Annotated in this window: 49 protein-coding genes and 2 pseudogenes; 8 read left to right on the top strand and 43 right to left on the bottom strand. The window is 35.4% G+C overall.

Annotated features, from left to right (window positions below):
• Positions 1 to 296 precede the first annotated feature (296 nt).
• Positions 297 to 1,724, top strand: coding sequence for a hypothetical protein (locus AB1444_07275; GenBank protein MEW6526447.1), 1,428 nt, complete (start codon positions 297 to 299; stop codon positions 1,722 to 1,724).
• A gap of 186 nt (positions 1,725 to 1,910) precedes the next feature.
• Positions 1,911 to 2,210 carry a SpoVG family protein gene (locus AB1444_07270; GenBank protein MEW6526446.1) on the top strand — a complete coding sequence of 100 codons (300 nt, stop codon included), beginning with the start codon at positions 1,911 to 1,913 and terminating at the stop codon, positions 2,208 to 2,210.
• 169 nt (positions 2,211 to 2,379) lie between these two features.
• On the opposite strand, the gene AB1444_07265 is transcribed toward AB1444_07270, so the two are convergent.
• Together AB1444_07265 and AB1444_07260 are read right to left on the bottom strand one after the other, a co-directional pair.
• Complete coding sequence (locus tag AB1444_07265) at positions 2,380 to 2,694, bottom strand: hypothetical protein (protein ID MEW6526445.1); 315 nt, start codon at positions 2,692 to 2,694, stop codon at positions 2,380 to 2,382.
• An 81-nt stretch (positions 2,695 to 2,775) separates the two neighbouring features.
• Positions 2,776 to 2,949, bottom strand: coding sequence for a hypothetical protein (locus tag AB1444_07260; protein MEW6526444.1), 174 nt, complete (start codon positions 2,947 to 2,949; stop codon positions 2,776 to 2,778).
• Between the two features lie 323 nt (positions 2,950 to 3,272).
• Here AB1444_07260 and AB1444_07255 point away from each other — a divergent pair, with 323 nt between their 5' ends.
• Positions 3,273 to 3,794 (top strand): hypothetical protein, encoded by a 522-nt coding sequence (locus tag AB1444_07255; protein MEW6526443.1) that lies wholly within the window; start codon positions 3,273 to 3,275, stop codon positions 3,792 to 3,794.
• Positions 3,795 to 3,800: 6 nt separating this feature from the next.
• Complete coding sequence (locus AB1444_07250) at positions 3,801 to 4,091, top strand: STAS domain-containing protein (GenBank protein MEW6526442.1); 291 nt, start codon at positions 3,801 to 3,803, stop codon at positions 4,089 to 4,091.
• A gap of 9 nt (positions 4,092 to 4,100) precedes the next feature.
• On the opposite strand, the gene AB1444_07245 is transcribed toward AB1444_07250, so the two are convergent.
• From AB1444_07245 to AB1444_07175, 15 genes are all read right to left on the bottom strand, one after another.
• The gene (locus AB1444_07245; GenBank protein MEW6526441.1) at positions 4,101 to 5,252 is read right to left on the bottom strand and encodes a hypothetical protein; all 1,152 of its coding nucleotides are present in this window, start codon (positions 5,250 to 5,252) and stop codon (positions 4,101 to 4,103) included.
• 308 nt (positions 5,253 to 5,560) lie between these two features.
• Positions 5,561 to 6,628 (bottom strand): chemotaxis response regulator protein-glutamate methylesterase, encoded by a 1,068-nt coding sequence (locus AB1444_07240; GenBank protein ID MEW6526440.1) that lies wholly within the window; start codon positions 6,626 to 6,628, stop codon positions 5,561 to 5,563.
• A complete protein-coding gene (locus AB1444_07235; GenBank protein ID MEW6526439.1) occupies positions 6,621 to 7,187 on the bottom strand; it encodes a chemotaxis protein CheD in 567 nt (188 codons plus the stop codon). Before AB1444_07235 ends, AB1444_07240 begins: the two co-directional genes overlap by 8 nt.
• Positions 7,188 to 7,222: 35 nt before the next feature.
• On the bottom strand, positions 7,223 to 8,035 hold the full coding sequence (locus AB1444_07230) for a protein-glutamate O-methyltransferase CheR (protein ID MEW6526438.1): 813 nt from the start codon (positions 8,033 to 8,035) through the stop codon (positions 7,223 to 7,225).
• Positions 8,036 to 8,038: 3 nt separating this feature from the next.
• Entirely contained in the window at positions 8,039 to 8,602 is a 564-nt protein-coding gene (locus AB1444_07225) for a chemoreceptor glutamine deamidase CheD (protein ID MEW6526437.1), read from the bottom strand.
• 24 nt (positions 8,603 to 8,626) lie between these two features.
• Positions 8,627 to 9,118, bottom strand: coding sequence for a chemotaxis protein CheW (locus AB1444_07220; protein ID MEW6526436.1), 492 nt, complete (start codon positions 9,116 to 9,118; stop codon positions 8,627 to 8,629).
• Between the two features lie 10 nt (positions 9,119 to 9,128).
• The gene (locus AB1444_07215; GenBank protein ID MEW6526435.1) at positions 9,129 to 9,500 is read right to left on the bottom strand and encodes a response regulator; all 372 of its coding nucleotides are present in this window, start codon (positions 9,498 to 9,500) and stop codon (positions 9,129 to 9,131) included.
• Between the two features lie 118 nt (positions 9,501 to 9,618).
• Positions 9,619 to 9,873 (bottom strand): STAS domain-containing protein, encoded by a 255-nt coding sequence (locus AB1444_07210; protein MEW6526434.1) that lies wholly within the window; start codon positions 9,871 to 9,873, stop codon positions 9,619 to 9,621.
• 166 nt (positions 9,874 to 10,039) lie between these two features.
• The gene (locus AB1444_07205) at positions 10,040 to 11,761 is read right to left on the bottom strand and encodes a hypothetical protein (protein ID MEW6526433.1); all 1,722 of its coding nucleotides are present in this window, start codon (positions 11,759 to 11,761) and stop codon (positions 10,040 to 10,042) included.
• A gap of 26 nt (positions 11,762 to 11,787) precedes the next feature.
• The gene (locus tag AB1444_07200; protein ID MEW6526432.1) at positions 11,788 to 13,872 is read right to left on the bottom strand and encodes a chemotaxis protein CheA; all 2,085 of its coding nucleotides are present in this window, start codon (positions 13,870 to 13,872) and stop codon (positions 11,788 to 11,790) included.
• Positions 13,873 to 13,895: 23 nt separating this feature from the next.
• The gene (locus AB1444_07195) at positions 13,896 to 15,944 is read right to left on the bottom strand and encodes a methyl-accepting chemotaxis protein (protein ID MEW6526431.1); all 2,049 of its coding nucleotides are present in this window, start codon (positions 15,942 to 15,944) and stop codon (positions 13,896 to 13,898) included.
• A gap of 103 nt (positions 15,945 to 16,047) precedes the next feature.
• Positions 16,048 to 17,019, bottom strand: coding sequence for an endo alpha-1,4 polygalactosaminidase (locus AB1444_07190; GenBank protein ID MEW6526430.1), 972 nt, complete (start codon positions 17,017 to 17,019; stop codon positions 16,048 to 16,050).
• 661 nt (positions 17,020 to 17,680) lie between these two features.
• The gene (locus AB1444_07185; protein ID MEW6526429.1) at positions 17,681 to 18,133 is read right to left on the bottom strand and encodes a hypothetical protein; all 453 of its coding nucleotides are present in this window, start codon (positions 18,131 to 18,133) and stop codon (positions 17,681 to 17,683) included.
• 1,119 nt (positions 18,134 to 19,252) lie between these two features.
• A complete protein-coding gene (locus AB1444_07180) occupies positions 19,253 to 19,435 on the bottom strand; it encodes a zinc ribbon domain-containing protein (GenBank protein ID MEW6526428.1) in 183 nt (60 codons plus the stop codon).
• Between the two features lie 213 nt (positions 19,436 to 19,648).
• A complete protein-coding gene (locus AB1444_07175; GenBank protein ID MEW6526427.1) occupies positions 19,649 to 20,629 on the bottom strand; it encodes a hypothetical protein in 981 nt (326 codons plus the stop codon).
• Positions 20,630 to 20,727: 98 nt separating this feature from the next.
• Between AB1444_07175 and AB1444_07170 the strand changes: the two genes are divergently transcribed.
• Positions 20,728 to 21,519 (top strand): SDR family oxidoreductase, encoded by a 792-nt coding sequence (locus tag AB1444_07170; protein ID MEW6526426.1) that lies wholly within the window; start codon positions 20,728 to 20,730, stop codon positions 21,517 to 21,519.
• 104 nt (positions 21,520 to 21,623) lie between these two features.
• On the opposite strand, the gene AB1444_07165 is transcribed toward AB1444_07170, so the two are convergent.
• The 12 genes from AB1444_07165 to AB1444_07110 form a co-directional block, all read right to left on the bottom strand.
• Positions 21,624 to 22,394, bottom strand: a complete 771-nt coding sequence (locus AB1444_07165) for an exodeoxyribonuclease III (protein MEW6526425.1) — start codon at positions 22,392 to 22,394, stop codon at positions 21,624 to 21,626.
• A gap of 43 nt (positions 22,395 to 22,437) precedes the next feature.
• Positions 22,438 to 22,863, bottom strand: coding sequence for a hypothetical protein (locus tag AB1444_07160; GenBank protein MEW6526424.1), 426 nt, complete (start codon positions 22,861 to 22,863; stop codon positions 22,438 to 22,440).
• 61 nt (positions 22,864 to 22,924) lie between these two features.
• Positions 22,925 to 24,097: an MFS transporter gene (locus tag AB1444_07155; protein ID MEW6526423.1), complete on the bottom strand. Its 1,173-nt coding sequence runs from the start codon at positions 24,095 to 24,097 to the stop codon at positions 22,925 to 22,927.
• The gene (locus AB1444_07150) at positions 24,097 to 25,242 is read right to left on the bottom strand and encodes a M23 family metallopeptidase (protein ID MEW6526422.1); all 1,146 of its coding nucleotides are present in this window, start codon (positions 25,240 to 25,242) and stop codon (positions 24,097 to 24,099) included. Before AB1444_07150 ends, AB1444_07155 begins: the two co-directional genes overlap by 1 nt.
• Before the next feature lie 3 nt (positions 25,243 to 25,245).
• Positions 25,246 to 25,992, bottom strand: coding sequence for a UPF0149 family protein (locus AB1444_07145; protein MEW6526421.1), 747 nt, complete (start codon positions 25,990 to 25,992; stop codon positions 25,246 to 25,248).
• A gap of 124 nt (positions 25,993 to 26,116) precedes the next feature.
• Complete coding sequence (locus tag AB1444_07140) at positions 26,117 to 27,067, bottom strand: 2-dehydropantoate 2-reductase (GenBank protein MEW6526420.1); 951 nt, start codon at positions 27,065 to 27,067, stop codon at positions 26,117 to 26,119.
• Positions 27,068 to 28,483: 1,416 nt separating this feature from the next.
• Positions 28,484 to 30,286, bottom strand: a complete 1,803-nt coding sequence (gene recD, locus AB1444_07135; protein ID MEW6526419.1) for an exodeoxyribonuclease V subunit alpha — start codon at positions 30,284 to 30,286, stop codon at positions 28,484 to 28,486.
• Complete coding sequence (recB, locus tag AB1444_07130; GenBank protein ID MEW6526418.1) at positions 30,283 to 33,942, bottom strand: exodeoxyribonuclease V subunit beta; 3,660 nt, start codon at positions 33,940 to 33,942, stop codon at positions 30,283 to 30,285. Before recB ends, recD begins: the two co-directional genes overlap by 4 nt.
• The gene (recC, locus tag AB1444_07125; GenBank protein MEW6526417.1) at positions 33,926 to 37,252 is read right to left on the bottom strand and encodes an exodeoxyribonuclease V subunit gamma; all 3,327 of its coding nucleotides are present in this window, start codon (positions 37,250 to 37,252) and stop codon (positions 33,926 to 33,928) included. Before recC ends, recB begins: the two co-directional genes overlap by 17 nt.
• A 229-nt stretch (positions 37,253 to 37,481) precedes the next feature.
• The gene (locus tag AB1444_07120) at positions 37,482 to 38,516 is read right to left on the bottom strand and encodes a DNA recombination protein RmuC (protein ID MEW6526416.1); all 1,035 of its coding nucleotides are present in this window, start codon (positions 38,514 to 38,516) and stop codon (positions 37,482 to 37,484) included.
• 76 nt (positions 38,517 to 38,592) lie between these two features.
• Positions 38,593 to 38,748, bottom strand: coding sequence for a hypothetical protein (locus tag AB1444_07115; GenBank protein MEW6526415.1), 156 nt, complete (start codon positions 38,746 to 38,748; stop codon positions 38,593 to 38,595).
• A 599-nt stretch (positions 38,749 to 39,347) separates the two neighbouring features.
• Positions 39,348 to 40,238 carry a WG repeat-containing protein gene (locus tag AB1444_07110; GenBank protein MEW6526414.1) on the bottom strand — a complete coding sequence of 297 codons (891 nt, stop codon included), beginning with the start codon at positions 40,236 to 40,238 and terminating at the stop codon, positions 39,348 to 39,350.
• Positions 40,239 to 40,538: 300 nt separating this feature from the next.
• Between AB1444_07110 and AB1444_07105 the strand changes: the two genes are divergently transcribed.
• Positions 40,539 to 40,682, top strand: a complete 144-nt coding sequence (locus AB1444_07105; protein ID MEW6526413.1) for a hypothetical protein — start codon at positions 40,539 to 40,541, stop codon at positions 40,680 to 40,682.
• A gap of 26 nt (positions 40,683 to 40,708) precedes the next feature.
• Positions 40,709 to 40,891: a transposase gene (locus tag AB1444_07100; GenBank protein ID MEW6526412.1), complete on the top strand. Its 183-nt coding sequence runs from the start codon at positions 40,709 to 40,711 to the stop codon at positions 40,889 to 40,891.
• Between the two features lie 248 nt (positions 40,892 to 41,139).
• Here the strand turns inward: AB1444_07100 and AB1444_07095 are convergent, their stop codons facing one another.
• The 14 genes and pseudogenes from AB1444_07095 to AB1444_07030 all read right to left on the bottom strand — a co-directional run bounded on the left by AB1444_07095 (position 41,140) and on the right by AB1444_07030 (position 54,851).
• The gene (locus AB1444_07095; protein MEW6526411.1) at positions 41,140 to 42,240 is read right to left on the bottom strand and encodes a hypothetical protein; all 1,101 of its coding nucleotides are present in this window, start codon (positions 42,238 to 42,240) and stop codon (positions 41,140 to 41,142) included.
• Positions 42,241 to 42,261: 21 nt separating this feature from the next.
• Positions 42,262 to 43,455 carry a hypothetical protein gene (locus tag AB1444_07090; protein MEW6526410.1) on the bottom strand — a complete coding sequence of 398 codons (1,194 nt, stop codon included), beginning with the start codon at positions 43,453 to 43,455 and terminating at the stop codon, positions 42,262 to 42,264.
• 171 nt (positions 43,456 to 43,626) lie between these two features.
• Positions 43,627 to 44,238 carry a hypothetical protein gene (locus AB1444_07085; GenBank protein ID MEW6526409.1) on the bottom strand — a complete coding sequence of 204 codons (612 nt, stop codon included), beginning with the start codon at positions 44,236 to 44,238 and terminating at the stop codon, positions 43,627 to 43,629.
• 118 nt (positions 44,239 to 44,356) lie between these two features.
• Complete coding sequence (locus tag AB1444_07080; GenBank protein ID MEW6526408.1) at positions 44,357 to 45,001, bottom strand: ATP-dependent Clp protease proteolytic subunit; 645 nt, start codon at positions 44,999 to 45,001, stop codon at positions 44,357 to 44,359.
• 202 nt (positions 45,002 to 45,203) lie between these two features.
• Positions 45,204 to 45,497 (bottom strand): isoprenylcysteine carboxylmethyltransferase family protein, encoded by a 294-nt coding sequence (locus AB1444_07075; protein ID MEW6526407.1) that lies wholly within the window; start codon positions 45,495 to 45,497, stop codon positions 45,204 to 45,206.
• Between the two features lie 3 nt (positions 45,498 to 45,500).
• Positions 45,501 to 45,854: a hypothetical protein gene (locus tag AB1444_07070; GenBank protein ID MEW6526406.1), complete on the bottom strand. Its 354-nt coding sequence runs from the start codon at positions 45,852 to 45,854 to the stop codon at positions 45,501 to 45,503.
• A gap of 156 nt (positions 45,855 to 46,010) precedes the next feature.
• Positions 46,011 to 49,055: pseudogene (locus tag AB1444_07065) on the bottom strand (AAA domain-containing protein).
• Positions 49,056 to 49,660: 605 nt separating this feature from the next.
• On the bottom strand, positions 49,661 to 50,314 hold the full coding sequence (locus tag AB1444_07060; GenBank protein MEW6526405.1) for a hemolysin III family protein: 654 nt from the start codon (positions 50,312 to 50,314) through the stop codon (positions 49,661 to 49,663).
• Positions 50,315 to 50,391: 77 nt separating this feature from the next.
• Positions 50,392 to 50,883 (bottom strand): DUF6036 family nucleotidyltransferase, encoded by a 492-nt coding sequence (locus AB1444_07055; GenBank protein ID MEW6526404.1) that lies wholly within the window; start codon positions 50,881 to 50,883, stop codon positions 50,392 to 50,394.
• Positions 50,868 to 51,071 (bottom strand): hypothetical protein, encoded by a 204-nt coding sequence (locus AB1444_07050; protein MEW6526403.1) that lies wholly within the window; start codon positions 51,069 to 51,071, stop codon positions 50,868 to 50,870. Before AB1444_07050 ends, AB1444_07055 begins: the two co-directional genes overlap by 16 nt.
• Positions 51,068 to 52,198 (bottom strand): GNAT family N-acetyltransferase, encoded by a 1,131-nt coding sequence (locus AB1444_07045; protein ID MEW6526402.1) that lies wholly within the window; start codon positions 52,196 to 52,198, stop codon positions 51,068 to 51,070. Before AB1444_07045 ends, AB1444_07050 begins: the two co-directional genes overlap by 4 nt.
• 268 nt (positions 52,199 to 52,466) lie before the next feature.
• A pseudogene (locus AB1444_07040) lies at positions 52,467 to 53,048 on the bottom strand (uracil-DNA glycosylase).
• Positions 53,048 to 54,055, bottom strand: a complete 1,008-nt coding sequence (locus tag AB1444_07035; GenBank protein ID MEW6526401.1) for a patatin-like phospholipase family protein — start codon at positions 54,053 to 54,055, stop codon at positions 53,048 to 53,050. The pseudogene AB1444_07040 and the gene AB1444_07035 overlap by 1 nt, the downstream one beginning before the upstream one ends.
• A gap of 637 nt (positions 54,056 to 54,692) precedes the next feature.
• Positions 54,693 to 54,851 (bottom strand): hypothetical protein, encoded by a 159-nt coding sequence (locus AB1444_07030; protein MEW6526400.1) that lies wholly within the window; start codon positions 54,849 to 54,851, stop codon positions 54,693 to 54,695.
• A 210-nt stretch (positions 54,852 to 55,061) separates the two neighbouring features.
• On the opposite strand from AB1444_07030, the gene ilvD reads away from it, so the two are divergent.
• Positions 55,062 to 56,723 carry a dihydroxy-acid dehydratase gene (ilvD, locus tag AB1444_07025; protein MEW6526399.1) on the top strand — a complete coding sequence of 554 codons (1,662 nt, stop codon included), beginning with the start codon at positions 55,062 to 55,064 and terminating at the stop codon, positions 56,721 to 56,723.
• Positions 56,724 to 56,835 lie beyond the last annotated feature (112 nt).

The following is a 56,835-nucleotide window of genomic DNA, read 5'->3' as shown; positions in this document are numbered from 1 at the left end:
CGCCGCCTTCGGCGGCGGGGGGTACACTATATTCATTATGAAATTTTTTAAGGAATTATTGTTGTAAACTTTTTATATTTCATTGGTAAGTACACATTGTTTTACTGCACAAAGTTACATTGATAGCATTCATATCATTAGGGAACTTCTTAAAACTATTTTTTGATGTTCCCTTGTGGGCACAATATGTAGGATAAAACCGCTTTCTATTATATTAATAATTTCTGAAGAAAGCAGTTTTAGGTGGTGCCCATAAATTATAATACAAAGAATACTTATGCAACGGGAGGACATGCATGTCACAAAAAAGGGGAATTATTTTTACCATTGTTAATAGTATAGCTATAATCCTTTTACCTTTATGCATTATTGTATCAATACTCTATGTCCTGTTTACCACACCTATGTTTTACACTGCAATTCTTAAACGCACCGACATTGTTGATACCTTTGTTAAAGCTAAAAATTTTGAAATAACTCAATCCATTCAGAAAGAAATTGATGATAAGGTTGGCCTTGCATCATATGTACTGACATATCAAGCAGCAAAAAAACAATATGAAGAAGCTAAAAAAGCATTTGATATAATAAATAAAACTGAAGAATATGAAAAACTACAAAAGCAGCTTGAAGAGATCAAAAATTTATCGTACGATGATGTAAAACAGGCATTTCCTGATAAACTTTCATTTGAAAATAACAAAAAAGGTGAGCTTGCAAAAATTCAAAGTCAGATTGAATCCATTGAAGAGTACCGTGATAAGAACAAATCTAATATTGCTGCTGTAAAAGAAAAGCTTGAGGAAATTGAAGACACGTTTGAAGAAGCTCAGGATGAATACAATGAAAAACAGGAAGAAGCCAATGAGATTATACAAAAGCATCAAAATACGTTTGCTTCAAAGCTTAATGATGACTTAGATGTATTAAAACCTGTTATCACAGCTATAATTCATGAAAAACTTATTGATGGCAACATCGTTCCCCTAATACAAAAATATAGTAACTTCTTTACATCGTATAATACAATCAAGTCTGAATATATACTGGAACTGACCGATACCAGCAATCCCATGTATCCTAAGAAGGTTCACCAAATTCTTTTGCCAGATATCACAATAAGTTTATGGACAAATGAAAATGGCGTTAAAAAACATATTCTGAGCGATATCCTGGTGGAAGAAATCAAAAAAACGCCAAACCTTAAAAACAAAACTTTTTTAATAGCAGTATTTACATTTGCTGATACAGCAATTGGGGAATTTATAGGTGGCCGCTATCTAAAAAAAGCAGGATTGTGGTTTGATAACGGCGTAATATATAAACACAATATTGTACTTTCGGGTGATACTGCTAACACTGTAATAACTTTAATAAAAATATTTTCGTATGGCAAATATTTTGTGTACACAACTATTATTCTATTATTACTATATATAGTATTTATTATATTTTCATCAGCAGAAAAAATACAAAAATTTTTATGGCTAAAACGGATTTTGATCTTTCCTTCAGCCACAATCCTGTTACCTGGAACTACTGCTATACTATTGCCTTTTTTATTGATTCAGCAGTCCGATACAGTATCATTCATTTCAGCACAGATACTCCGTGAACTGGCATTCAATATTGCACTGTGCACTCTGGCACCAATCATGGTTTTATTTCTGGTGTTAGTATTGTTTGGCCTGGTATTCAGAAAATCATACATTAGAAAACTATGATTTTTTTATCCATAACTATCGCACATACTATGCAAGGCATAATTATAAAAATTTGACTATTTTTAAGCACTAAAAGCCATAGAGTAATATTATAATACAAAAATACAAAAAATTATTTTGCTTGACGTAAACTACGGCAATATTGTATATTTAACAAAATTATACATACGGTATGGTGGTGATCACATGAACGACATTATTACCGAAGTTAGGGTGTTTCCCAAGGATAATTTAGGGAAAACTCTGGGGTTTGCCAACATCACTTTGTTAGACAGGTTTGTTGTTAAAAATTTGCGCATTGTAAAAGGCGACAAAGGCATCTTCATTGGTATGCCGTCAAACAAGCGCAAAAATGGTGAGTACATTGACCTGTTCTTCCCCATTACTCAGGAAGCACGGGACCTCATCACAAATGCAATTATTGACAAATATAACGAAGTGATGAATACCAGCTACTCAGTGGATAATAAAATTAAAAAATCCTGATACCGTGTAGCCCCCTTCGGAAACCGTAAGAATATAACCACACCTTTAGTGGTGCGGCTTTTTGTGTTGTATGGTATTTAAAAAATTTCCTAATAATCTTTTATAGGCGATAGTTCCTGAAAAAAAACTATTGCTCCTGGTACTCTTTTGCTAAAAAAAACCACTGACACTAATCCTGACGTAAACGATTGAATACCTGCCTCACAAAATTGGTCATACGTGTCAGCACAAGTGTACTGATAATAATATCGAAAAGAACTGGTATTTTCAAACCAGTTCCTCTGAAGACATGCAGCACATCAACCTTATAGCACAGGAAAAAAGCTGCAAGTAATATAATCACATCCCTTGTTGCTTCAACTGCACGGGTCATTTTCATATCACGAAAAGCCGACATTGAGAAAATGGCCATTATTGCTGCTTCTAATATGATTGCCATTACAAAAAGATTAATTATGTTCTGGATAAGTACATCGCCATTCATAAGTGCACGACCTCCTTTTCTTTAAATAAACACCATCCTTTGATACATTGCCCTTATTGTACCAATATCCAGCTGTGTATGTCAATAAAAATTTGTTTTTGGGTTGGTTTGGTGCCAGGCATTGGCTAGTTTTAATAATTCTGGCGGTGGTCCCCAGTAAAATTGGCAGCAGGGGATACTATTATTGCGTTTTGCATGCTTTTTCAATTCATCAAGATGATTGTGGCACATACACATAGTGGTTTCTATATTCATACTATTCCCCCAAAAGTATCCTTTTTCTATTTATATATTTAGGTATTATTTGCAAGCATATTTGCATGTAACAAATAGTTCACAAACATACCAAATATACTGCAGGTGACATAAAAATATTGACGCTATGACATGAATTTTAGTATGGTGATTATGGTGGGTTGATTGTTCTTAACATGAGTCGTTAATATACCCAGTGACCAATGAAAGCTTACTTATGCATTCAAGTGGATTTGTTTATATTGACTCATGATGTACTATTACATTTTATTTGTAAATGTTAATTCTATAAAAACCGATACTATAACAACGGAGTACTTCTTATGAAAAATACTATTGTCCTATTTGTATGCGCATTAGCCATAGCAACCACTGCTTCCTGTGGGGATGATTCTAAAAGCTCTTCAAGCAGTGCATTTAAAATACAACCTGGTGATGTTAGTAAATTTGATACTGTAATTAGTGGAACAAGTTACGATGTTGAATTTGGTGATAATAAATCAGGAGATTATGCAATTATATTCCAAAAAAACATAAATGGCACCGATTATGTTGGAATAGCATTTGGAGAAGATCCTAAGTCAAATAGAGCTTTTAAAGTTTATATTAGCTGGCAATCTTCCACTATTAGCTCTCATAATGGAAGTGCATCGGTAACTGTTATTGACACTGATGGGACAAGATATTCAAATACAAATGCAACAATAAATTTTACAATATCAGGTCCAACTTCAAATGTTTATAATATTGATAGTAGTGATAATATAACAGTTACCCATAATACCACAGATAAAACTTTAATATTACAAAATGCAAATACAATCAAAGCATACCTGGTACAATAACACCCTATGGTAACTGTAGAAAACAACACCATCACGCTACACTGTGAAAAAGCCACGCCTGATGACAAACTTGAAGTGGAATATGCCGTTGAACGTTTGCTTGGTGCTGGTGCCACTGTTATCTATTTTGATTTGTCAAAAACTATTTATTTGCCATCCACCCTTATGGGTTATCTCATGTGGAAAAAGCAGGACTTACAAAAACATGGTAAAGACATAAAGATTATAGCAATAAGCCAATCACTACGTAAAGTTTTTGAAGAAACACGGTTGATTGAATTTTTTGGGATTAAGTAAATTGATACACTACATTTTAATTTTATCAAAATTAAGAATATCCATATAATCCCACTCACGGTACGCCATTGCATATATATTTTGATTGGTTACGTAATTGAGCATACTTTCCTCATACCGCAAGCTTGCAAGAATGGGTACTAGCTGCTTATCATTATATTCGTCAAATAAAAATCTAAACCGTGAAAGCTTATTTTGTTTAAAATCATCAACGTACTGCTGTCGCAAGGTACTTTTAACTTCTATAAGAAATACCTTATCATGCGTTACTGCAATGACATCAAACTCATCTTTTATACCTTCTTTTTTACGTGTTATATTCATCATTGTAGTGATTAATTCACAATTAAAGTACTTTTCAAGCACCGGACGGGTTGCCGGGTAAATAATATCTTCAACGACGGTGCCCATTTTATTGGCTAATTCGCCCCACTGCTGATTCATCTTTCTGTGGGCTTGCGTCATCTCCTCTTTAAAAGATAAAGTATCAGCTTTGTAGTCTTTTGTTTCATCTTTAAATTCCTTCATCTCCTGCTGAAAGGCTACCACACCATCTTTAAACTCCTTCATCTCATCTTTGAAAGCTTTCATCTCATCTTTAAATTCTATCATCTCCTGTTGAAATGCTACCACACCATCCTTAAATTCCTTCATTTCATCTTTGAATTCCTTCATCTCCTGTTGAAAAACTACCACACCATCCTTAAATTCCTTCATTTCATCTTTGAAAGCCTTCATCTCATCTTTGAATTCCTTCATCTCCTGCTGAAATGCTACCACACCATCCTTAAATTCCTTCATTTCATCTTTGAAAGCCTTCATCTCATCTTTGAATTCCTTCATCTCCTGCTGAAATGCTACCACACCATCTTTAAATTCCTTCATTTCATCTTTGAAAGCTTTCATCTCATCTTTAAATTCATTAAACTTTTTCCTATCCTCCTGCCTTTGTTTCTCAGACTCAGCAATAAACGATTCTAAAAGTACACTAATTGAATCTACCCGTTTTTGTAACAGAGCAATATCCTGGGAAATCTTTTCATATTCCATACGGCTTAACATGAATGCGTTATAAACTTTGTTAAATTCAAGCCCTACTGTACGGGTAAATTCTTCCAGTGCTGCTTCTAACCTGTTCACTTTTTCCTCAATTTTTTCCATAAGTCACAATTTCCTTCCCTCTAAAGTATTGCTATGCTTCTTTATTTATTGCAAATATAAATATATATTATTTAAATTTCAACCAATAATTAATTATAAATCAACGCAGTTAATTATTCCTAAATGTGGAAATTTTAACAAAATATTAAATAGTCATACAGAGAATGGCTATGGATATGAAGATTTTGAATATTTCAGGTTGAAAATAATTCAACAGCGGAATTTTAAAGAAATTAAATCACTTTTTGATTGATAAGTTTTCCTAACAATCCGCAAAAAGTTAATTATTTTTAACATAATCACTGCAATTACAAATTATTAATATATGCAATCATCTGTTCTATATTAAGTACTTTTTGCGCAGCACCACGTTTGATAGCCTCACGTGGCATACCAAACACAACCGAAGAAGCTTCATCCTGTGCAATAGTTACTCCCCCTGCCTGTAAAATTTCACCCAGTCCTTCAGCACCATCAGCACCCATGCCAGTACACAATATCCCTACGCTTTTACTCACATTCTGTGCTACTGAACGAAATAGCACATCCACCGATGGTTTGTGCCTGTTCACCGGGGGTCCATCATTAATTTCAACATAGTATCCATTTGCATCAGATCTCACCAGCATGTGCCGATTCCCCGGAGCTACGAGTGCAGTACCCCGATATAACCTGTCACCATTCTGAGCTTCTTTTACATATAGCTTTGAATTATTATTCACCCGGTTAGCAAATGCTTCGGTAAATTTTTCAGGCATATGCTGTACAATAGCAATAGCTGGCACATTTTCATGCAGGTTGGATAAAATCTTTGCAATAACCTCGGTACCACCTGTGGATGCACCTAAAGCAATAATGACATCACTGTGAGTAGTCCTCACCTTTGCTACTGTTTTTGGCAAAATTATATCAGCACTAAATTTTTCTTCAACCTCAATAGCCCTTTCCCTGCTCCGTGCTGTAAATCTATCTGACTGAATGCTTGCAGCAGTGATAACCTTTTCACGCAATTCATTTGCAAATCTGTCCCATTCTGCACTATCATCAGAGCGAGGTTTTAAAATAAAATCTACTGCACCATATTCCAGAGCCTGTATTGTCTGCAACGCACCTTTATCAGTAAATGCGCTGACCATAATTACCGGCATTGGATTTGCTAACATGAGCTTTCGCAAAAAGGTAAGCCCATCCATACGTGGCATTTCAATATCAAGGGTTAATACATCAGGATTAAGCTGTTTTATTTTATTGACAGCAATATACGGATCAAGTGCGGTTCCAACAACTTCAATTTTACTGGATCCATTAAGAATATCAGTTAATGTTTTACGCATTACTGCGGAATCATCAACCACCAAAACTTTTATTTTATTCAAACTGAGATAACTCCATAGTGAAAGTTTTATCTTTTTCTTCAACCTTTATTAATTTTTTACAATAGGCTTGCCCTGTTTCAACATCAAACATAATTTTACGGGCAACAGTTCCACCAACATCTTCACTTACAATAGGAATATCGGCCATTTCAAGTATAATCTTTGCAATTCTTACATTCATATTTGATATACCGTATTGCGTGGTTTGATAATCTAAAACTTTCCCTCCACCAAAAATCTTAGCAACAATATTTTCTCTTTTACCATATTGTTCCATCTGTGAAATGAGATTTTCAATTGACTTGGTTCCATATTTTAACAGTTCTTTTTGTTCATCACTATCATCTGATTTTTTCTGCTTTGTATGAGCCTGTACAACCTTCCCTGGCAATACAAAATGATTCATACCGGCAACTTTATTTACAGGGTCATACAGGCATACTGATACACACGACCCAAGCAATGTTCCAATATATTCATCTTTATTGCTAACATAACAATCACCTGGATACAAAACTTTAAGTGGCTTCTTCAATCTATGTGAATTGCGTATATACATGGCTACCCCTTTTAACACTGCTATAGCATTATGTGTTATCGTTTTTGATATACCGAATGGGCTACATAATGAAAAGGTAGATTGGCACTAACTATCGCTTCAGCATACCCTAAAAAAAGATAGCCACCTTTTGGTAAATAATCATAAAATTTTTTTAATACTTTGATCTGAACATCTTTATCAAAATAAATCATCACATTGCGGCAAAATATAATATCAAAATGCCCTTTGAGGCGATAGTTGTCTTCAAGCAAATTCAGATGTTGAAATGAAATTTTTTCCTTCAGAAAATTTTTTACTTTTGCATATCCATCATACTGATCTTTGCCTTTTAAAAAATATTTTTTTAATAGACTTATATCAAGTGTTTGTACAACTTCCAGTGGGTATATGCCACTGCGTGCTGTTTCAAGAACTCTGGTATCAATATCTGTTGCAATGATAGTAAATTGTTTTTTAAAGTTACTCTCAAACAACACAATGGCAATGCTGTAAGCTTCTTCGCCAGTTGAGCAGCCTGCACTCCATACAGCAATATTTTTGTGCGATAGTTCTTGTTCAACAATTCTTTGCAATATAGAAAAATGCTCATGCTCTCTAAAAAATTCTGTTTTGTTGGTAGTTATACAGTTGATAAGGTTTTCTATTTCATCATCATAATTTTCTCTGAGGAAGTCACAATACTCATCATAGCGTTGCATGCCTAACTCGCGCATTCTACGCAACAAACGCGATTGGACCAACGCACGCTTCATTTCAGAAAGCTTTATACCTGATTCCCTATACACAATATTTCTAATGTAATCAAAATCCTGCTGGTCCAACTGTTGATAAAAGGGGGTATTCATATATTATTCAAATAATATAACATTACCATATTGAACTTTATCCGTTAATACTTTATCAATAAATTCTTTTTCCATTTTAATAAATTCTGAAACTGAGTCATTGGCTTCAACTAAATACCGGTGGACTTTACCTGTGTTGCAAAAAAAATAAAGTTTGCGGCGATAATTGCCTCCAATATCAATAGCATCTAAAGACATGTTTTCGTTTTTACAGTACTCAGAAATAAAATCGGTAGTAAATTTATGATTATATGATGTCCCCGTACCACCAAATACCTTGACAATAAAATTCTTTCTATCAGCCCCTAACTTAACCATCTGACCGATAATATGCTCCATGAAATTAATATTATAATTGTATATATCTTCTTTTTTCATTTGTAATGAAGATAATACCGGCAATAAACAATGCCCCATTCCACCAATTTTTTTTATAGAGTCGTACAGGCATACAACAAAACAACTTCCAACTATTGTAGAAAGCACCTGATTTTCTGCAGCAAAGTAATCCCCCGGCACCAGAATTACAACTGGCTGTTTAATGGTTGCATCAAAAACCCGTATCATCCCAACATACCTGCCTAAATTATTTTATGTTGTTTTAATATGAGCTAATTCTTCGCTTGTTAACAGCTTATCCACATCCAGTATAATGACTAAATTGTCATCTATCTGCCCAATCCCTTTAATATAATCTGTTGAAACATGTGATGTAAAGCGCATGGTATCCTGAATTTTTTGCACCGGGATAGTAACCACATCCTGAACTGAATCAACGATCATCCCAATAAGCTTACCTTTAACTTCGGTAATAATTATCACCGTGAAGGCATTATACTCTATCTCCTCCATCCCAATTTTTTTCCGCATATCTATAACCGGTACTACTGAGCCTCTTAGGTTAATGACACCTTTCATAAATGAAAGAGTATTGGGGACATGGGTGATGTGTGTCATCCCAATAATTTCCTGCACTTTAAGAACTTCTATTCCATACGTTTCATTGCCAATAATGAAAGTAACAAATTGTTCTGATGAAGCAGTATCAGGCTTGTTTTCTATTGTTGTATTTTCAACATTCATATACCCCCCCTTATCGCAAAAATTTATGGACTACTGATTGAAGCTGTTCAGCCTTAAATGGCTTAATCATCCACCCTGAAGCACCTGCTTTTTTACCTTCCTGTATTTTTTCTTCTTCAGCTTCTGTAGTAAGCACCACAACCGGAGTAAATTTATCATTTTCCCTGAACTTTTTAATAAACGTAATGCCATCCATCTGTGGCATATTAATATCCACAATACATAAGGCAATTTCTTCACCTTTAGAAAGTAAATCCTTTATTTTATTCAATGCATCAACACCATTTTCAGCATGAACCATACCATATCCTGAATCTTTGAGTGTATATTCAACACTTGTCCGTATAGTTGGTGAGTCATCAATGATTACAATATGCTTCATATAAAGCTCCTCTTAAAAATGATTGTATTGACTTTGCTTCACTATTAATTAACCATAACAGCTTTCAAAGTCCCCTGTGCTATAATATACTTTTCACAATAATACTTAACAACAAAAATTAACGTATAACACCACATAGCTTTAATTGCTTTTTAATGGTATCATTAACTCCCTTAAATTTAACAGTTTTATTCAATTGCTTAGCTGTTTTCAATAACGATAAAATTACCTGCACAACCGATAAATCCAAACGCTTGGATTTAGTAAAATCAATGACAATATCTTTTTCAGTACGCAATACCGTTAACACTTCATCAGCAAACTGCTTTACATGTTTGACATTTACAAATTCATCAACTTCTATTATATACATTTATTGCCCCCTGTATAAACACCACATGGTTTTAGTCATACTGAATTAGGCCTGGCATTTCATTATTACATCATTACAATAAATTTGTTACATGTTATAGTATGAATTTCCAACTCCAGCTATTCAATACCATTAATCCTAATCCAATACTTCTTTTGGAATATAATTAAAAAACTATAACCGTGTCCTCCGTCTTTATAGTTGAATATTCTTTTAAAAGTGAAACCAACATCAAACCTTTATAATCTGTGCCATACAGCATTGTAAGATTATCCACTGTTTTATTAATCTTTTCTATTTCAGGCATATTTTTTTCAACCCCTGCAGCATCAAGCATATCGCAAAACAGTTTTATATTCTCTTCAATATTCTTTAAGGTTTCTATCTGTTCTGACTTTTCGTTTAAGAATTGCTGTAAACTATTTACATTTCTTTCAATCTGCTGTGATATATCAATGTAATACTTTTTTGATTCATATAATTTTAATGAAACCTTTTTTAAATTGGATACACAATTTTGCAATATGGTATCTTGAATAGCCATAGCTTCTTTGTATGTTAGATACGTAGACTCCATAGTGGCAATAACATCCTTGTATAAATTTTCTGATTCCTCTACTATTTTCTTAATCTTCTTTGGCATAATGCTAATATCACTGAGCGAACTAGCAATGGTTTTCTGCAACTGCTGATGTCGTGCAAGCTCAATCCGTGTTAACATATTCACCACATCAAACTTACGCACCACATCCTGTATTTTATTAAAAAACTCCTGAAACTTATGTAACTGCATCAATACATCACTGGATATCTCAAGCAATGAAGACTTCTTGGCAAGAATATCTTCTATGTACTGTATAGTTTCGTGTTGTAACATTTCCAGTGAATTATATACTTTTTCAATGGCAAATTCATCACCTTCAAATACTGTTTCGGAAGCTTTTGTATAATCGTTTGCTATCACCTCAACATTACTTTTCATTGTATATAGGTTTTCCCCTGTAGTGGTATATAAATGCATAAGGTCATGCCGTAGCGATAGCAACTTTTGATACATCCCCCACAGGAGTATATCCTTTTCACTGTCATCAATGCCACCGTCATCCAGCGCTTCAATGGTAAATAATATTTTTTCAATATCCTGGCGGAATATATCCTCTACTTGAAATTCCTGTAATATTTTGTGGATACTGCTTTTTAACTTATCAGCAAAACTAACAATTGACTCAACATTATATGATAGCTTCTTCTGATGATCAATAATTTCACGGATTGTGTTATTCATCTTAATCTGCAAATGTGTGAGATAGTTTTCTATAATAATATCAACTGTCTGACAGGTGTTGCTAAATTTTGTCCGTAATCCATCCAAATATACAATAATTTCCTGGAATTCACTGGAAACATCATTAACCATATCAGCTAAATGTGACATCTCCACTGCTATGGTTGTAAGCGTAGAGCCTTCTTCACCTGCCTTAATGGAAATTATCATGGTGTTTTTTGCATATAAATCAATTGCTTCCACTGCATCCAGTATCATAGCAACGCTATTACTCAACGTTAGTGTTTTATTAATTGCATTCTCCACTTCCTTATTGGTTTCCCTATCAGCTATCATATATTTCACAATGGTATCAATATACCCATTCATCTCGTTGTTGGTACCAATTATAACATCATGCAAAAAAGTATCAGGAAGGTTTTCATCAGTGGAATAAAAATAATATACATAAGGGCGGATCATGGAAAAGAATTCATCGATCCGCTTATTAGTTATTGTAAAGTGCTGGATCAGTTCAGAAAACAGAGCACCAGTATTACCTTTTAACTCTTTGAGGTAATCATAATGTTCCTTGATGGATTGTTCGTGGGCAATTACATTCATCATATCCTGTTAGTCCTGAACTATGGTTACGAACTTACAAAACCATGTACGTCAATAATCAGGGCAATAGTTCCATCACCCAATATTGCTGCACCGGATATTGCTCGGGAAGAAGTTATTTCCCTGTCCAGGCTCTTTATTACAATCTGTTGCTGACCAACAAGTTCATCAACAACAAGCCCTAATGCCTTCCCCTCTGACTCAACAATGACCACAAGGCCATCCCATGGATTTTCAATAGTTTGGGGCAATTTAAATTCTCTATGAAGCCTGACTAAAGGGACATATTCACCCCTGACATGAACAACTTCGCCCTTATTCTCAACAGTTTTTATGTCTTTTTTTCCTGGTTTGACGCTTTCAATTATTGAAAGTATTGGAATAATGAATGTTTCATGCGCCACCTTTACCAGCATTCCATCTATTATTGCCAGTGTCAAAGGAAGCTTGATTCTAAATGTTGTTCCTTTATCGGCTTCGCTGAACACCTCAACACTACCACGCAATGCTTCAATGTTGGTTTTGACCACGTCAAGCCCCACACCTCTTCCAGAAAGATCCCCAACTGATTCGGCAGTGGAAAAACCGGGGGCAAAAAGGAAATCATATATTTTTACATCCGGCAAATCCTCATGTTTACTTACAATTCCTGATGATATAGCCTTTTGCAGCACCTTCTCTCTATCAATGCCCTGACCATCATCGCTTATCTCAATAAAAATATTTCCTTCCTGATGATATGCTTTCAGCACTATTGTACCTTCCTGAGGCTTCCCTTTGGCCTGGCGCTGTTGGGGGCTTTCTATTCCATGATCTATCGCATTGCGTATTAGATGCTTTAACGGATCATTGATGCGTTCAATGACTGTTTTATCGATCTCAGTATCACCACCTGCAATTTCCAGGTGAATGACTTTCCCATGGGATTTTGCTGTATCACGGATAAAACGCCTGAACTGCTCAAACACGGGCCCAATAGGGACCATGCGGATTCGCATAAGATGTTCCTGAAATTCACGGATGATGCGGTCAACACCATACAGAGCATTGTTTAACCGATATGCCTTTTCATCTTCTATCTCTTCAGCTATACGTTTAATCCCCGAAAAACCAATGACCATTTCACCCAAAAGGTTCATGAGGTTATCAACCTTTTTGGCATCAACTCTCAATGTTGAAGTACTCAAATGTTTCTTAATACTCTCCTGCTCCTTGAGTGCCAATGATATATCATTGTCCTCTACATATCCTTTGGTAACAGCTATCTCCCCAACTTTTTTCTTTGTCTTTTCATGCTCACTCAATACATCGTCATACTCTTTTTCAGTAAGCATGCCCTTTGACAATAATAACTCGCCCAATTTGGGGACATCCTCTACTACAGGCTGTGCCACATAATTTTTGGTTACGTTGGTTATGGTAATTTCATTATCATCACGCACAAAAATAAATACATCATCAAGAGCTTCTTCTTTGCTTTTGGTTTTAAGGATAACATCCCAGGAAAGATAACATTTTTCAGGATCAAGATTTTCAAGTAGCGGCACATCATTACGGTTGACGCGTAACTCAACAATCTTTCCTAAAGAAGCTAAGTCTTCAATGATGATAAGCGGATCAATGCCCGATTTAAATATATCTTCCCTGAATTTAGCTTTTACCCTGAAAAAGTTATAGACTGGCTGTATTTCTTCAGTTTTTTCTTCTTTAACTGTTTTTTCTTCTTTTATCTGAAGAATTGATTCAATATCATTAATTTTTGCTTGTAATATTGCAAACTTTTCTTCAAACTTTGATGGATCTTCTTCAGAATACAGGCGCAATCTGATTACATCAATGCTGGCAAATACTATATCCGCTAAAAGGTCATTCATGGGAAGCACACCATTTCGCACTGAATCCAGAATATTCCCCAGGGCATGAGTAAACTGATATACGTCCTCATACCCTGCCATCCCCGAACCACCCTTTAATGTATGCACATACCTGAATATTGAATGGATGAGTTCAGGATCTTTTGTTTCCTCATAACGGACTATATCATTTTCTAAGTTTTCCAGCAGTTCCTTTGTCTCAGCCAAAAAAACCTGCTTTATGGCATCATCCGCCATGTATTTTCCTCCAATAACCGTTATTAAAACTCTTCAAATCCATCATCTATAAGCTTATTATTAGGACCTTTTTCTTTCTTTTCCTCTGATAATGGTGCTTCTTTCTTTTCTTCTTTTACCTTTGGCTTTTCCATTCTCTTCACTGCCGCCTTCTTCCCTGCATCCGCTGCGTGCAAATGCAATTCCTTGTGCTTGCTCCCAAATACTTTTTCACTTATTTCTTCACGTATTACAAACCGTTCCATCATGCTTGCAAGCTCCTGTGCCTGATTTGCCATCTCCTCGCTTGCACTGGCTGTCTCTTCCACCAGTGCCGCATTCTGCTGTGTCATAGTATCTAAATCCGATACTGCTACATTAATCTGGTCAATACCCTGTTTCTGTTCGTCGCTTGCTGTAGCTATCTCGGTTATAGTTTTATACAACTCCTGTATTGACTGCATAATCTCTTTTAATGCTTCACCGCTCTTGTTTACCAGTGTTGTCCCTGTATCAATCTTATCCAGTGAATCACGGATAAGCTCGCCAATTTCTTTTGCTGCACTACCCGAACGCTGTGCTAAGTTGCGCACCTCACCAGCCACCACAGCAAAACCCCTGCCCTGCTCTCCTGCTCGCGCTGCTTCAACCGCTGCGTTTAAGGCCAACAAATTTGTCTGGAATGATATCTCATTGATAAGCGTTAATATCTCACCAATGCGCTTACTTGATGCATTGATCTCGTTTATGGCTACTACCGCATCACTAACTAAATTGTTGCCATTTTTGGCAAGCTCGCTTGTCTTCTCGGCAATCTGATTTGCCCGTGTTGCATGCTCTGCATTCTGTTTGATGGTTGCGGTTGCTTCTTCTATGGTTGCTGCTATCTCTTCAAGAGATGATGCCTGCTCTGATGTGCGCTGCGACAGATTTTCATTACCATTTGCTATCTCATTGACTGCCTGTGTTAGATTACTTACCGCTACTTTGACTTCTGCAACAAGACGCTCCAAGTTATCCATAGTATTATTGATAGCTTTAGCCATATCACCAACTTCATCGTTATATAATTTCCCTTCATAGCGCATGGTCACATTGCCACCGGCAAGAGCGCCTGCTATTGCTTTAAGCCGTTCTAATGGATTTAAACGCATTGCAATAATATAATAAATGCCAATTACTGCACCTGCTATCATTATGAGACCAAACAGCACCATAACTGCTGCCATGGAACGTGCAGCATCAGAAATATCGGACAAAAACATGGTAGAACCAATAATATAGTTAAATTCTTTATTACGTATAGCCACCAGCATTTTATCTTTACCCTGCCATACATATCGTATAACAGTTTTATCAGGATTTTTAAGCATTTCCTGCCCAAAATCCATTTTGGTTAAATCTAACTTTAATATTTGTTCTTTATCAGGGTGAGCAAATGTCATCCCTTCAAGGTCAGCAGCAAATGGATACCCTGTTTCACCTATCTTTACATCTTTTACTATATCATAGCAGTATTTTCCCAATTCAACAGGTAGCCCAAATAAACCAATTATTTTTCCTTCATGTTTAACAGGAACCTGTATCAGTATTACCGGCAATCCACTCACAGGTGATTTATTTGGTTTGCTTAACCCCACTTTACCCTGCATTGCCTCATCGATAGCTTTTTCATATCCTGCTGCACGATATTTAATGCCTGCAGCTCCCGGTGCGCCAGCTGCTAAAATAACAGGGTCCCGTTCTGCAGTAGCAATAAAAATATTTTCATAATATTTTGTATTATTTTTAAAAAATATTTCCATCTCCCGAGTGACCTGGGTATAATCACCGGTAATGAGTGCATTACGCACAGAGTTTTTAGATGCAAACAATTCTGCTATAGTAATTTGCTGCTCAAAAAAACTTTTCAAAGTTAAGTTAATGCTGTCATTGATATTGTTCATTTGATTAATATATGACTTTTCCAGTGCATTATAGGCAGCATTGTAAGAAATAATAATTAATACAATTATTGCAAACGCAGCAATTGACCCAACCACAGTTGCTAAAAACATTTTTAAGCTATTGAATTTTCCTTTAAGTAAATTCATATATACCCTCCTAAGCTATTATTCAGTATAATAGTATTCACAAACTTAGTAAAAATGGTGCTTAAATAATAAATGTAATTGGCAACAAAATCAAACATATTTTTTATTTTTTCTCTTCAAAATACATTGCTGCATCAAGCACATCCATATACACACCATCATAACTTGTATGTATTATTTTTCCTATATAACTGTCAATAAAATTTTGATTATTCCCACCACCATATATAATCTGGTGCCACTGTGCATTCCAGTAGCGCACCTTGTAATTACCTTTCCAGTCAGGATTTTCTTTTTCTAAAAATGCAGGCTTATTTTTATTCCACTCACTCTTCCAGTAATAGCGATAATCCTCTGCCTCGCCCACGGACATATATGCAATAACAAGGCGGCGTGCACCATTTGGCTTTTTCTGTAAATATTCAACATCAGCTTTACTTAAAAGCTCATCCCCAAAAAATGCATCAACAATAAGTACATCATACCATGTGTGCGATAGTGCCTGTAAAAATTCATCTTTGCTTTTAAAATTTTCAGGATTTATTATATACAAAAAATTTTTTGCATGTTTTAATTCTGTAACCGGTTCTTCATTTTTAATGAACATCCACTGTGGAATAATAGAACACGCACGATTTGTCTGAAAAGAGATGAATCCTTTTTGCAATGATCGGGTATATGAGTCATGTGCCTGTGTTATAGTTTTGGAATAATCTATAACCAGTACAGTTTTTTTGTATTTAGTAAATACAGCTAAGTACGATAGAAAATAGTGAGTAACGTTTGCTGGAGTCTTTACCCCATCTTTGTTTTCATATCCATAAAAAAGCTCTTCAATACCAGTACCATCCAATGCATTGATATAGTCCTTTGCAACTCTACCATTTGGTTTTCCATTTAGGGTTACTATCTCCAATGCATTTTGTCCTATAATTAAAAACTGTGGATTGTGTTTTTTTGCCTCTTTACTTATCGCTATAACAAGCTCACGCATCTTCTGCCTATAATCAGTTTTTGCACTACACAGGGTTGTTGCAAAAAGAAAAACAAACGACATGATAAAGAATCGCTTCATTGTTATAGAATCTCCTTTTTAAAAATATCATATACTTACTATGCCATTCATCAGGAAATCTTAGAAAATCTATTAATTAAATATCAAGAATAAGTGTATCAATCAAACTTACTTAATCTATTCACAAAAATAATAATATGAATGCATAATGTTTGTAAAGAAAAACATATATACGTGGTCATATAACAATTGAACACATTACCACACAGCATATTGTAAAACATAAAACTTGTAGCATGAAGGATAAATTGTCTGAAACAGATCAATTAAGCAAATCTGTATTTTAAAAGAAGCAAAATGTATATCAAAAATTTCTATTGTTGCTCTAAATTTGTGTGATGATATAGATCATAATAAAACTTAATTTATTGCACTATCTGGTATAGTAGAAATGAAAGTTTGCGATTAGCCGCTAGCAGTAAAAATTGTATGAACACGTGTAAAAGCAGCAAATAAAGCAAATCCTGACACTCTTGCAATGCTCATCACTGTGATATTGAAGGCACTATATACATAGATTGGAGTTGGCTAAAAGTATTCATAATGCTAATGCAATCGATAAACGTAAGTAGATATAATGTACTAACATATATGGTTGAAAACGTTATAAGCAACATTCTTATATAATATCTATTGAGTAGGTATCCGTTAGTTTTAGAGGCTATTGGGTGGCAAGTTTCACCAATTCTGGTGGTGGTCCCCAATAAAATTGACAACAAGGGATGCCTTCTTCAAGATAAAATGAAAATGTGTAGCCACTAAAGCGATAGTTATCGGTATTATCTTCACTGTCTAACGCAGCAAGATAATCAAAAAGATAATTTTCCACACAATAGGCTATAACCTTAGCTAATGACATCTTACAAACTTTCCGCACATCCATCACAAACTCATACTCATTCTCGTACAAATATAGATGTACCCGCTTCCAGGATTGATATCGCTTTCTATACTGTAACCGTTTATAGCTTTTCACCGGGATCCGTTTATACGAAAGCACATAGTTTATGAAATTTATAATAAAAGTATGAAGCGGTAATTTGTACACAGCGGCATATAATTGAAAAAGTTCTAAGTGTTCATAGGCAATGCAGGTAGTCGTTTCTATATTCATATGTTTCCTCCAAAGTATATGTATAACACAACACTACTACTATTAGAACAAATTGCAACTACAAAATGTATGTTAAAAAAATAATAATGTAAATTCACGTTAGAAGCAAAACACTTTGTTATTCCTGTAAAACCGCATATAAAAATTTCAATCATTTCAACGTCCGTGAACGGGTATTTATACGTACGTGGGTGTTTTTCTCAAATGCAATTTTTTGTTTTCTCCTATCCCTGCATCTATCTTCTTATATACAAATAATAACATTGCAAAGTATCAAAATAGGACACTTCATTTGTTTTATGCGGCACCTTATTATGGAATCTCTTCAATAGAGGTTATGAAAAATCAATTATAGAATTGGTATTGTACAGTGATACACCGTATTGGATAATGATAATGAACATAAATCCATCTAAACCACGAAATGGAAGTAATAATAAAACTTAGGTAGATTACTTATTTTATAAAGTGTGTTTTTGGTTTTGTACGAGTGAATTTGTGTATAATTTTCTTCTTAGATAATCTTGAATTAATGTCTTTTGGTATTTAATATATGCAGAACGAAATGTATCACTGCGAGTTTCTACTTTATTGTGATACAATCTCATTTTAATAAAGGGATTGCTTCGGCACTGCGTGCCTCGCAATGACATGGTTGCCACTCCACCATTGCGAACAAAGTGAAGCAATCCCTTTTTACGGATGAGTTTGCCTCGACACTTTATACCTCGCAATGAAATAGTTGAAATTCCGTCATTACAAGCGAAGCGAATCAATCCTGTCATACGGATGAGATTGCTTCGGCACTTTGTGCCTCACAATGACAAGACAAAATTCAGTCATTGCAAACAAAGTGAAGCAATAACGTCGGACGGATAAGATTGCTTCAGCACTATGTACCTCGCAATAATATGGATACCATTCCGTTATTCCAAGTCTTGACTTTGACGGGAAGCAATATCAAGTATCAGGAAGAATTCATCCCAATGTAATTGGGACAACGTTATTATAAAATTGGGAAAGGTATTCAATAACGAAAAGTAATAAAATTTTTCTTAATGAATTAAAATCCCCGGTAACTATCGCCCAAACTTACCACACGGGTAAGCGTTATATGCCTCATCCACCACCTGATGTGGTTGAACATGATGTTTTTACACTGCTACTTGCAAATACAGAAAATATTTTTTCAGTATTGGCCCCATGGCAATACGGACACTGGGGCGCTTTGGTATCCCCCATTTTTCTTAATTCGCTGAAGGTAGCATTACAATCATTACATTTAAACTCATATACCGGCATAGAACAAACCTCGTGTTAAATCTTTCTACTATATGGTATTAGAAAATACTAATAGTTTAGTATATTATTATATACTAAACTTTCTTTTGTTTCAACAAAAAACTCAAATGATCATACTTAAAATATGTATTACCAAAAAATATGGCCACAGATGCGATATCCCTATACACCTGTGGCCTTATAAAAGTACTTTTTAATTATCATTATTTGTCATTATTTTTGCCGGGCACCACCCTGCTTTTCTTGGGGACTCAACGTCATAGTCTTTTTATTATTTGCTTTGTTTCGTTCTACCACTTTATTTGTTGCATCAATAAACGCTGTTACTGCTGTATCTTCAGTAATGGTAATATCAGGAACTGTATAATTTACTTCACCATATTTTAAATTACGCTGCGGATCAAACTCGGGAAGGTCTTTTTCTATAACGGTGTCACCAACTGTAATTTGTAATTTTACTGCTTTATCACCTGTTAATTTCCACAGCGCATCTGGCATCCATCCCTGATCTTTAGCCACCGTTACAACTATGCGATTGCCTCGTGCTAATGAAATATCCTTCACCAACAGGTCAGCCTTATTAGGAATAGTTTCCCACAAACTGCGTTCAACATCAAAGATTTCACCGGGGAAATCTATAAGAATAGTACCCTCTATCTGAGTGTTATTTTCATTTTCCAGAATTACAACATACTTCCCTTCAGTTTCCATCAGTTCTTTATCATCTATGATGTGTTCTATTCGGCCATTATTACCACTCCTTGCAATATCAGATCCATGGTACCATTTTGGCGGTTTATCTTTTTTCCCTAAAAACTTTTTTACATTATATTTTAAATTATCATATAGAAATTTTGCATTTTTAACTCGTAAAAATAATACTGATGGCACATATTTATCTTCAAATTGTATCCATTTTTCCCACAAATTGGGTTCAACTTTGTCAAAAGATCTAATATCTACCAATGTAGCTTTAACAACATCGTTTTTATTACCCTTCGTTACCTGCACGTACACCCGTAGTTTGCCATTCCCAGTAACTTCCAGCGGATACAGCAGCGTGAACGGATCCCCAGGTGTACCAGGAAAAGCTTTAAATGTTTGATAAATCATCCCCTTTTTCTCATCCATTGAGTAAACGAAGGATGCAAGTATAAAAAGCACAATAACAACAAAAAAAACTTTACGCTTCATATAACCTCCAATATATAATAGTATATAATGATTGTTTAAAATCTTACTGAATGTGTTAAAAAAGTCAAAACAAATTCTGTTTATAAAAGGAGATCACAATGGATTTACAACTAACCGGCAAAGTGGCTATTATTACCGCAGCAAGCAAAGGTTTAGGTAAGGCAGTGGCTTTAGCTCTATCAAAAGAAGGTGCCGTATGCGTTATTTGCTCACGCGATAGTAACCTGTTACAAAACACTGCAGAAGAAATTATGGCCAAAACTGGTAACAAAGTCATTGCACTTGCGTGTGATGTAACAAAACCAGATGATATTGAAAAACTTAAAGATGCTGTGTTTAAACAATGTAATACTGTTGATATACTTTTTACCAATGCGGGCGGGCCACCAGCAGGATTTATCAAAGATTTTTCATCTGAAGACTATAAAAACGCAATTGAATTGAATGTAATAAGTGCTATAAACCTCATCTATGCTTTTTTGCCTGTTATGCAACAAAAACAATATGGGAGAATCATTGCTTCAACATCTATTACAGTGAAGCAACCGCTGGATAATCTGGTTTTATCTAATGTATCTCGTGTTGGCGTTGTTGCATTTATTAAAAGTATTGCCAATCAATATGGCAAATATAACATCACTGCAAATGCTGTAGCTCCTGGATACATCCTCACTGACCGATTAAAAAGCCTCATTGAATTGAAAGCACAGCAGGAAAACACAACATATGAAAAAGCACTTGCCAGTTTTGCCTCAGAAATACCATTACAGCGCATTGGTACTCCTGAAGAGTTTGCTGCATTGGTTGCATTTTTATCATCAGAAAAAGCTGGTTATATAAATGGGCAAACTATTCTTATTGATGGGGGGATGTATAAGGGATTATTGTAAACACAATATTCTATACCTATGATTTTCTTTCTAGTTCATATGGTCAATGCTTTAATGTTGCTATAGATACTCTAAACAAATAAGCAGCAACGTAAACATCTCATTTAAATTTCTAAAATTATACCAACAGGACAGTGGTCTGAACCTTCTACTGTATCAAGGATAAATGCATCTTTTACCTTTGGTACAAGATCATTGCTTACAAAAAAGTAGTCTATTCTCCAGCCTATATTCCGTTCACGGGCTTTTGTTTTATAGTCCCACCAGGAATAATGCCCACCTTCTTTTATAAACAACCGGAATGTATCAGTATACCCTTTAGCAATAAATGTATCTATCCAGGCACGCTCTTCAGGTAAAAATCCTGATACGTTCTCATTTTCTTTTGGGCGGGCTAAGTCTATTTCTTTATGCGCAGTATTGACGTCACCACACATCACAATGCTTTTGCCTTTTTTGCGCACACTTTCAGCATGGTCTAAAAAAGCATCGTAAAAGTCCATTTTATAGTGTAAGCGTTCTTTTGAAGCTTTACCATTAGGAAAATAAATGTTGTACAGTACAAATGTATCATAATGTGCTATTAATATACGACCCTCAGTATCAAAGCGCTCAATACCAAAACCTGTTTCTATTTTTTCTGGTTTTAATGTAGAATAAAGAGCTACTCCGCTATATCCTTTTTTTTGCGCTTCAACTGTAAACAAATGATATCCATCAATATTTTTTAATTCTTCAGGGAACTGGTCTGCAGATGCCTTGGTCTCTTGCAAGCAAAGGATATCGGGCTTTTCTGATACAAACCACTGGGAAAAGCCTTTTTTGTATACAGCTCTGATTCCATTCACATTCCAGGAAATAAGTTTAAGTTTCATAAAAGCTTAATTGCTATAATTTTTATTTTAATTTATTAAAGGATTATAATTTAATAAATGCTATAATCACACTTGTTGCCGAAACAATCAGCCCAAATGTCCATATCATAAATTGATATAATCGCTTGATTAAAAGATCAAACCTGTTTTCTAATAATTCCATACGCTTTTCGAGTAGCTCAATGCGTTTGTCTACTTGCTCAAAACGTTTGTCTACTTGTTCAAAGCGTTTGTCTACCTGCTCAAAGCGTTTGTCTACCAGTTCAAAGCGCTTTTCCATTAATTCAAAGCCTTTTTGCATCAACTCTCGCTGATGCTTCAGCTCTTCCTCTACCCGCACCATACGCTCGCGTAACTCTATCTCGTATACCACCGGTGGTTTAGCCAGGCTCTGCTCAGCTAATATGCGCGCCAGATTATCTTTTAAATAGCTTTCTATCAACTCAAAATCTTTTTGTTCCAGAGCCATAACACCTCACTATACATAGTATATATTGAATATAGTACACATTATCATCCCTGTCAATACATTATTGAGTTCGTGAAGCCATAGAACGCTGTATAAAAATAAACAACACCAACGCAATACACTCTGCAACAATTGCAAATGTTATAATATAGGCAATACTATGCTCATATAACCACCCCATTATACTTGCACCAATAAAAGCACTCAAACCGTATGCTGTATTGAATATTCCATATCCTGTACCTCTTTTCTTGAGCGAAGTAAGATCAGCTATTGCTGCACGCATAATCGTCTCATGTATTGCCATCACCAGTCCCCACATAACAATGCCAATGCTCACTACTATCCAATTAAAAGCAAAGGCCAGTACAGGAACTATCGCCGACGCCACTGGAATTAATAATAAAACTTTCAATCCCTTTTTGTCATAAAGTTTACCAACAACTATCGCAAATACTGCATCTACACCCATTGCAATTGCATACAGAAGTGGTATGGTCATATCAGCAACAATGTGCTGCGATTTTAAATGATAGGCAATAACCGGAAAGCTTGCAAAACCAACAATGGCAAATGCAGAAAATGCAGTGTAAAGCCAGAATGTTGTGGTCAGAGCCTCAGGGCCGGAGTTTTGCGTTGTTTTTGTTTCAAATGTTTCTGGATGGGGAACAAGCACCCTGGCTATGGTAAGTACCACAATAAGAAGTACAAAGGGAATCCACATAATAGAATAACCTAAATTGTAATCAACTATATATGCAAAGATGGCTGTAAAGATCAGCGGTCCTGCAATAGCTCCAATTTGGTCCATTGCTTCATGCAGTCCAAAGCCAAGGCCCCGCCCAACCTGTGCTGTCACCTGTGAAAGTATTGTATCCTTTGCCGGACTACGAAGTGCTTTCCCTAAACGCTCCGCAACCATTAAAAGCGCAGCCACCTGCCATAGGCCTGTGAGCGCCAAAAGCGGCACCGAAATTAAAAGCCCATACCCAATAAAAGTAAACAGCCAGTATGCCCTGGTTCTATCGCTTAAATAACCTGAAACAAGCCGTATGGCATATCCTATAAACTCACCCAATCCAGCAACAACACCAACCCACAACGCATTTGCACCCAATTCTTTTAAATATTGTGCATTGACGCTTCGAGCGCCTTCATAGATGATGTCACCCAAAAGGCTAATGATCCCAAAAAGGATTATAAACTGGTATGCTCGTTTTTTAATATCCGTCATCAGTTTTCCTCCATATCACGTATTGCAAAAATCCAGCGCAGATAACGCTTTATATCAACAAGATTCATATTATATCCTAAATAAATGCCATCCACCCACAATTCAAAGTGCAGGTGCTGTCCCCACTTTTGTCCCTGTGCTTCACCAAGCAAACCTGAATTGCCCACCCAGCCTATACGCTGCCCTTTTTTTACCCGTACACCAACCTTTATTGATTCATCAATTTTTGACAGGTGGTTATACGTCGAGAGCACTCCATTTTTATGATCAATCCACACCTGCCTTCCGCCAAACGAACGCTTTATGAAAGTTGCTGGATTTTTTTGATAGTATTGCGATAGGGACTTCCATTCCTCCTCAGAAGGGGGCATATAGTCAGTATCTGCACGCACCACTATACCATCCCCACAAGCTAACACTGGTGTATTTTCATCCACAGGAATTGGCAGGAAATTGTCTTCATTGAAATAATAAAAGATATCAAGCCCATAATGAATTCCCCCACGATACCCTCGAGGTGCATTGGGATAGCCGGAATCATTTTCAGGAAATAATCCATTTTTTATGGGAAAACAGAGATTATACAATCGTTTATCAAAATATTGTAGTTTAGCGGTACCTGCAAAGACTGCAATCTCAGCTATTGCGGCATACCCATCAATGGTTGCATCCTGAGGTATAAATATTCTAAAAGTGCTTGCATCAATACCCTTTAAATGTACTTTGACATTCCTTTGATATTTGCTATCTTTAAAAAAATTTTTTTTATCTTTTTGAATGAAGTTGATTCGCGAATAATCAAACCATTTTCCATCATACATAAACTGGAGAATACAATAGGTTATGGTGTTGTAATTATCTTTGGTCCCCGCAGTAATTTCAATATCAGTCATTATGCGTTTTACACCAAAATCTATTTCAATCCACTGATCGCCACCCTGCTTTGAAATCCATGAGGTTTCTTCATCATCATCTAATGCTTTTTCACCTTTATGGTTTTTGCTAAAATTGCTGCTGGTGGCATAGTATATTTTTTGCTGAGTATTATTGCCACAGATAATGTAATCTTTGCCCTGCGTACTGCGTGTGGGAACAAAATTTGTAACAAGCAAAAGCGATAGTAACGAAGCAATTGTTTTAACCATGCTTTACACTTTCCCACAGCATTTTTTATATTTCTTTCCACTACCACAGGGACATGGATCATTGCGTCCTACTTTTGCAGACTGATAAAAATTTTCCTGCATTCTTTTTCCTTTAAGATAGTTATTTCTTAAATGTTTCCCATAATGGACAAGTACTTCTACAGCCACAGGAAGTGCCAAAATATTATCTGCAAGCTCTTGTTTAAATTTATCAACTCCTTCCTTTTCTACCATCTCTTTGCTCAGAGGCAATTTATCCGGATACAAGACATATGCTGTCATATATATCAGGAAAAAAGACGTATACACATGCTCTTGTGTGATTTGTAATATCTTAAGTATTTGTTCATCAGGTGGCATCCAATCGTTATAATTAAGGATAACACCCCGTACAAATCCATAACACCAATCCTGAACTAAATGAATCAAGTCATTTGTCATTTTTTTTTCGGTAATATTAAATGGGAATACCAGTTTATTATTATTCCAAGCATGAGTATATGCATTTTGAGCTTGCAATAGATATTCATTAAATGTGCTTACATCTTGAAATGAATTAAATACAGGGCTGGAGCTTCCAAAAATTGATGCAATAATCTCTTCTAATGATATAAATGGCGATGAAATGGATAGACAAAATAAAAAACCATCTAACTGTTCTAATGTGAGTGCATCCTTATTGAGTGATGGCTGCAAATATTTTTCTAATTGTTTTTTCTGCTTTTCTGAAAGGTATTCTATTTTTTCCATATGAATATCACCAACATATTGAGTAAAATAAATTTTATTTAAAAAAAGACTTTTAATTATTCCTTTGTACCGTTACTCAGCAAATAAAAGTTTTAGCCTGATATATAACCAGTACAATATTGTGTTACATATATTTATTTTCAATAAATTTAATTAACCCTGTTATTACTTCATTAACAGGCGTTTTAACACCAAGCTGTTTAGCCAATGAAACAACAGCTCCGTTCAATGCATCAATCTCGGTACGGCGCTTTGCCTGCATATCCTGAAGCATCGATGAGCGGTGTTCGCCCGTAGAAGGCAACAATTTAGAGTAAAACACTTCAATATATTCCTCTGCATTTTTATAATGGGTGGTGTATCCTGCCTTATCCATGGTTTCAAATATCTCATGGAAAATATCATTCATAATGGCTTTTGTATATTCAGACTTCCCTAACTCACCATACGGTACATTAAAAAGAGCACCTAATGGATTGAGTGCGCAATTATACAGCATCTTTGCCCATATATCTTTACCCACATCAGCTGCTATTTCTGCAGGCATCCTACCTTTTGTTAACTCGTTGGCAAGCGATAGTAACTTTTTATTATCTCCACCGTACAATGAACCCATATGGATTGCATCAGCATGAACCGTGATGTCAACATGGTGAAACTCAGGCTTAATATATCCAGTCATTACCCGTGCATTAAAGATTCTATCTTTTTCAAAGTATTGAATAAATTGCTCGGCATTGCCCCATCCATTCTGAAACAACACTATGGGACATGTACCAATTTTATGCTCGTATTGTTTTAACTCTTGTGCGATAGTTCCTGAAAGGTATGATTTAATACAAACACAGACATAATCAATTTTGATATTACCTATTTTTCCCAACGAATCATAGACTTTAAATACTCCGGGTTGTATAGTAAAATTCCCTAATACTCCAGTTTGTACAATGCCTTTTTCTTTCAGTACGCTCACCGTTGGCTCAACATCAATGATAATTACCTCATTGCCTGCTGTAATAAGGCTACGTGCTAAACCCAACCCAACAGCACCACCACCATAAATGAGTATGTTCATGAATTATCCTCACGTTCTAGCAATTGTATATTACGTAATTTATGCATACAGATGGAGAATTATATAAACATGTCTTTTTTTCAAGACTTTTTCTTCATTGCAATTTGTATATAATTACCAACATCCAATTTATATATCTTATGTTTTATTATGAAAAAAATAAAAAACCTCTGCGTTAAAACACAAGCAGAGGTTGTTTTATAACAACATTCTAACTTCTTTCACAACCACTAAAAGCTTATGACTCAATCCCCTGTCAGATGATTTATTTCCCAATACGTTCACCGTGTGTGCATTTATTACATGTATCGTGGTGCCTGTATCACAATCCCTATTAACAGAACTGTTTCCTTCAAATCAGTGTTTACACACTATATCTATTACCTTATATTTTCAAAACAACACATGTATTGACCCACATAATTTCTCTGCTCCTTAACCCACAAAGTGGGTTATACTATTTTATAACAAGCACTATATCACCACATTACAAAACCCCAGCGGGGGTGACATTACTGTAATAGTGCCATACAACCGCCTCATCAATCCCCGGAGGGGATGACATTATTGTAACCTCAATCTGAGTACCACACCACCAAACCCACGGAGTGGGTGACACTATTGTAACTGCGAAATATAATCATCTATACAACCCCCAGCGGGGGTGACATTACTGTAATAGTGCCATACAACCACCTCGCCAATCCCCGGAAGTGATGATAGTATTGTAACTTTAAGCTGATTATAACATAACACAACCCATCCCACATAGCGAGTAACATTATTGTAATAGCACCATACAACCGCCTCATCAATCCCCAGAAGGTTGACATTACTATAACCTCAAGCTGAGTAACACACCCTCCAACCCACGGAGTGGGTAGCACTATTGTAACCACCCAGCGGAATGACACGCCACCAAACCCCAGAGGGGTGACATTACTGTAACCTCAAGCTTAGTAACACACCACCCAACCCCGGAGGGGTGACATTATTGTAACCACCTAGCGAAATGACACGCCATTAAACCCCGGAGGGGTGACATTATTGAAACCCCCTATCAGCGGGGAAGTTTTCCTACCTTGGGATCCTAACCTCTGGAATTTCAAGCGTTTTCAAGCCCTTTTCCGCCAACCTCCCCAACAAATTGAGTAAAAATGTTGGCACTTTTTTATAAAACACTTATAAAGCCTGGAATTTCCAGCACTTTCATTGCCGCCAACCTACCACAAAAATGCCCTTTTATGTCACATCCCTGGGTTGGCGGAACCGTAAACCCCTTCTATTTATACAGTTTTCAAAGAACTGTTCATAAACTTAACTTATTGCTTATATTTTATTTCAATCCCATTTCTTTGCCAATTACTTCATATTTTTTTATAGTGAACCACTATAGTTATTGGCCAAAATCTTTTTCTACATCACCCATAATCGCTGTCGAATTCCCGATGTACGTTTTGTAGGATTTTTCATCATATCTAACACAATTTGCTTATTGCCAAGTATGGTCAAATGCTTTCTTGCTCGTGTAACAGCAGTATATAAAAGTTCCCGTGTTAACAGCATCTTCCAGTGCTCATTGTAGGCAATATCAATATGGGGCAAAATTAATACCACATGATTAAATTCCGAACCCTGACTTTTATGTACTGTAATGCTATATGCAGGCATATAGTCAGATAAAAGTGATGTATGGATTTTTCTAAAACCATCTGCTGTTTTAAAATACACCATATTATCATTGCCATTGTAAATCCCTGTATCGCCATTGTACACTTCAAGATTATAGTTATTGGCAGTTACCATAACAACCCTTCCATGATACCATTCATCATTTATTGATGGCTTTAATTGCTTTTCAATAATTGTATTATATGCTACCACACCCCATGGGCCTTTATTAAAGGGAGTTAAAATACATATATTTGCTATCTGTTGAAAGGCTTTATCAATATCTGTTTGTCCAATAACATCTGAATAGCATGTCTTTGTATACTCCTGTACTGTTGTATACAGCCAATCAAGCGAATCATATTCCTTAAATTCAACATCACCAAAATTATTTTGTAATACATCAAGAACTGCTTTTTCATCATTATTCCGTATGGCTTTAGCTAATGTAGCTATTCCGCTATCTGCACTAAATCTAAATGTTTTATTCAATATAACAATTGTGTCACGAACTGGATTGGATTTTTGCATGGTATTATCAATTGAGCAATTGCAATAGCGTAACAATTCCTTACCTGTATCAGTATATGAATAGTTAGAAGCACCCCAACATATATCACCAAAAAAAGCACCAGCCTCAACTGATGACAGCTGATCTTTATCACCAACCAAAATAAGACGGGCATTGAATTTGAGTGCCTTTATTAATTTTGCCACCAGTGGTATATCAACCATAGAACATTCATCAACAATAATTACATCATACGGCAATGGATTTTTTTCATTATAATAAAACTCAAGCGCATCTTTCTGGTAGCCAAGCAATCGATGGATGGTAAAAGATTGGTCGGGGAATATTATAGTACGATTGTTTTCCACATACGTGTCTTTAAAATAAGCTAAGGCCTGCATTAAACGCGAAGCTGCTTTACCCGTTGGTGCACACAATGCTATTGCACACTCAGGATGAGTACGTAATAGTTGATATACTATTGCTGCAATCACAGTTGTTTTTCCAGTACCAGGCCCACCTGAAATAACACAAAGCCGGTTAGTCAATGCCGTTATTTGTGCCAAAATCTGCTCATCAGAAAATGTAATTCCTTTTGTTTGCAAGTTATCAATGGTTTTGCTGCATTGCGCAATGGTTTCATCATCAATGCTATATTCTTGTGCAAACGCAAAAAAACTCAAAATTATATTTTCGTAAGTAAAGTAGCGGTAAAGGTAACAGTTGCCATCCACATACACCAGCGGCTTTGGCTTTTCCGCACTTTGTGTAACTACATCACATTCCAGTAAATATTTTTCCAATATATCTATATCAGGAAATGTTACATCATCAACATCAATATTTTCATCATACATAATTTGTTTTAATGTTTTATTGGCGATAGTTTCTAATGAAAGACAGCTATGTCCGCTAGCAGTAAAATAACTTGTACAAAATATTATTGCTTTCAGCACATCATCGTGACAATTATATTTGTTACAGATGAAATCTGCAAAGTGATGGTGAATTGTTTTGGTAGTACCAGGCACATTCATATAGTTACCCTGCCTAATAAACTATCAAGCTTACCAATAAAGGTAGCATCAGGCTTATGATAAAAAATTCCATATTCACATCCGCTGGAAGCATCAACACCCCGTACAAATATATAGAACACACCTCCAAAATTTTTTTCATAGTTATATGTTTTTCCAAGCACTAATTTTAAATATCTATGCAGGGCAACCGTATATATACTATATTGCAAAAAATACAGATGTGAACCAACAGCATCGTCTAACTTATTAATATGATACGCTTCAATGGATGTACCAAGAAGGTTTGACTTCCAGTCAACAATGTAATAGGCATTTTCATGTTCAAACACCATATCAATATATCCATGCATAAAACCGCTAATATCAGCAAATGATAGCTGTTCTAAAGCATTAGCATACTTCAAAGTAAAAAGACTGTGTTCCCTGAAAAGCTGTATCAATCGTTTGCTGTCAAGATGCTCTATGGGGTAATAGAACTCTACCTCATTCCTTCGCCGGTTAGATTGAATACGTGATAGAGAAGCAAATTTTGGCTTCAATGGCACAGTAAGCACATTGTTAACCATCTTTGCTATCACTTCTGTCCACATTGTATCAATGTTGTATTTTTTTAGTATATCACTTACAGCCCGTGCTATTTCCTTATTATCAGCATCAAATTCTATTGTTTCAAAAATCTTATGAATGCACAAACCGGGAATGCTCCCAGCAGGAAATGTAAAAATAGATCTTTCTTTTATCTCTTCTGTTATAATAACCGGAGCTTGCAACTCATCACTTCTTTCATCCTCTCTTTTGTACGATAGTGATGTATAGCTTGTAAGCTGCCATCCTGGTTTGATGGATTTTTTCAATGTTTTAATTGATTGCGGTTGCATCTGATGTAACTGCACAGTACCAGGTACTGGCAGTACTTCGTCTTTAATACACTGCACTGTAATGACACTACCTGATTGCTCTTCAATAGTTTTAAGATCTTTAAGCAACTCTTCGGATGTACGGTCAATACCATTTATAAAGTTTGCTATTGAATCCGTACTATTATTGAAATGAAAAAGATATCGCAATGCTGATTTTTTTGTTGTATTGATATTTCCCCATCCAATGTAACATTTATACTTTGCACGAGTTATGGCAACATAAGCAATTCGTAATGATTCTGCAAGTTGTTCGCATTCTGCAATAAATTTAATTTGTTCATATTCATCATCTCCAAACAATAAAGTCTTTTCCTCATTTTGATTTTTATTAAACTTAAACGATATATTTGTTTTGTAATTATCATCCTCGTTATCATGAAAAACAAATATTTCATCTAATGAAGAAACATTAAAAAGATAAGGGCAAAAAACTATAGGATACTCCAACCCTTTACTTGCATGTATGGTTACAATCTTTACAGCATTGGCGTCTGATTCTAAACGCAATTGCTGATCTTCAACATCCGCTGCAACATACATTGCCCTTTTAAGCCATTCAACAAGAGTTAAAGGATCAAGTTTTTTCCTTCGTTCAGTATCAGCCAGTATCTCAGCACAGTGCAGTATATTGGTTATCACTCTTTCCCCATCAGTGTACTGTAAGATGTTTTTTGCAACTGTATCTATATCATTTTTTTTATTAACTATCGAACCATCATGAAGAAGATGCTGCATCATAACAATAAAGCCTTTTGATTTCCACACATTTAAGTATGTTGCACACTGCATCTTAATGCCATCCAATGATCCCTGTTGTTCCATCTGGATAATATCATTGCCACAATAGCCAAACAGACTTGTTACCATTGCCCGTTTTATTGCAGTGGTTGACGAAGGATGCAGTATTGCCTCAAGAACGTGTAACAATTCCCACACTTCAGGTGTGGCAAATATTGAATGTCTGCTATATAAAACACTATTAATACCATATTGTCGCAAAACACCTTGCACCAGCTCAGCTTCAGTGTGTTTGCTCACCAGAATTGCTATATCACTATATTGAAGTGTTTTTCCATTTATTGTAATGGAGCTCTTCACTAATTTTAAAATTTCGCTGGCCATATTTTTTGCTATAATTTTGCGCGCAACACCAATTGGAATGGATCTATCTTTATTGTTTTCAATAAACCATATATGAAGCGCGTTCTTGAAAAAATCAACATCCTGTATTTGTGATTCAACAGGATAATAGTGTATTTCACTAAATATAAAAGGATTTTGTAAACGATCAAAGATATAATTGATAGCTCTGGTAAGCGATGGAGTTGATCGGTGACTTTTATGTAATGTATATATATTATCAGCACTTTTTCTAGCCTTAATGTAGGCAAATACATCTGCTCCTCTGAAACTATAAATGGCCTGCTTTGGATCACCAATGATATAGAGCGTGTAACCTTCTTTTTTGAATATTGTTGTAAAAATGCTGTACTGCAATGGGTCGGTATCCTGAAATTCATCAATGAGTGCTGCTTTAAAGCGCGCCCGTACCCGTAATGCCAGTGGACTTTCTGTACCCTGGGCTAACGCTTTTTGCATATCTTTAAGAATATCCCTGAATGAAATAATATTCCATCTTTCTCTATACTGTGTATATTGCAATTCACTGTAATCAATAAATTCACGGTACGCAGCAATAATCTGTATCTTTATATTAATAATAATCTTTCTGCATTCTTCTAAAAGTTTAAAAAACTCATGCCAGTCATACGCTTTCTTACCTTCTTTATATTGACCTATCAACTTTGAAACAAAACCTGAAATTGAAAACTTATTAATACTTTTATTTATCTCATCATCTAACGCTGTATATATAGTAAGCATCAGTATAGCTTCTTGTAGTATAAATATATCATCTTCTTTATACGACCTGCCATTCAGCACTTTTTGAGCCAGCGCCTTGTAGTAATTTTCTTTAATTGCATCAAAGTCTGTAGTAAATCTTTCACGGATAGTTTCAATTTTTTTGGTAAGCAAATGCAGTTGTTGTTTTAATTCTTGTGGTTCAAACGTAATCTGCGGTAATATGCGTATATGGGGATCATCAGGCAATTTACGCAAAAGCTTTAACAGCCAGTTAACAAAATCTTTTTTTCCCTGATAAAACAATGCTACAAACTCTTCGCCCAGTGGAGCAATTGTTGTATAATAAAAATCCTCAACCACTCTTCTAATATATGGCGATTCATTCTCAACTAACTGGCTTCCAAAAAGCGAGCGGCTTTCAAAAGCAAATTCATTTAAAGTGCGGCTGCAAAAACTGTGAATGGTATATATATGTGCTTTATCAATATCACTTAATGCTAACTGTAATTTTTCTTTAATGGTTTCTTTATCTGTGCGATAGTTATTGGAAATATCCTTATTGCATAACAAATGAAGATAGGTATAGAGCTCTGCATAATTCTTTTGCACTGATGCATCACATCGTTCTTCGAGCATATCACGAGCAATTGTAATAAGCAAGCGTATGCGCGAGCGCAATTCATCAGTAGCAGCATTAGTAAATGTTACTACCAGAATATTGTCAATACTAAGACCTTTTTCAATAATAAGCCGCAGGTACAGATGGCTTATGGTATAGGTTTTTCCGGTACCTGCACTTGCTTCAATACAGTTTATGCCATCTAAAGAATAATCGCAAAAGTTATTAACACTACTCATCTTTGTCATTCTTCACTTCACACTCATCTATCATACTGAAAATTTTTGTTGAAATATCCTTAAATTCAGTATAAAGCGCTTCATCATTAAATATATTAACTTTATACAATGCTCGTTTAACATACGGATCACTATATTCAGATTGATTATATGTTTCATCAACTCTGCCATAAAATAAGCTTTCAAGATTATACTCAATATACTCATCACTGCTTCTTGTACTCTGTTTGGATTTATAAAATTCTTGTGATAAATTGGGAAAAAATGGGATAATTCGTCTGTTTCCCTCAATAAATAAATCTATGCAAGCATCCAGGAACTCTTTTGCTTTTTCAGCCTTGATGTTGATATATAGCACAGGATCTTTTCTATCCTTTGTTATAACATACGTTGTAATACCAGGCTCCAGAGTAACACATACAAATATATGCCACAGGAATGCCTTTAATCTGTCTTTGGGCTTTAGAGCACTATAACGACAAAAGACCTGTTTTCCTTCATACAGATCAGGTTTTCCTGTCAGCGTTATTCTATTATTGTAATGATATTGTAATTCATCGCTTGACATTTTCCCTGTGCAATACCGCTTCACCGTATCTACAAAATAACTTACTTCATCATGTGCTTTTTTAATAATAACATCACCTAAAATGGCATCAGGGACGCTGCCTTCCTTCTTTTTAAAGATAGCAAACTGCTGTATATCCTTGCCATCAAGGCACCATGTAACTAACTCATTGTTTAATCTATATTCATCCAATCCGTCTGTAACACCTAACAGTTCATCGCTATCTAATTCTATGACAGTATCATTAAAATTGATACCCAAAACCTTTTTAATGAAATAGCGCGATGGATTATAAAAAAAGGTAATAAGTTCATCCATAGTTATTGCTGTATTTTGTATATTTGATTGCAGTGATTTTACAATCAGCGGTTGGTAATTCTGCTTTTGACCACACAGCGTCTTACTTTCATCCAGCCACATTTTTGAATATGAAAAATATTTGCTGTGAGTATTAAAATATTCAGGATGGAAATGATGTAAATGATGCTTAGTAATAAGGAAATCTTTGATTTTATTACCTTTTTCACCCTGTATGTAATAACCCTGCTCAATATATTCCAGCAATTCATTGACAACTATCGATGGCTCTTTTACGCTTAAATCAATAGGGCTTTGTCCCTGATAGCTTATAAAAAGATACTCTTTTGCCGAAATAATACTTTCTAAAAACAAATAGCGATCATCATTTCGTTTTGAGCGAATACACCGTGGCAAGCTGTCTTTATATTTTTCATTGCGCATTATATCAAAGCTGATATTTTCGTCCATTCGAGGGAACTGACCATCATTCATACCAAGAAGGCACACAACCTTGAACGGAATGCTTCGCATTGGCAAAAGCTGGCAAAAGGTAATTCCTTTGCTTAAAAAATTGCTACTTACCCTTTGCTCATCAAGGAAATCGTCAATCCAGCTTTTTATAACCAAAAACTCAATATCTTCATTGCGATTGATGTCAGGAACTATCGCCCGTAATGATGAAAATAATTCCTGTATAGTTTCATAATCCCGTGAATGATTCTCTATATCAAGCATGGTGTGAATACAATTGTCGCAATAATCCAGCCATCGTTCCAAACTTTTAGGTTTCTGAGCTTCATCAAAAAAATAGAAAAGCGTGTTTAAAAAATTTATACAGCAACCCAAAACTTCAGACTGCAAACCTTCAACACTGTCAAATGGAATTATATCATCAACCAGGCCTGTTGCCTGTGGGATGGCATAACCCATAAGCAACCGCTCAATAGCATACTGCCAGGTAAACGCATTGCTTTGCGTGTTGGTATACTGTGCGCGGTGTGTAGCATCCTTACCCCATTTTACATTAAGTTTTTCCACCCATTGGCAAAAAGCCATCACTCCTTCTTTTCCAATTCCAAACTTGATTGCAATTTCGTCATAATCAAGTAGTCCGCAAACCTTATCTGCTTCAAGCCTGCCAGCTAAAACTGTATGCAAATCAGAAAATGCAGATATAAAACGGCTGGTATTTTTAAATGACTGGTCTGCAATGCAAAATGGCAATACAGGCAACCCTTCCTTTTTCATAACCTCTTCATCAAAAACTGCTTTAATGAAGGGCGCATATACATCTATATCAGGTGCCATTACTACTATGTCATTGGGAAGAACTGATGACGTACTGAGAATATCAATAATGTAATCCCGCAATACTTCAACCTCACGCAATGGTGAATGGCATGAATGAATGGTGATTGACCTATCGTCAGGTTTTACTTCAAGCTTTTTGTGTTCCCCTTTCCCCCGTGCAATGCAATTGTAAATATCATTTTGAATATTTGCAAGGAGTGTATTATTTGGTGGTACCGTATAGTTACTTTCATCATTAATATTTTCCTTAACGTTGTAATCCAGCAGCATCCCAATATATTCCTGTCCCACTTTGCCAAGCAAAGCCAGCAGTGGATTACCTGTTTCAAGATGCAGGTCATCAATTGAAATACGTTTTGATTTTATCTTTTGTTTTATACGCAGGATAGTTTTTTCGGTGCGCACATCGAACCAGTATTCTTTTGATGGATTAAGCTGAAAAATATGTACATCCACTATGCTGCTTATTGCGTTAAATAGTGTAATGTAATATTCAGGCAGCACAGTGATACCAAACAAAAAAACTTCCCCGGGCAGCTTTTCCTTCAACGCCTGTGTATTTTTACTATCCAGCAACGCTTTCAGAGCATATTCAAGTATCTGTGCTTTATGGCACATTTTTGAATCTGCAATTGTGTTCTTTATATAATGCCATAGGAGCACCTGCCATTGAGTTGTTGGATTTTTTTCCCATTGCAATATATCCTTATAAAAATACACTACATACTCATCGTACAGTTTTGCAAGCCTGTGAGCCAGCTGGTATAATCGCATCTGGCTTACAGTACCATCAACCATAAGGTAATTTTTAACCTGCTCAAATGGTTTTTCATTTATACATTGCGGCAGAATTGAAAAAAGAAGCCATACCAGTGCTTTATTAGTATATAGTGGCGATAGTTCATAGTCAGGAATCACTGCCCTGTAAATTTCCTGGGCAAAGTTTTCAGGAAAAGGGAAGCGGCAGTTTGTAAACACACCAAACTGCTCAGCAATTTTCAGCGAAATCCACCGCTGCATCCCCAAACTTTGTACAATAACGGTATGTTGTGATAGAATATCTTTTTTCCCACGAAAAAGATGCTCACCCAATATTTGTGATAAATATTCAAGATTGTTGCTGGTATGAAGATGAATCATAAAATTTATTAACTATTGATGTAATGTTTTCATACTTTATTTAAAAATATGTTGTTTAGTTTGTTTTCAATTACATTGCATTGTATACAGTATCATAGTGTAAAGCCAGTATTCAAGAAATTTTTATTTTACAATTGTAGTATACTTTACATAAATTTACAAAATCACCGGTGACATATAATGTCCCTTCATTAAAAATTTTTATACCAAGAGGCAAATTTTTAACAGATCAGTCTTTAAGAATAGGAACGTCGGTTGATGAAAGTTCTTCCAGTTTCAGAGTGTTTTCAAGTTTTGTTCTATATTTTTTTATATGACTATCGCCCACCCTGTAGCTTTCGGCAGCTTTTTCAATGCTTCTGCCTATCTCCTCATATTTTGTATAAAACAATTCAAACGCACGTTCCAGTTCCAATAATCCCGTTTGAATTTTTTTTACGCTTCTAATTATCTCTAAATTGCGCGAACCCACCACAACCAGTTGCAAAAATGCATAAAATGTGTTGGGGCTTACCGGTATAACCTTATTATCCTGAGCAAACTGGTATAAATCAGAAGGCATCCCTAAATAATTTTTTTCGGCGATAGTTTCATAATAGATAGCCTCTGATGGTATAAACATCAAAGCAAACTCCGCCGTCCCCTTCTCTGGTTTAATATATTTTTCTTTTATGCTTTTTATTTGCTTCTTGATGTCATTCACATAGGCATTCCAGTAATTCCGTTTTTCCTGTTCACCAGATGCTTCCAGATATTTTTGATAATTATCACGGGGGAACTTTGCATCAATAGGCACAATCATATCTTTTATCTTTACCACTGCATCAACTTTTTCTTTGCCATCAATAGCATACTGCGCTTCCCATATACCTTTTGGTAACACCCGTTCAAGCATTTCTTCCAGAATGGCCTCGCCATAATTGCCACGCAGCTTTGGTGCCTGCAACAGATCTTTTAACGACTGCCCTAACTTTTGGGCCTCTTCTTGCTGACGCGTAATTGAATGGATTGTTTGCCCAATTTCTTTTATGGTCTCAATTGTCTTTAATGTATGCTGTGCGATAGTATCTTTTGAAGCAGCTATTTCCTGACGAGCAGAATGCAACTCAGTATTAATAGCAGACTGCAATGTTAACAACTGATTTGCAAGCGCAGCGTTTATTTGCGATGCAACATCAGACGGCTGCCCTTTTAACAGAAGAATAATGACAAGAATGATTAATAAAACAAGCGCAACAAATATTGCTATTAAAAGATATTCCATAATTTTTTATTCCCCAACTTTAATTTTTTCGCATATTTTTATAATTGTCCACAACCCGGCGGACATCAGGCAAACATCACCTTTTTTCAGGATGGTTTACTGCACAGTTACATTGCTGCAGTTTTTTTGCAGCAACAATTCTTTCAAGAATAGTAGATTTCCCATTATTTTTTACATCGTTGATGATATCTTCTTCAGTATATTTAAAACAATAACAGACATATTTTTTCATAATACATACGCTCCTGATTTATCTGATAAATTTTGATATACTTATTATACGTATATCTTTTTATCAAGTCTATAAATAAAATGATATGAAGTTAAAAAATTATTAACTAAAGGTAATTTAAATAATAGTTACAGGATTAAGATTGAACTGTTACATTTAGTATATTCTGTAAATCATCATACATCACCCCAACCCCTTGTGGGGATGACATTATTGCAACCCCCAGTGGAGGTGACATTATTATTAAACAATTGCTATGCCACCAACATTAAGAACCCCCGGAGGGGGGTGACATTATTGTAAAAGGCATATCACTACCTTGCCAAACCCCCGGAGGTGGTGACATTATTGTAAAAGGCATATCACTACCTTACCTAACCCCCGGAGGGGGTGACATTATTGTAAAAGGCATATCACTACCTTACCTAACCCCCGGAGGGGGTGACATTATTGTCCACACCTTTAAATAAAAACTCGCTTTCGTTTCGTCCAGGTGGCAACAAAACAAACTGTCAACGATAAATATTTTTTGCTTTTTTGTTACTCTAAATCTTTACGTAATCTTACTCTTTAGCTTAAACCATGCTTTTCTACTCTCCTTACTTCTTCTCTTCCCTATAAGCATACACCTTTATCCCAGCTTTTATATCCTTAATGGAACCACTCACTACATTGCATTGTATAACTGTCATCATGGGAAAGTTTGCACGCATAATGATCATATTTTCGCCTGAATACAAACACAGCTTCTGGCCCAAATTCACCTGTTTATTTATATCCTTCAATGCTACAATGACTGTTTTACCTTCTATGGACTCCACTGTCCCTATCAGCATTCCTGCAGCTTCAAAGCTTTTTTCGATTTCACCTGCACGTAATGGATTCTTAATATAACCCCATTTGCCTCCCTGTTGCACACGAGCCACTCCTTCATGGAAATTCCACGCATCATCAAACTGCGGCACGGCTATCCACTTGCCGTCCCTGTCTATATAGCCATATTTGCCATCTTGTTTCACACAAGCCAATCCTTCACTGAAATCCTCCGCATAATCAAACTGTGGCTTGATTAGCCATTTGCCTTTTTTGTCTATAAATCCCCATTTGCCTCCTTGTTGCACAGCAGCCATATTTTCAAAAAAAATCGACGCATCATCAAACTGCGGCTTGGCTATCCACTTGCCTTTCCTGTCTATATAGCCCCATTTGCCTCCTTGTTGAACACGAGCCAATCCTTCGTAGAAACCCTCCGCATTATCAAACTGCGGCTTGGCTATCCACTTGCCTTTCTCGTCTATATAGCCATATGCAACGCCATACTTTACAAGTGCCACTCCCTCGTGGAAATTCCACGCCTCATCAAATTGTGGCTCAGCTATCCATTGTACATCTTCTTTTTCTTGCCCAAGCATCGGTTGCAGGGTTAAATATAGAAATAGAATCATAAATAACACAATACTTGTTACTTTAATTTCTCTTGTTACTTTCATTTATAAACCTCATACGAAAAATAAATCATTTCATTTATTCGCTATAATAATTCTCTAACTTTTATTTATTAAAACGCTCTATCTTTTACCACATCCAAAGGCAGTAGTAATACAAATTATTTTTTATCACCCAATACTTCTTTGTAATCTTTCTTCTTTTACTCATGTACACTAATGTAATCTTACCATCTATCTTAAATGTAGCTGTCAAATTAACCCCATCTTTACAGGTGAACAGAACTATGCATATATTCCGTATGTAATGTAAAGTAAAAAACGTACATACGGAGGGAAACAACTATGGAAAAACCATCTACAGCACACCACAGTAAGCGCACGTATTGGGAAGGGCACGTAACACAGTACAACGCAAGTGGTATGTCTAAAGTTTCACTGGAAATAGAGAATTTTTATAGGAAAAATATAGAGAGTAAATTCCTGTAGTAAATAATAAAAAGCAGGAGAAAATCATGGGAAAAGTAAAGAACAGCTACAGTCCAGAAGACAAGGCAAGAGTAGTACTTGAAGGATTACAGTATCTGGATGGAATAGCAAAATACTGTCGAAGCAAAGGGATACGGGACACGTTATTTTACAAGTGGAAAAATCAGCTTGAAAAGAATGCAAAATTAGTTTTTAGTCCGCAAACTTGAGATCGATAGGGTCCATAGTGGATATCACTTCATCTTCTACAGACCTCAAATACTCAAGTGTTGGCGAATCTGCTGGACCAAGAAAAAGGATTTTCATACTACACCTCCTCGGAAAATGTCACCTAACGGTTCGCGGCTATACGTAGTGCGGGTTTTGAAATGCTTAATTTTCAATTTAGCACACACTATTATTACATCCAAAATATCCATATACTTAGCATTTTCGCTCGCATTACGTATAGCCGTTGTTATGGGCTTTTTATAATTACTACATTAATTAATATTTCAAATAAATAAGAAATTTCGTTTATCAAATCTAAATTTTCATCCTTTATTTCTCTATAATTGTGTATTATGATATTTCTCATATCATAAATTAAATCTCCTAAATGCTCATTCTCTTCAATGTTGAAATTTCTTAAAAAATCTTTAATCGTCCGTTTCAAGTCTGTATTTACTTGTTTTTCAAAATCAGTTTGAAGCTTTATTTTATCAATAATTTTCCTAATATTTTTCCTTTCACTTCTAATCTCATTTATTTTTTCTAAAAAATTATTTTTGGTAATTTCATTATTATTATATTTTGTCAATAATTGATCAAATTCTGATGAAAAGTTTTCTGTTATTAAATATTCAATTATTTGATATAAAAGGTGAAATCTAATCAAATGGTGATCTAATGTTTTTAAGTAGTTACAGTATAATTTTTTTACGAAATCTAATTTTAAAATATTGTTATTTGTTTTTTTGATGTAAAGTTTTGTCTTATTACGATATGTTTCAACAATAAGATTATTAGGATATTTAACAACTAGTTTATTATTGTTTTTTTCAAAGTATCCATAAATTGCAAGACAAGGATAATAAGAATGTATATTAAATTCACCTTCACTTATTTTGTCTTTTGATAAAATACAAATTATAGTATCATCTCCATAAATATGACTTAATGACAAAGATTTATTGATCTCATTAATATTTACTCTATATTCAAAACTATTTGATAAAAGGATCTTATAGACAACCAGTTTATACATGTTTAAATGTATATTTCTGTCAAAATCATTCTCATTGCTTTCCAAAATGGAAATAGGGAAAATCCAGCCGATTCGCTCATCCTTATCCTTATCATAAAGTTGAAAAGCATCATTTTCAGCATTTAGATGATTATTTTCAAATAAAAATACTGAATAATCTTCTGGTTTGTATTCTTCCTCTTCAGTTACAAGCTTTGGAATGTATGAGATATTGATATAATAATCATTTTCGTCATTGGACAATGAAAAAATTTTTTCTTCCTTATCAAACGTACAATTACTTAACAATATATTGTCGTAATATATAGCCATTCTACTGTGTCCTTATTAAATCTACTGCGTCTTTCTTAAATATGTATTAAATGCTTCTTCAATTGCTTTATCAAGGTTTAAAAATGCCTCTCCTTTTTTATCAAATAATTCCCTAAACAAAAAATGGAAAAACATACGTTGGTCATTCCCAATTTTTTTAGCTGTTGTTCTTATTTTATCTAATTTTAAAATTAAACTATTAAGAGTTTCTTGGGGGTTAGAAATATTAATATTTTTTATTAATTCATAAATATCTGATAAATAATTTATTAAATTAAAATCAACTAACTTACCTATTGCTGAGCCAAATCCTGTCATTACTTGCGGTTTTGTAAATATTTTCTGTGCATTTTTCCCGAATGGTTGTCCAGATAAAGGACTCTCTTTGAAATCATTTTCATTGTACTCCCATTTATTTGATTTTTCTATCAAAATTTTAACAAGGTTATGATATATCAATAAATAGTCCTTGAATAAATCTCTGTCTTGATTTTCTTTTGATAATTTTTCTAATGTTTTAATATTTTCCAGAACATCATTTCGATCAATAGTCAAATAATCTCTATCAATATATGAATTAAATCCCTCTATAATATCCTTAAATTTATATTCACCAAATTTTTGGGGTGTAGTGTCTTCTGCTTCTAAAAGCAATTTTATCCCTTCAATATTAGTGTTTAAGTAGTCAGAATAAAGGATTTCTATTTGGTGCCTTAAAGACATTGGTGTTTGCCCCGTATTAAGAGTTAGCATTCTGTATAAAATACCAAGCTTGTCAATCCCAAAATAAATCTCAATTCTAATAAGATGTTTTTTTACTTTTTCTAAAGTATCTTGATCACCTTTACTTTTTAATTCGGAAAATAGATCTTTGATTGTATAAGTCCTTTGCAGTCCATCCAGGATAATTAAAGATTCAATGTTTTCTATTATAACATTTGCTAACTCTTTTTCCGCATATTTATTTATTTCTTCTTCTGTAATTTTTTTATCTTGCTTTGATAGTGCCAAAACAATGGGAGGAATAATACAACCAACCATTAAATCTTGTTTTAATAAACTATATACTGTTGAAGACGATTTTACTCTTCGTCTTTGAAATTGATTTTTCTTGAATATTTTGTCTGCAATCGCAAGATAATCATTTAAATTAATCTCGAATAAAAGATTAAATGCTTTCACTTTTTTGTCATACAATTTGTGTATTAGATTCATAATTATTCCTTTTTATATTAATATTCTTAAAATTGCCCATAACGTTCTGCGAGTTCAAGAAGTTGCCGAAGGCAATTTGGGCGTAGTGAAACGAATCCTTTTAGCCGCTGTTAGGCGATCCGAAGGGCGAGCCACGATAGTGGCGAAGCATTTTGCTTGGCGGTTCATTTTCTAAATCCATCCTTGTGTATATTTCGAGTAATTATATTCATCTATTAACTTGATAAGTGTTTTATCTGAGCGATTACTGTAGTTTTTAACTTCATGCGCGATGGCTTTTGTTTTCTTGCAAAATGAGACATATCTTTCCGCAGGATTCTCATTATAGTAGTACCCGTAGGCTCGTGCTATTTTATCGTCCCAAAGAGGAAAGAACTTAGGGGCTAAGAGATGTAGAGCTTTAGCCACTGCCACAGGGCTTTTTCTCCCCTGATTTTTCCCCGAATCAATTTGCAAGGCTACAAGAAACTTATTGAATAAATCCTTTATATCCTCTTCATCGGAATTTGATAAACTAGAAATATCTCTGTTTCTGAAGTTTTCAATCTTTCGGAAATTCACTTTTATGCATTCTTCCAGTTTATCGAAATCGAAAATTCCATATCTATAAAATGCCTGATTCCATGTTAACAACAATACACCTAATCCATCTGCCATATCCGAAGGCTTGCCCCAAAAATGAGATACGAGGAAAGTTGCTACTTTGTACATAGAATCACGCTTCTCATGTTTTTCAAATTCCTCGCAGCCTTTAAGAAATCCCTCACGGTTTGGAATGTTCATATTATTTATACCTCCTTTCATCTATTTAAATTCCGTCAAGCAAAATGTCGCCTAACGTTCCGCGGCTATGCGCCGTTTTAATGGTGTATAGCCGCTGTTATACGCTGTGCCCATTTTATTAAAAAGTACCAATATCTAAATCTTGAGACCTCGTAAATGCCTGCATTGGCGGTATTGTTATACCAAATGGAATGCCTTGAGGCATTTGCTGAACATTCTCGACAATTACACTGAGGTCAGCATCAATAGGAAAGAGTTGAGATTGAATTTCATGAACTAATCCATAGTCTTTTGCTTCGTTAGGATTTAAAGTAGTTCTGTTATTCATATCTTCTTCAACTTTGTGGGTTGGTTTTTGTGTTGTATCTGCTATAATTCTTGCGATGTTTTGTTGGTCAATCTTTAAGCTCTTTAAATGTTCTTCAATCTGTTTCTCATCAAAACTTGCATTACCTGAAAAATTAAATCTAACGCCATGAATTAAAAATCGTGCATGAGGAACAGAAATCCTTTTTCTACCCGAGCAAAATATAACAACGCCAATTGAATCAACGCTTCCAAAATTATATGTCCATACTTCGATAGGTGCACCTTTTAAAAAGTTGTATAATGAAATACCATGAAAAACTGACCCACCAGGCGATGAAATTAGTAAATTCAACTTTTCATATTTTTGACTAATCTTGTTATCGATAATTCTAAATAATTGATCGGTGGTTTGAGGCATTACAGGTGCCATAAATCTGATAAAACATTCTTTCATAATCTACTCCTCCTAATTTTAATGGGCATTGCATATAACGTTTCCGGGGCAGGCGACGTTGCGCCCGCTTTTGGGGCGCAATGTGGCGAAGCCCGAGGAGCGCAGCGACGAAACGCTTACCCCGTTTTGTGCGCAGTACGGTGCTCATTGAGTAGGTCTGCCGAAGGCCAAGGAGGGCGTAGGCAGATTCACACAATAAATTTTACCAAATAAATGGATAAATTCTTTTTCGATTTTTAGAAAATTCTTCATAGCCTTCTATTGTTTTCAATGTTTTTTCTTCAATGATAATTCTAAGAATAATCGATGGAATTAATAATACGATTAATATTGCTAAAGTTACAAAATTAAAATAAAAAATAGTAATACCAATATGAGCTGTTATCATTCCAGTGTAAGCAGGATGCCTTATAAATTTATATGGTCCAGTATCTATGATTTTATGACCATCTATTTTTCTGACAATATGTGAATAAAATTCTCCTAATGTATGTATTGCTCATATCCGGTATAAAATGCCAAATAAAAAAATAATAAGACCAATAATATGGTATATCCCAGGCCTTTGCCATATAGAATTAAACCATAAAGCAGATAAAATAGTTAAAGCATGACTAAAGCCATAAAATTCACGTGTACCATAATCTGAAACAACAATTTCTTGCTTAACATCGTTATGGGATACCTTAACTTCATAAATCATCCAAAGCAAATAGAGAACAACAATTATTACATCATAGTTAGTAAATGAATTAATCCAAATCTTATTTGAATAAAATATTTTAAAATAAGCTAAAATACTTATTCCTATAAAAAGTGAAGTTGATAATAAATATGATAAATATTTTTTCAATTTAGTTTTCCTTTTTCTTCCAGCCGGCATTCCATAAAGTATAGCGCCGTATTGCGGACAACGGCTTCAGCATAAAAGAAGTTTTTGCGAAGCAAAAATTTGGGTGAGTGCCATCAGGCACGAACATTTTATGCTGTGTTAGATGAAGTGCCGCGCTCATAGATTTTCCAATATTTTCCCAATTACATTATTGATTTGAGACAAAACTTTATGATTAGTAAATCGTAAAACTTGCCAACCTTCTTCTGTTAAAAATTCGTCTCTTTCAACATCTTCTAACACTGGAAGACCTTCGATAATTTCATGTTGGTACCCATCACACTCAATATCAATTTTTTTCTTACCTACAAGTGCAAAATCAAGAGTATATCTTTTAACCACTAACTTTGGAATCAATTTATATCCAAGTTTACCAAAGTCTATTTCTTGTAGTTTTTGAAAGAGAAATCTTTCAGTTGGCGAATCAAACTTTTCAAATAGAGTATACTCCTCGGTTTTTTCCTGCTTTTTAACCTCATCATAGGTTTCAACCAATCGTTTTAATATACCACTTCGCCTGTAACAAAATTTTTTGTCCCCTACGATATATAAAAGATATTTCGCTCGGGATAATGCTACATTTAAAATCTGAGGATAGATGTTATACCATCTGTCACTATTTCCATTTCCACGAGATGCCAGGACTAAAGAAAATATCATTATATCTTTTTCAGAGCCCTGAAATTTATGAGCAGTGAGGATTTTTACATTATGTTGCTCAAGAAGTTCCGCTGGGGTTGACTTGGAAATCATTTCGTGTATTGAATCCTGTTGGCGGGAGTATGGAGTTACAACACCTATACTTAGATCCGTCCCCTAAATTTTCTGTAATACATCTTGAAAAACTTTATTTACTAAATTAACCTCAATTTGATTTATTCTACTCCCTGCAGGATGTTTATAGACTTCGCCCTCGCAATTAATCCAGTGAACACCTAATGGTAAACTGCTGGGGTATCGAGAAAAGTCAAGAGTAGTCAATATTTTCAAACGCCCCTCGTAAAAAACTTTATTACATAATGCAATAATTTGATCTTCTGACCGATAGTGGTTGGTTAAAAGAATAGGTTTATGATTTAGTGAATTTTCTGCAGATTTATAAATGGAAACATCGCAATATCTTATCTTGGAAGGATAAATATCTTTCTTTTCTGTTAGACCATGTATTTTAGCCAATCCCTTATCTATATCTCGAGTTAAACCAGCAACATGTGTAAGTTGCATAGGATCACCAACAACAATGGCTCTTTTTGCTCGATAAAGAGCCGGTGCTGCTGAAGGGAGATCTACTTGTGAAGCCTCATCAAAAATTACATAATCAAAAATGCCAGCGCTCAAAGGGAAGGTTCTTCTGATTGACTTTAGAGTAGATGCCCAAATCTTCAAAACATCTAAAGCGTTTATAAACGAATAACTCTCAATACTATCATCATTTAGTCGGTGAGAGTCTACCTGATGCAGAAAGGACTTTACCTTTCCAATATTTTCACCTCTACCAAGCATTTTTTGAATATAAGTGTCCTTGATAAACCTTGTTGAAGCGATATAAAAATTCTTTTCCAGTCTTCTTATTTCTTGTTCAATTACCATTCGTGGTTTAAAAGTTTCTAGTTTCCGTCTAATTGTTTCAAGTTCGAAAAAGCATTTTAATAGTTCAAGATACTCCGTCAGTTTTAACCATCCCTGATCATCCCAATTGCTAATTGGAACTGGTTGATGAGAATTTTGAAGGATAACAAGGGTCCTTATCGGCAAGATAGAATTTAATTTACCAAACAATTTTTCTTTTTTACTTTCAATATATTGTGGAAGAATGAAAAGTATAATACTCTCCCATAAAGAAAATTGTTTACCATCTAATTTGTTTTTAAGATTCTCTAACTTACCTTTAACAAGTTTCAGTTTCTCTAACTTGGGTGATAATTCCTTAAATGATTGTTCTAAATTAGAATCTTCACATTCATAAAAAAGAACCTTTCTATCTCTATAAACCAAATAACTACTCTCAAATTTTTGTTCAAGTTTATCAAGTTCCTGAAGTTTATTTCGATGTTCCAAAATTGTTTTCCACATAGATTGTATTTGATCCAGGGATTCCTCTTTTAATGGTGTCTTTGAAGATGCCAATATTAGTTCATTGAATCTTCCTTGAAGTTCTTGTCGAAATTCCTTTTTTCCTGTTCGGAAAATCAAATTTCTAAATTGCTCATTTATTTTTTGATTGACAACATCAACTGCTTCATTGGTATGACTGACAAAAAGAACTGATTTCCCATCAAGAAATAAGTTGACCAACAGATTTGAAATGAATTGGCTTTTACCAGTGCCGGGTGGGCCTGTAATGACAGATAATTTATTTTGGAATATGTCTTGTAAAGCTTTTACTTGATACTCATTCGAGGGAAAAGGAAGAACTGGTATCTTCTCAACTCCTTTAACCTGAGGGACATTTTCAAGGATAAATGAAAGAGCCGTTTTATCTAAGTCATTTCTGTTTTTTAACTCAAGTAAATCCTGAAGTAGATGGATGTTGTAAACAGTATTTTCACCGGCGAACACTAAACTTTTGTTGTACAATCCTGGTGAGTTATTTTTTGAAAATTTTATTGAATTAGTTAGTTTATAAGGATCAATAGATTCTCTAATGGGTAATTCAGTCTCTTTCTGGATAACTTCTAAACATTTTTTTACTAATTCTTCACTACTTGAGAGAGTGCTTCTAAATAATATTTCTAAAGATTCACTTATATCGGCAATATCCTCGGTACGGAATCCAAGCTTAGTAAATGCTTGAATTCCACAAGTAGGATTTTGTTCATCTTTTTGTAAATATAATTCCCAGCCTTCCCTAATGAATTTCACCTTAATTATGAAAAGAGGTGCAATCAGGTATTTTTTTGAGTCATTATCAAAATAAAATAGAACAGGATATCCATAATAAGATTCATAGCCTTGCGTCGTAATATATTCTGAGAAAGTTGTTAATCTTTCATCTCCAGAGACTAAAATAATATTTTCTTTTCTATCAAAAACAAATGGATCATTATCAAAAGGATAAAGAACTGCTTTGCTCCTGACGTATATAGAAATGTCTTTCTCTAAAATATCTTCATACTTGATGCAATCATACCAATAGGCAATAATTTTGTTTAATTGCTCCATAGTTGTTTCAATTTCTTTAAAACTCTTGGCATTTCATCTAACTCGTTCATATCTACAATACGGATATCATTCCATTTTTGGAGAGTATAGACGCATTGCAGATATACACATTGCCTGTGCACCTGTAATAATCGACGTAATATAATATTTGCGGATAAAAAACATTCTGTTTGAACATTCGGTTTGAAGAAAGATACAAGCTTTTTAATTCCCGTCAAGCCTTTTTTGGTTTGCGACTTTAAGTTTGAGGCGAGAGAAAATATTAAACATCATAACGTAATAAAAATGCGACGCACCATCAGGACCTTTGGCTTCCTTGCAAAATATGCGCTCAAGTTCCTCTCTGAATATATCCCACGGTATTATTTCGTTTAATCGCTCAAGATGTCCCCCTTTCCTGATATTCAAAAAGCGATCTTTGTCGTTTTTTTCGTTTTTGTCATCACCAATACCTCACTGTATTAATATTTTAATGCAGCAATAATACATCTTATATTTTTTCAAGTCTTTTTGAGTTTTTAGAGGTGGCCGGTATATTCAACATTCCCCACTATTTACAACGTAAAAATTGTTATTCACAAAATTATAAATTGTCCAAACGCTACTCAATACGGCAGCACATAGAAAAGTATTCCAAAGAAATGTGTGACTGTACCAGCCAGAACAAAAAGATGCCATAGAGGATGGTTAAACGGCAATTTGTTTTCTAACAAAAAAACTATCGCACCTAATGAATAGCACAATCCTCCAATGACAAGCCACATTATTCCCATCAAAGGTATAGATGAAATCATCTTTTTAAAAGCAATAACTATAATCCATCCCATTGCTAAGTACACCACAGTAGAAAGTTTATCCCCACCTGTACCCAATGATGATTTTATAATAATCCCTATAATTGCAAGCCCCCATACTAATCCAAACAGTGTCCATCCCCAGGGACCGCGCATGTTAACCAGCACAAATGGCGTATATGTACCCGCTATTAACATAAAAATCGATGAATGGTCAACAATCTGAAATATCTTTTTCAATGTTATATTCTTTATTGAATGATAGATAGTTGAAGCGCTGTAAAGAATGACAATAGAAGCACCATATACAGAAAATGATACAATCTTCCAGGGATCGCCTTTCATTGAAGCAAAAACAACCAGGATAGAAAGACCCGCAATACCTAAAGCAATCCCAACCCCATGGGTTATCACATTTGCAATTTCTTCACGTCTTGTCTGGCCACTTATAGGATTACGTTTCATAGACAGTATGTATGATTACAGAGAATATTATTTTTGTTTTTTCATGTTTTCATAGATAGCAATAAAATCTTTATCAACTATTTGCCCAACCCTTTTAACCAATGCTTTATATATGCATCATCTATTTTTTGCTTTGCAATGATAATTTTTACATCTTCAATATCCCTTTCTCTTCCCGCAAATATTTTTTGAATTATAACGTCTTCAGCTGAAGCATACCATATTGCTACGTCATCAGATATAACTTTTTTTGCCCTTTTTATTGCATTGTGTTCATACTCAGTAAAAGAAAAAATAAAATCAATTCGTACGTTATTAGTTCCTAAAACAGGCAATACCATAGTTTCTTTCACAAAGCTCACAATATCATCAGGTAAAATCTTCAAATGTAATTGTTTTACAATAGCAAGAATATCATCTAATCTATCAATATCAACACCTAACGTTATATCAATATCGCGCGTAAGGCACGGCTCACCATACAGCAATACAGCCTGTCCATTAACTAGCATGTATGGGATTTCTTTTTCATTTAATACGTTACAAATTCTTTTTATTTCTTTAAACAATTCAGTATCCTTGCAACATTAATATCAACTTCAATGCCCTCCCACGGATCTTTAGGCGGAAGCACCCCCAGGCTCATTCCTAATTCCCACATGCCATCAAGTAATTTTAGGGATTCATCATAGCTTAAGGGGTGCTTCTTAATAAAATCTTTTTCAAACTCCTGTAATAGCTTTGTGTTTTTAATCATATCTTCTTTTCATATATACGATATGTCTTATAAATCTCTGCTTTTAAAGGCTTTAAGGCTCCAATCATCTTATAGTTAGTTTCCACAATTAATGAGCAGTCAGACTCAACATATCCCAAGCGTATACCATTTTCTATTGTGTATAGATAAAACACATCATCTATTTTCTGACCACGGTACTCGGGCAGTACACCCATGATAATTGTACGTATCTTTTTAACTTTCTTTATTGAGCGCAATGCTTTAATCAAACGCCATGGATAAAGGTGACCATTTAAAATCTTGAGCGCCGGATTCATATCAGGAAGCGATACAATAAACCCAACTGTCTTACCATCCTTTTCAGCAAACACAATAAGTTCAGGTACAGCAACTAACTTCAATTCATCAACAAGCATATCAAACTGTTTCTGCGTTAAATCCAGATGTCCCCAGTTACCATCCCATGCTCTATTAAATATCTCATGAATCTCTTTAGCACGCTTTTTTAATTCTTTTGGGCTATAGTATATATATTTTACATCCTGCGTCTTCATGATGTTTTCGCGCACGTCTTTTAAATATGGTTTATAATCATCAATTTTTTTCACTAAAAAACAATGCCAGTCAATGCATTTGGTATAGCCACACGCTTCTGCATGATTTTTGTAATACGGTGCAAAGTGGAAAAGCCCTACCACCGGCATGATATCCTCACCCAGCACTTCAAAGCCAACCGAGTCATAAATGGAAAAACTCTGGGGCCCTTCAACACGCGTTTTTCCTTTTTTCTTTAACCACTCTTCAGCAGCAGCAAACGAAGCCCGTGCAACATCTAAATCATCAATAGCTTCATAAAATCCAAAAAAGCCTGTTTCTTTGTTGTATTTTTCTTCATACATTCTGTTAGTATGAGCGGTGATTCTACCAACAGGCACACCATCCTTATACGCTAAAAAATATGCAACTTCACCAATTTCGTAAAAGTAGCCAGTCTTTGGATTAAAAAGCTTTTTTTGATCAGCAATGATGGGTGGCACCCACGCCGGGTCATTTTCATAAATCTTTGTGGTCCACGGAAGCATGATAAACTGCTTCATCATCTTTTTGTTTGTAATGTCAATTTCTTTTACCTCTATTGTTGCCATATTACTACCCCCACAAAAGTTTAAAATTAAAAAACAGTATATATAATACATTGATGATTTGCACTCTGCTATCATCAATTATAAAAAGCATTATATGGGCGATAGTCACCGCAATCTCTGGCTGCCCAAATATCAAAACATTTTAAAACAAACTGCCCTGAACCTCATCATCACGTTTTTCATCACCAGCAACGTTTATACTGATATCCAGGGTTACTCCTGATTTTCCAAAAATATCTTCAAACGTGATTTCACCATTAAGATATGAAATAACTTTTTTGATGTCTTCCCACATAAGCCTTTTGATTGGGCTGGTATCACCACCATTTCGTAAAATATATGAAGGATGAAACGTGGGCATGACAGGAATATTATTATACAGGTGCCACACACCATGCACCTTTGTAATCCCTTCTTTTGGATTTACTAAAAATTTTGTAGAAGGATTGCCCAATGTAACGATTACTTTTGGATGAATAATTTCTATTTGCCGTTTTAAAAATGGTCCACAGGCTGCTACTTCTTCATCATCGGGTGGGCGGTCACGTTTTAACTCCAGATTTACCGTTGGCCTGCATTTAACCACATTGGCAATATATACATCGCTGCGTTTCAGTTTCATCCCCTTTTCAATGACAGCAGTCAAAAGTTGTCCTGCTTTCCCAACAAATGGTCTGCCCTGAGCATCTTCATCTTTGCCGGGACCTTCGCCAATAAACATAACGCTGGCTTCAGGATTACCCTCACCAAAGACAATGGTACTACGTGTTGCGTGAAGTTTGCAGCGTGTACAATTCCCAATAGTAGTATTGCGTAAATCTTCTAACAATTGTTCCTTGCTTTGTGCCATCATATCCACCGCAACACCTTACGTTTTATTTCCTTCTCAACTCTTAAACAAGCTGTATAACCTTCATTTAATAGAAAATCAACTTTTGTAAAATCCAGTGTCCCTATGTGGACAAGGTCAGGTTCAATCAGCACATCAGGTTTATTATACGTGATCATGAGCGTTGTGTTCATATATTCCATAATGTCAATTGTTCCGGCTACTATCTCAAAGATATTGGGCATACTATCTTCATGTATCTTTTTGTCACTTTCAATCTTTATGCCAAGCCACTTTTTAACGTGCGTCAACCAGCCCTTTGCCTGAGTAACTACTGTTGTTGTATCAATGGCTTCTGTATCCATGTGTTCAATAATATCATTTGATGAATTTTCACTTATAGACTTAGCAGGCGGTTTGGCAATTGCAGGAGCTATCGCCCGCTTAATCTTAATTGTTGGATGGAGATTAACAGCTATGGTAATGCCAGCACCCATCTGCTTAACCACATCAACAGGTAATGGATTACTGACTCCACCATCTATAAGCACCGTATCCATATATTTAACCGGAACAAAAATTCCCGGTATTGAGATACTTGCTCGTATGGCATCAAGAACATTCCCTTTTCTAAAAACTACAGGTTTACCACTATAAAAGTCAGTAGCAACAATGGCAATAGGCAGCTTTAAATCTTCAATATCAACACTTTTAGGAATAAATTTTGCAAGCAAATCCATTGCACGCCGGCCCTGTACTAGTCCAGTTTTTGGGAACACAGGATCAAAGTATGCAAACAGATCATTGCTTTTTACTGATTTTAAAAACGAAGTGAATTCAGATAATGCTCCATATGCATACAACGAACCAATGACAGCACCAATGCTTGAACCAGCAATCATGGAAACTGGGATTTCTTTTTTTGCACAATAATCAAGCACGGCAATGTGCGCTACTCCTTTAGCTCCACCGCTACCAAGTGCAAGACCTACTTTTGTGTTTTTAAATATCTTTAATGGATTAAACATACTAATTTTCAAATACCGCCATTTATCAGTAAATCAACTTGTACAAAAAAATATTCATAATTTATACCCCTGCAGCTCAAAGTAGGGATACAGTATCATTCATACAATGATCTTAAGCAAGAATTGTTTTCCAATTTTTAGATTTTTTGATAAAACCCCAAATTTTTCTTTTTGTCAAGAGGATTTTATTAATTACATTTTTCATAAAATTTAATTTACAATTTGAACGTACCAATCTATTAATACATATGCTGTTATTCATTTAAGTTAGTAGTTCTTAACAGCCATATAAGGTCAGTGAATTTTTTTAAAAATGTAACGATAATGTCATCTTGATGAACGCTTTTTACACTGTCATTTCGATGAACGCAGTTAATTTTGTCATTACGAAGGAGCGAAGCTCATTTCGTCATTTCGAAGGAGCGAAGCGACTGAGAAATCTTACAGTACAGAGCAAAGATTTCTCGCTACGCTCGAAATGACAGAAAGGGCTGCTCGAAATGACAATGTATTGTAAAGATTCCGGGTCAAGCCCGGAATGACAGCTATGCAACAAGTCATCCTGAACTTGATTCAGGATCTCTATGATGAGGATTGCGATACCGGATCAAGCCCGGAATGACAGCTTTGCAACAAGTCATCCTGAACATGATTCAGGATCTACATTGGTAAGAACACGAGATTCCGGATCAAGCCTGGAATGACAGCTTTGCATCATGTCATCCTGAACTTGATTCAGGATCTCTATTGATGAGGATTGCGATTCCGGGTCAGGCCCGGAATGACAGCTTTGCATCATGTCATCCTGAACTTGATTCAGGATCTACATTGGTAAGAACACGATATTCCGGATCAAGCCCGGAATGACAGTAATACTCTGTCATTTCGAAGGAGCGAAGCGACTGAGAAATCTTACAGTCTAAAAGCAAGGATTTTTCATCTCGATAAAATCGGGATTCAAAATATCACTAATTATAATTTCAATTTTTTTTAGGAGGAATTCGTTATGATCAGCGATCGCGTTAAGAAAGGTATTGAGAAAGCCCCACATCGTTCATTGTTTAAAGCGTTGGGATTGAATGATGATGAATTAGCAAAACCATTAATTGGCGTTGTTAACTCATTTAATGAGATAATTCCGGGACATATACATTTACGCAATATTGTAGACGCAGTTAAAAAAGGAGTTATTGCTGCTGGCGGTACACCCATTGAATTTCCAACAATTGGCGTGTGCGACGGCATTGCCATGAACCATATTGGTATGAAATACTCGTTAGGTTCGCGTGAACTTATTGCCGACTCAATTGAAATTATGGCAAAAGGCCATGCGTTTGATGGGCTCGTCATGGTAACCAATTGTGATAAAATTGTCCCCGGTATGATTATTGCAGCAGTTAAAATTGATATACCTACAATAATTATTTCTGGTGGACCAATGCTTCCCGGGATGTATAAAGGCAAGCCCATTGCAGTTGATAATGTATTTGAAGCAGTTGGCAAAGCTGCAAAGGGAATTATCTCAAAAGAAGAATTATATGAAATAGAATGTGCAGCATGCCCCGGTGCAGGCTCCTGTGCAGGACTTTTCACTGCTAATTCCATGAACTGCCTGACCGAAGCGTTGGGACTTGCTCTTCCTTATAATGGCACAATACCGGCAGTTTTTGCAGAACGCATACGCCTTGCCAAGGAAAGCGGAAAGAAGATAATTGAACTTGTTAAAAAGCAGATCACTCCCCGCAAGATAGTAACTAAAAAAGCCATTGAAAATGCACTTTCCGTTGATATGGCAATAGGGGGCTCTTCAAACACCGCCCTGCATATTCCGGCAATAGCTCATTATGCAGGAATTCCAATACGACTAAAAGACATTCAGCCAATATCCCAGCGTACACCTCATTTATGCAGCATTGCACCATCCGGACCGCACCACATGATTGACCTGCATTATGCTGGTGGTATCCCGGCTCTTATGAATGAACTTCTTAAACATGGGCTTATACATGGCAACTGTATGACAGTAACTGGCAAATCAATAGCACAGAATGTAAAAGATAAAACGATATTGGATACCTCTGTCATACGATTGGTGAACAAACCCGTGCACAAAGATGGTGGCCTTGCAGTACTTACCGGCAACCTGGCACCAGATGGCTGTATAGTGAAACAGGCTGCTGTTGACCCATCAATGTTAAAACACAGTGGGCCTGCAAAAGTATTTGATTCTGAAGAAGAAGCAGTTAAAGCCATCATGGGAAATCAGATCCAAAAAGGTGATGTGATAGTGATCCGCTACGAAGGGCCACGGGGAGGTCCCGGAATGCGTGAGATGCTTACACCAACATCAGTAATTGCTGGCATGGGGATGGATAAAGAAGTTGCTCTAATCACCGATGGAAGATTTTCTGGAGCAACACGTGGTTCATCAATTGGGCATATTTCACCAGAGGCTGCTGCAGGTGGTCCACTTGCCATTGTCAAAGATGGCGATATCATAGAAATAGATATCCCCGCCAAAAAACTTACATTAAAAGTAGATGATAATGAAATAAAAGCACGGCTTGCAAAATGGAAAGCACCAAAACCAAAGATTACTACCGGTTACATGTATCGCTATAGCCTCATGGTATCATCTGCCGATCGTGGTGCTGTATTTGAAAGTTAATCTCCATATAAGGTACGCAGGGGCGTATCGCTTAACGCCCCTACGTATACATAACATTCCTTTCTTATAAAAAAACTTCTTTACATTATCTTTATAAATTATAAAATAGTGT

This window comes from Spirochaetota bacterium (assembly GCA_040756435.1).
Classification (GTDB): domain Bacteria; phylum Spirochaetota; class UBA4802; order UBA4802; family UB4802; genus UBA4802.
Note: the sequence above shows the minus strand (reverse complement) of the source record. Positions and strands in the feature narration are given on the sequence as shown.

Coding starts and splice junctions, on each gene's coding strand:
- AB1444_07275 (MEW6526447.1), top strand. CDS start 297: ATGTCACAAAAAAGGGGAATTATTTTTACCATTGTTAATAGTATAGCT.
- AB1444_07270 (MEW6526446.1), top strand. CDS start 1,911: ATGAACGACATTATTACCGAAGTTAGGGTGTTTCCCAAGGATAATTTA.
- AB1444_07265 (MEW6526445.1), bottom strand. CDS start 2,694: ATGAATGGCGATGTACTTATCCAGAACATAATTAATCTTTTTGTAATG.
- AB1444_07260 (MEW6526444.1), bottom strand. CDS start 2,949: ATGAATATAGAAACCACTATGTGTATGTGCCACAATCATCTTGATGAA.
- AB1444_07255 (MEW6526443.1), top strand. CDS start 3,273: ATGAAAAATACTATTGTCCTATTTGTATGCGCATTAGCCATAGCAACC.
- AB1444_07250 (MEW6526442.1), top strand. CDS start 3,801: ATGGTAACTGTAGAAAACAACACCATCACGCTACACTGTGAAAAAGCC.
- AB1444_07245 (MEW6526441.1), bottom strand. CDS start 5,252: ATGGAAAAAATTGAGGAAAAAGTGAACAGGTTAGAAGCAGCACTGGAA.
- AB1444_07235 (MEW6526439.1), bottom strand. CDS start 7,187: ATGTATATACGCAATTCACATAGATTGAAGAAGCCACTTAAAGTTTTG.
- AB1444_07230 (MEW6526438.1), bottom strand. CDS start 8,035: ATGAATACCCCCTTTTATCAACAGTTGGACCAGCAGGATTTTGATTAC.
- AB1444_07225 (MEW6526437.1), bottom strand. CDS start 8,602: ATGATACGGGTTTTTGATGCAACCATTAAACAGCCAGTTGTAATTCTG.
- AB1444_07220 (MEW6526436.1), bottom strand. CDS start 9,118: ATGAATGTTGAAAATACAACAATAGAAAACAAGCCTGATACTGCTTCA.
- AB1444_07215 (MEW6526435.1), bottom strand. CDS start 9,500: ATGAAGCATATTGTAATCATTGATGACTCACCAACTATACGGACAAGT.
- AB1444_07210 (MEW6526434.1), bottom strand. CDS start 9,873: ATGTATATAATAGAAGTTGATGAATTTGTAAATGTCAAACATGTAAAG.
- AB1444_07205 (MEW6526433.1), bottom strand. CDS start 11,761: ATGAATGTAATTGCCCACGAACAATCCATCAAGGAACATTATGATTAC.
- AB1444_07200 (MEW6526432.1), bottom strand. CDS start 13,872: ATGGCGGATGATGCCATAAAGCAGGTTTTTTTGGCTGAGACAAAGGAA.
- AB1444_07195 (MEW6526431.1), bottom strand. CDS start 15,944: ATGAATTTACTTAAAGGAAAATTCAATAGCTTAAAAATGTTTTTAGCA.
- AB1444_07190 (MEW6526430.1), bottom strand. CDS start 17,019: ATGAAGCGATTCTTTATCATGTCGTTTGTTTTTCTTTTTGCAACAACC.
- AB1444_07185 (MEW6526429.1), bottom strand. CDS start 18,133: ATGAATATAGAAACGACTACCTGCATTGCCTATGAACACTTAGAACTT.
- AB1444_07180 (MEW6526428.1), bottom strand. CDS start 19,435: ATGCCGGTATATGAGTTTAAATGTAATGATTGTAATGCTACCTTCAGC.
- AB1444_07175 (MEW6526427.1), bottom strand. CDS start 20,629: ATGAAGCGTAAAGTTTTTTTTGTTGTTATTGTGCTTTTTATACTTGCA.
- AB1444_07170 (MEW6526426.1), top strand. CDS start 20,728: ATGGATTTACAACTAACCGGCAAAGTGGCTATTATTACCGCAGCAAGC.
- AB1444_07165 (MEW6526425.1), bottom strand. CDS start 22,394: ATGAAACTTAAACTTATTTCCTGGAATGTGAATGGAATCAGAGCTGTA.
- AB1444_07160 (MEW6526424.1), bottom strand. CDS start 22,863: ATGGCTCTGGAACAAAAAGATTTTGAGTTGATAGAAAGCTATTTAAAA.
- AB1444_07155 (MEW6526423.1), bottom strand. CDS start 24,097: ATGACGGATATTAAAAAACGAGCATACCAGTTTATAATCCTTTTTGGG.
- AB1444_07150 (MEW6526422.1), bottom strand. CDS start 25,242: ATGGTTAAAACAATTGCTTCGTTACTATCGCTTTTGCTTGTTACAAAT.
- AB1444_07145 (MEW6526421.1), bottom strand. CDS start 25,992: ATGGAAAAAATAGAATACCTTTCAGAAAAGCAGAAAAAACAATTAGAA.
- AB1444_07140 (MEW6526420.1), bottom strand. CDS start 27,067: ATGAACATACTCATTTATGGTGGTGGTGCTGTTGGGTTGGGTTTAGCA.
- recD (MEW6526419.1), bottom strand. CDS start 30,286: ATGAATGTGCCTGGTACTACCAAAACAATTCACCATCACTTTGCAGAT.
- recB (MEW6526418.1), bottom strand. CDS start 33,942: ATGACAAAGATGAGTAGTGTTAATAACTTTTGCGATTATTCTTTAGAT.
- recC (MEW6526417.1), bottom strand. CDS start 37,252: ATGATTCATCTTCATACCAGCAACAATCTTGAATATTTATCACAAATA.
- AB1444_07120 (MEW6526416.1), bottom strand. CDS start 38,516: ATGGAATATCTTTTAATAGCAATATTTGTTGCGCTTGTTTTATTAATC.
- AB1444_07115 (MEW6526415.1), bottom strand. CDS start 38,748: ATGAAAAAATATGTCTGTTATTGTTTTAAATATACTGAAGAAGATATC.
- AB1444_07110 (MEW6526414.1), bottom strand. CDS start 40,238: ATGAAAGTAACAAGAGAAATTAAAGTAACAAGTATTGTGTTATTTATG.
- AB1444_07105 (MEW6526413.1), top strand. CDS start 40,539: ATGGAAAAACCATCTACAGCACACCACAGTAAGCGCACGTATTGGGAA.
- AB1444_07100 (MEW6526412.1), top strand. CDS start 40,709: ATGGGAAAAGTAAAGAACAGCTACAGTCCAGAAGACAAGGCAAGAGTA.
- AB1444_07095 (MEW6526411.1), bottom strand. CDS start 42,240: ATGGCTATATATTACGACAATATATTGTTAAGTAATTGTACGTTTGAT.
- AB1444_07090 (MEW6526410.1), bottom strand. CDS start 43,455: ATGAATCTAATACACAAATTGTATGACAAAAAAGTGAAAGCATTTAAT.
- AB1444_07085 (MEW6526409.1), bottom strand. CDS start 44,238: ATGAACATTCCAAACCGTGAGGGATTTCTTAAAGGCTGCGAGGAATTT.
- AB1444_07080 (MEW6526408.1), bottom strand. CDS start 45,001: ATGAAAGAATGTTTTATCAGATTTATGGCACCTGTAATGCCTCAAACC.
- AB1444_07060 (MEW6526405.1), bottom strand. CDS start 50,314: ATGAAACGTAATCCTATAAGTGGCCAGACAAGACGTGAAGAAATTGCA.
- AB1444_07050 (MEW6526403.1), bottom strand. CDS start 51,071: ATGATTAAAAACACAAAGCTATTACAGGAGTTTGAAAAAGATTTTATT.
- AB1444_07045 (MEW6526402.1), bottom strand. CDS start 52,198: ATGGCAACAATAGAGGTAAAAGAAATTGACATTACAAACAAAAAGATG.
- AB1444_07035 (MEW6526401.1), bottom strand. CDS start 54,055: ATGTTTAATCCATTAAAGATATTTAAAAACACAAAAGTAGGTCTTGCA.
- AB1444_07030 (MEW6526400.1), bottom strand. CDS start 54,851: ATGCAAAGCTGTCATTCCGGGCCTGACCCGGAATCGCAATCCTCATCA.
- ilvD (MEW6526399.1), top strand. CDS start 55,062: ATGATCAGCGATCGCGTTAAGAAAGGTATTGAGAAAGCCCCACATCGT.